Genomic DNA, 55,427 nt, shown 5'->3' on the forward strand with positions numbered 1-55,427 from the left:
CGCGGCCGCGCCGCACGGCACCTGCTCGGCGCACAGCGCCACCTTCACGCCCGGCTTCGCGAGGTCAGCCAGCCCCGTGACGCCCTTCGGGTTGCCCTTCGGAACCGCGATCACGAGCTGGTTCCGCACGAACGTGGTCGGCGTGCCGTCGGCGCCGCCCGCGTCGGTGACCGTCTTCATGTTCGCGGGCGCGGCCGAGGCGAACACGTCGGCGGGCGCGCCCTGGTTGATCTGGGTCGCCAGGGCCGAGCTGCCGGCGAAGTTGAAGGTGACCTTCGCACCCGGGTTCGCCGCCTCGAAGTCCCTCCCGATCCGGGTGAACGACTCGGTCAGCGACGCCGCCGCGAACACCGTGACCGCGCCCACCTCGCCACCCGACGACGGCTCCCCGCCCGCGCCGCAGCCGACAAGCCCCACCACTATCAGCGCGGCCAGCACCAGCCGCGTCACCGCGCGACCGCCCGCTCGACCACCACCGTGGTGGACTTGATCACCGCGATCGCCACCGACCCCACCTCCAGGTCGAGATCGTCGACCGCCTCGCGGCTCATCAGCGACACCACCCGGAACGGCCCCGCCTGGATGTCGACCTGCGCCATGACGGTGTCCTTCACCACCGCGGTGACGATGCCCCGCAGCCGGTTGCGCGCCGACGACTCCTCCGACCGGGCGTCGGGGTCGGCCGCCTGCGCCCGGACGAACGCGGCGAGGTCGGTGCCCCGGATCACCCGGTGCCCCTGCCCGTCGCGGGTGGCGTCGAGCCGGCCGGCGTCCACCCACCGGCGCACGGTGTCGTCGCTGACCCCGAGCAAGCCGGCGGCCTCCGAGATCCGGAACACTGTCACGCCGGTAGCATACCGTCCGCAGGTGCGGCTGAAAATCTACACGGGACCCGCATCCGCGAGACCAGTATCGTTACATCCACCGCATCTGCGCCCGTTGCCGGGAACCACATCGGACAGCCGCAACACCGCGTGATACCGCATTGACGCTGGCGATAACATATCGACGCTGATGCCGATGACGGGGGAGGACGGCATGGGCACCGATCCGCACGATCAGAGTCCGCACGATCAGAGTCCGCAAGGCCAGAGCCCGGACGGCCAGGCTCCGCACGGCCAGGCTCCGCACGGCCAGAGTGCGCACGGCCAGAGCGAGCCGCCGCCGATGCGGCCCGGGTCATATCCGGGCGCCGACCCGGCCGCTTCGCCGGAGCCGCCACCGGTTCAGCCGCCGCCGGTACCAGTGCCGCCGGTACCGCCGCCGCCCGTGCCACCGTCGGGCTTCCCGGCACTGGGCTTCCCACCGCCCGAGGTGCCGCCACCCGTGACGCACGGGCCGCCCGGCTTCGTGCCGCCGGCTTCCGCACCACCCGCCTCGGGGCCACCCGCCCCGGGACCTCCGGCGTTCGGGCCGCCCGGCTTCGTCCCACCCGCATCCGCACCACCCGCATCCGGACCGCCCGCGTTCGGCGCGCCGGGGGGTGCGCCCATGTGGCCGGCCGGCGCCTTCGTCAGGCCGCCCGCCGCCCGGCCGCCGCACCGCGGTGGACGGCGGCGGATGCTGCCCTACCTGGCCGGTGCCGCCGCGGTCATCGCGGTGGTGCTGGTCGTCGGGTTGTTGGCGGCGCTCTCGTTGCAGGGCCCGATCGGCGGCCAGTCGCGGCCCAACGCCGCCCACTACCGGGACCAGGCGGCCGCACAGCTCGACGCGGCGGCCGAGGCGCTGCTGCTGGCGCCCGGGACGAGGTTCAGCGGCTCGTTCACCGGGCCCGGCGGAGCCCGCGTCCCCGTCACCGCCGAGGTGACCACCGAGGGTTCGACCCTCGCGACGCTCACGCTCGGCGGCGACCAGGTCCAGCTGCTCAGCACCGCGGAGCGCACGTTCCTGCGGGCCGGCGAGGCGTTCTGGCGCCGCAACGCCGCACCGCGCGAGAACCTCGCGGAGTACGCGGCCCAGTGGGTCAAGGTCGAACCGGAGCAGTTCGGCCTCGGCGTGCTCGACGCGTTGTCGCCCGTCCTGGTCGCCGAGGCGCTGTCACCCGGCAGCCTCGTCGGGTACCCGGGCAGCGGCGACGACGACGCCACCCCGGTGCTCGGTGAGACCCGTGAGGTCAAGGGCGTCGAGACGCGCGTGGTGCGGGTCGGCACGGTCGACGTCCACGTGACCACCGCGGAACCGAAACGGATCGTGCGGCTCGCCACGGCCGCCGCTGCCGGTCAGAGCGCGAGCCCGACACCCGGACAGACCCGCACCAGCGGCTACGACAGCGACACGGACGGCGGCCGCTACTTCCTCGCCCGCGCGGCCGGCGACGACTTCGAGCTCGACCTCGGCGACCTCAGCGAGAACGAGGCCGCGAAACTGCGCAGCGACCTCGAAGCCAAGATCAACGAACTCCGCACCTCGGTCGACTCGCAGGTGCGCTTCTCGCTCGACGGTCAGATCACGCTGGCCCCCTGCGGCACCAACGGCTGCACGGCGACGGTCGTCCTGTCGAACAGGATCTCGTCGTCGTCGCCGTACGTGAAGGCCAACCAGCCGGTCACCGCGTCGGTGACCATCGACATGACGCTCGACGGCCGCCCGGTGCGCTCCTGCACGAACACCGTCTCGATGCCGCCGAACGGCTCGGCGTCCACCACCTGCTTCGCCGCCTACACGATCCCGCCCTCGCGGAACCCGCGAACGCACCTGGTGCAGGCGTCGGCGCGCGCCATCGCGCGGGCGGTGGCCGAGGTCGACGTCAAGGCGATGCTCGACGACCTCGTCGCCCAGGCGGCCCGCAAGCGCCGGCCGGACAACGACCCGAGCACCCCGCCCAGCGGGGTCGCACCGAGCGGGGTCGCGCCGAGCGGGGCGGGAGCGAGCGCGCCGACGTCCGGCCGTCCGTTCGTCAGCGAGCTGCCGACCGCGAGCCGGTCACCGCTCACGGCCGACCAGCAGCGGACGCTGAAGCGGGTCGACGACCTGGCGAAGAAGGCGTGCGGCGAGATCAAGCGGGGAGCCGGCGAGAGCGCGACCCAGTGGGGGACGCGCGTGCACAAGCGGCTGGCCGAGCTGATCGCCCAGGAGAACAATCCGAAGCTGTTCGCCGAGGTCGGCTACCTCAACGGCCAGGTGACCACGAAGTACTACAACCCGTGGTTCGGGCGGAAGGTCTGGCGCAAGGGCACGCGGGTTCCCGACGTGGTCTACGGGTCCGACCGGCTGCAGCCGGAGTTCTTCATCGACCTCAAGACCGGCGACACCGGCCTCGACAACAAGTGGTACGGCGAGCTGAACGACCAGCTCCCGCCCGGATACCGGAACCTACCGGTCATCGCTATAAGGTGCTGACCCGTGGACATCCGCCTGTGGTTCGACGCCGCGCGCCGGTTCCTGCTCCCGGAGCTTCCCGGACAGTGGCGCGTCAAGGTTCCGTACCTGATCCACGAACCGGTCGGCTGGACCGCCCGGGTGGTCACCCCCACGCCGTCGGACCACCGGCCGGGCTTCTACCTCGAGGCGATGTGCCAGCTGCTCGCGGTGCCCCGTCGCGACCTCGTCGCCGACAACGGACTGCGGGTGGGTCACGCCACCGTGGGCGGGTACTGGGACGCGGCTCCGGCCGTCGACGCGTACGAGCCGGTGATGCGGCAGCTCGCCGACCTGATCCGGGACGACGCGCTGCCGCACTTCGACCGGTACGGCTCGGTCGACGGCTACCTCGCGTTCCTCCGGGAACGGATGGCGACGCTGGCCGGCCGCGGCGGCGAGTGGATCGACATCAACGTCGACGAGGCGTTGGCGTACACGCAACTGATCCGCGGCGACCTCGCCGGCGCCCGGGAGGCGGCGGGCTACGCGGACCGGGCCATGGACAGTGACGGCCGGATCGCCTGGGTCCGCGACGCGCACGCGCGCGTCACCACGGTCATGGCCGCGGCCGACCGTGACCCGGCCGCGGCCCTGGACCTGTTGCGCGACAACGCCCGCCGCACCGCGAAGGCACTGCGACTGCCGGCACCCGAGCTCTAGGCCCCGTATCGCTGTGCCAGGCCGCGCCCTCGCGCTCGCGCCCGCGCCGCCCGCGCCGTTGTCGAGGCGTGCGCCGATCTTGCACTTGTGGCCGCCCCTATCTGCGGACATATCGCGTTTTGAGGGAGGCCACAGCTGCAAGATCGGCGGAGAGGGGGACAGGGGGCGGCGGGTTGCGCCGCACCCTCGCTCTAGAACGGGACCTGGGTTGTGAGGAGGCCGGTCGGTTCGACGCCGGCCGCCACGGCCGGCCGGCCGGATACGACGCGGCAGAAGTCCAGCGCGTCCAGCGAGACCGGCGCGCCGGTACCGCTGGACCACCGACCGCCCGCCGGACCGGTCAGCTCCAGGACGTACGGCTGGCCGTGCCGCCCGGCCCACTCCCGAACGACGTCGTCGACGAGGCGGCCCTCGTGTTCGGCCGTGACCACCGGCGCCAGGCCGGTCGCCGCGTACAGGTCGAGGCGGTGCATGAACGGGTCGCGGGTGAGGATCACGTCGACCAGGTAGCCGAGCGTCCACGACTCCAGCTGACCGTTGACCAGCTGCCGCTCCGGCAGCTTCCGCCGGCGGACGAACGCCGGAATCCGCCGCCGTCCCCGGACGGCCTTCGGGGCAAGGGCGCGCCACCTGCCGACCAGCTCCTCGACGGTCAACCCCGCGTTGAGCCGCACCTGCAACGCGGTCAGCGCGTCGATCGACACCGGCGCGCCGGCGCGCCTGGCGGCCCGCTGCGCGGCCAGCTGCTGGCGCGCGAGCCGCGGCACGCTGCTGATCATCTCCATCATGCCGACCGAGTGGCCGACCGTCGCCCGCACGTCCCAACCGGTGTTGACCGTCGGCGCGGACCACTGCGCGGCGTCGAGCCGGGCGATGAGCCCGGCGCCCCGTTCGTACTCGGTGGCGGCCAGGCCCATGGCCGCGTCGTGGTCGATGGTCGCGGTCCGCGGCGCGGACCGGCTGCGTTCGGGTGTACCGGTGACGGTCACGGCCGGGTCTCCTCGCTGGTGATGCCGACGTTGTCGGAGAACATGTCGATGGACCGGTCGAGCAGCCGGGACCACCGGTCGCCGCCCGGGTCGTTGGCGAGCTGGGCGTCGACCATGCCGCCGCAGATCGCGACGAAGATGTCGATGTCGCCCGGTCCGGAGACGCCGTGGCGCTCCATCCGGGCGATGAAGCGCTCCATCGTCGCCACGGAGGCCGCGTACGCCTGCCCGCCCGGCGTGAAGCCGGGCAGCGTCCGCAGGTTCATGAGCTGGTGACGGGCGGGGAACGCGACCGCGAAGTCGAAGAACACCCGCGCGTAGAACCGCAGCGCCGCCCGGCTGGTCGCGGGCTCGTCGGCCTCCACGGACTTCTCGTACTCGTGGAACTGGGTCCAGGCGTCGCCGAACATCGCGTCGTAGATGGCGTTCTTCGACGCGAAGTGGCTGTAGAGCGACGGCGCCCGCATGCCGACCAGCGCGGCCACGTCGCGCAGCGTGAACTGGGCGAGCCCGTGCTCGCGGGCCAGCCGCCAGGCCGCGTCGATGATCTCGCGACGGGTAGCCGAACGGCGTTCGTTTTTCCTATCGCGCTTCGGTTCACCTAACACGATTAGGAGTATGACCCGAGCGTATCCGCCGGTCAACCCCGGGTGACCCCAGGTCACCACATCGACACGGAGATCACGCGGCGACCCGACCGGCCCTAGGGTGATCCCATGTCCCCACCGCTGAGCCCGGGGAAGACGCGGGCGGCCCTGCGTACGTCGGCGCGCGTCTCGCTCGACGTGCTGCTCGTCCTGATCATGGCCGGCGTGGCGCTGTGGCTGCTCGGCAAGGCCTGGTCGATCCTCTGGCCGCTGCTGCTCGCCCTGCTCCTCACCACGCTCACCTGGCCGCCGACCCGGTTCCTGCGCAACCGGGGCTGGCGGCCCGCGCTGGCCGCGTCCGTCGTCACGGTGGCGTCGCTGCTGATCGCGGCCGGGATCATCGCGCTGATCTCGGTGCCGGTGGCGGGCCAGTCGGGCAAGCTGGTCGACGGCGTCGTCGACGGCATCCAGTGGTTGCGGGACTGGGCGGCCGGCCCGCCGCTGAACATCGGTGACGACCAGGTCAGCAGCGCGGTCGACGCCGGGATCGGCCGGCTGCAGGACAGCGTCGGCAGCATCGCCACGGCCACCCTCAGCGGCGTGAACGTCGTGGTCAACGGTCTGATCACGACGGTCCTCGCGCTGTTCCTGATGTTCTTCTTCCTCAAGGACGGCCCGCAGTTCCTGCCCTGGCTGTCCCGTCAGCTACCGGGCCGGCTGGCCGTCGACATCCCGACGGTCGCCGACCGGGCCTGGGTGACGCTCGGTTCGTTCGTGCGGTCGCAGGCGGCCGTCGGGCTCATCGACGCGGTCTTCATCGGCGTCGGCCTGTGGATCCTGGGCGTGCCGCTGGTGATGCCGCTGGCGATCCTGACGTTCGTGTCGGCGTTCGTGCCGATCATCGGCGCGCTGTTCGCCGGGTTCGTCGCGGTGCTCATCGCGCTGGTGTCGAACGGGTGGAAGGAAGCGCTGATCGTACTGGTCATCATCATCGTGGTGCAGCAACTGGAGGGCAACGTCTTCCAGCCCATGCTGCAGAGCCGGGGGCTGAGCCTGCACGCGGCGGTGATCCTGCTCGCCGTGACACTCGGCGGAAGCCTGGCCGGCATCGTGGGCAGCCTGCTCGCGGTGCCCGTGGCGGCGTTCGTCGCGGTGGTGTGGCGCTACATCCGCGAACAGCTCAGCGAGACGCCACCGGACCCCGAGCCGGATCCGGCGCCGGATCCCGGCCCCCATTCCGGACCGCAGTCCGGACCGCAGTCCGGACCGCAGCCCGAAGCGGCCTAAGGAAGCCAGCGCAACGCGGCCTCGGCCGTGTCGTCGGGCGTGCTGTTGAACGCGATGGCCGCACCGGGAGCGTGCCGGCGCACGAGGTTGACCAGCGTCTCGAAGAGGCCCAGCAACGGCTCGTGCTTACGGATGCCGCCGCCGACCACGACGCAGGCGTAGTCGGCCCCGGTGAGCGCCTCGGCGACCGCCGCCTCGGGGTTGTCGTCGGGCGCCACGAGGCACAGGTCGGCGTCGATGCCGAGCTCGTCGAAGCGCGCCTGTCCACGCGCGATCGCGGCGACCACCGGCTCCGGGTCCCATCCCGGAATCCGCACCGGATCGAGCCCGATCACCAGTACCCGTCCCCGTCGCATTACCCCTCCAAGGAATCGACCGACCATGGCATGCTGTCACGTCCGGTGCGAACGACGACGACGGGAACCGACATGCCAGACGGATGGCAGTGGGACAGCACGCTGTTCCAGGGCAGCGCCGCCTACTACGAACGCGGCCGGCTCCCCTACGCACCGGGGTTCGTGGAGACGCTCACCGCGGCGCTCGGTCTCGACGGGACCGGCCGGCTCCTCGACGTGGGCTGCGGGCCGGGGATCGTCACGCTCGCCCTGGCGCCGTTGTTCGCCGAGGCCGTCGGCCTCGATCCCGACCGCGACATGCTGGCCGAGGCCGAGCGGCAGGCCGGGCTGCGCGGCCTCGGCAACACGCGGTGGGTCGCCGCGCTCGCGGAGGACCTGCCGGCCGGGCTCGGCGAGTTCCGGGTCGTGGTGTTCGCCAACTCGTTCCAGTGGACCGACCGTGACCGCGTCGCCGCCACCGTCCGGGACATGCTGACGCCCGACGGCGCGTTCGTGCACCTGAGCGACCTCAAGGACCGGCCCGCCGACCCCGAGCTGCCCCTGCCCGCGGTGCCGCACGGGGAGATCGCGGACCTGGTGCGGCGCTACCTCGGCCCGGTCCGGCGGGCGGGACAGGGCATGCTCGTCGACGGCACGCCCGGCCGGGAGGACCTGGTGCTCGCGCGGGCCGGTTTCCCGACGCTGGACCGCCACGTCGTGCCGGCCGGACACGCGGTCGAACGGTCCGCCGACGACGTCGTGGCGTGGGTGTTCTCGATGTCGAGCTCCGCGCCGCACCTGTTCGCCGACCGGCTCGACACGTTCGAACGCGACCTCCGGGGCGTGCTGCGGACCGCATCGCCCGCCGGCCGGTTCGCCGAGGTCGTTCCGCCGACCGAGATGCGGATCTGGCGCAAGTCCTGAGCCGCCCGCTCAGGTGTGACAGTGGCCGCCACCCGGCGTGGCCGGGACGTCGAGGGTCGGGTTGCGGTCGAAGAAGCCTGACGGCTGGAGGCGGAAGCCGCACGTCTGCACCGGCATCACCGGCCAGTCCTCCGGACGCGGGAAGTGCGTCGAGCCGAACGTGTGCCACAGCACGACGTCGGCGCCGTCGATGGAGCGGCCGTTCGCCGTGTACGCGGGCAGCCCGTCGCCGCCCGGATGCTGGTTCACCAGCTCGCCCGCCGGATAGCGCTCGTCGGGCGAGTACGGGGTGACCCACAGGTGCCTCGTAGCGAATGTGGCCCGCCGGGCGATCGGCGCGCCGTCGTCGGCCAGGAGCACCGGCTGCGCCTCGGGCTCCAGGGTGTAGGCCACCGGCTTTCCGAGCCGGTTCAGCGAGTCGGGGTTGGCGACGCGCCATACGCGTCCCACCGCGGGGTCCGCCAGCCGCGGCTCGGACTCGCGCGTCAGGCGGGTCGCGGTGCGGGTGAACGCGTTGCCGTACGGGTTGTCGGCGCCGGTGGGGACCCGCGTCACGTCGACCTCGTCGACGACGTTGCGCGGCCCGTCGACGGTCATGTCGAGGCGGGCGCAGAACAGGTGCTGGTGGAACGGCGCGCCGAGGCCGGGCGCGACCTCGGTGGCCCACGGGCTGTCGGCGCGGTACGCGGAGGTGAACAGGACCCCGGTCGCCTTGACCTCGAGCTCGATCGTCCCGTCGAGGTAGAGGTACCAGTAGAAGCCGTAGTCGTAGTTCCCGACGGTCACGAAGAACGAGACCACCAGACGGCGCTGCCGCCGCGTCTCCCGCGACCCGGTGAACAGGTCGGAGTGCTTCCACAGCACCCCGTGGTCCTCCTCGTGCAGGCACACGGCGTTCTCGACGGTGCGCGGGGCGCCGTCGGCGTCGGGCAGCACCGCGGGGAGGTAGTGGATGTCGCCGAGGCAGTCGCACCCGAGCGTCAACGTGTTCACCTGCTGCCCGAGCAGGTACTCGCCGGCGTCGAAGTAGTTCTGCCAGAACCGCACGCGGGCGGGGTCGGCGTACGGGACCACCATCTCCGCCACCGAGGCCCGGTAGATCACGGGACGGTCGTGGATCGACACCTGGTGCAGCACCAGCCCCTCCCGCGGGTCGAACCCGACCCGGAACCGCCACCCCTCCCAGCTGACCACGTCGTCGTCGACCGTGAAGCTACGGCCCTCCGGCTGGGTGATCTCGATGGGACGCAGCGTCGTGCGGGCCGGCCCGACGAACCCGGGATCGTCGAAGTTGCCCGGCTCGCCGGGGACCGGCAGGACCTCGTGGTCGATGAGGTCGGTCACCTCGCCCCGGATGAGGTCGACGTACGCCACCACGCCGTCGACCGGGTGGGCCCAGCAGTGGTCGGCGTCGTTCTCCGCGACGAACGACAGCACCCGCAGCAGGCGCCGGCCCGGTTCCCCCTCGATGCCGAAGTCGCCGGCCGACAGCGGGCAGGCGCGCACGAGGTCGACATCGGTGACGCCGCGCCGGGCCATCGCCGCGACCCACCGCCCGTCGGCCTTCACGATCCGGTCGACCGCCTCGAACTCCTCCGGGAGGATCGGCGCCTGCCCTTCGGCGCCGGTGTCGACGGTCCGCACGCTGTCGACGGCGGCCCGGGTGAGCGACGCGACCACGATGGTGGTCGCGCCGGTGGTGACGTCGAGCAGGATCGCGCGGACCCGCCGGTCGACCGGGTCGCCGGCGTCGAACGCCAGCACGTCCGCCTTCGGCGGCTCCTCGAGGCAGAGGTTCGCGAACCGGACCGTGTCGGTGACGTGGCCGGCCCTGGCGAGCAGGTCGCGGGCGGCGGTGAACTCGTCGGCGGACAGCCTGGCGAGGGGGTGTGACGGCGCCATGCCCCATCACACCACGAAACCGCTCGATGGATTCAGGTCAGGCGCTTGTGCAGGAAGGCGGCGGCCGCGTCGACGGCCTGCGTGACCCACGGCTCGCGGTCGTAGAGGTCGATGTGCTCGCCCGCGTCGAGCCACACGATCTCCTTCTCTCCCGCCGCCTCCGCGTGCATCGCCGCGGCGAGTTCGGGAGAGCAGTAGGCGTCGACCTTCCCGTGCACGATCAACAGCGGCGTGTCGGCCAGCAGAGGAGCGGCACCCAACGCGTCGAACGTCATCAGGGAGTGCAGCGACCCGCGCGTCACCCGGTTCTCCCACACCGGCGACGCCGACCGCGCGGTGCCGTAGTACGCGTACGGCTCGTCGCCGCCCATCGCGGCCTCGCCGCCGTCGGGCGCGACCGCCGGCAGGTACTCGTCGTACCGGTCCAGGAAAGAGCGGAGAGCGGACCGGTACGCGCCGGCACCCATCTGCCGCGCGAACCACGCCGGGCTGTTGTACGCGCCGGCGATCCCGGCGACGGCGCGCAGCCGCGGATCCTGCGCGGCGGCCCGCACCGCGTAGCCGCCACCGAGGCAGATCCCCACGACGCCGAGCCGGTCGGCGTCCACCTCCGGACGCGCCGCCAGCGCGTCGACCGCCGCCCGCAGGTCGGCCAGCTTGCCGCCGCTGTCCTCGTGACCGCGGCGGCCACCGCTCCCGCCGAAGCCCCGGTGGTCGAACGCCAGCGTCGCGAAGCCCGCCTCCGTGAGCCTCTCGGCGTACAGGCCGACGACCTGGTCCTTCACGCCCGTGAACGGGCCGGTCAGCACCAGCCCGGGCAGCGGCGTACCGGATGCGGGCAGCCGGAGCACGCCGGCGAGGTCGAGGTCTCCGCTACGGAAGTCGATGTGGTGTGGCACAACGGGAAGGTTAGGCTCGCGGCGGTGCCCGGCACCAGAAGGCACCTCGCGGTGCCCGTGAACGGGAGGCTGTCATGGACCTGGTGGTACCCGACGTCCTGGAGGAGAGCTGCGCCACCCGGCAGGCGTTGGAGCGGCTGGCCGCGAAGTGGCGCGTCCTCCTGGTCTACTCGCTGCTCGACGGCCCGCACCGGCACGCGGACCTCCGCCGACGACTGCCCGGCATCACCCAGAAGGTGCTCACCGAGACCCTGCGCGGCATGGAGGCCGACGGGCTCGTCGAGCGGCGGGTGCTCCGCGAGAGCGCGCCGCAGCACGTCGAGTACGGGCTGACCGACCTCGGGCACACGCTGCGCGAACCGCTGGCGGCGATCTGCGCGTGGGCGGTGAAGAACGGCTGAGGTCTCAGACGGCGAACGTGAGACGGGACGGCTCGCCGCGGCGCAGCCGGTCGACATGTTCGGCCACGCCGACCAGCTCGCCCAGCGTCGCGCCCGCGTCGAGGCGCTCGACCACGCGGGCCTCGGTCGCCATCACGGCGGCGGCCGCGGTCAGATGGGTGACGGCGTCGGCCGGGTCCAGCACCACGATGCCGTCCTGGTCGGCGATCACGATGTCGCCCGGGTTCACCGGTACGCCGCCGCACTCGACCGTCACACCGACGGTCGCCGGGCGCAGGGTCGTACCGGCCCGCGGGGTGACGTGCCGGCTGTAGACCGGCAGCGGGCACGTGCTGACGTAGCGCAGGTCGCGGTAGCCGCCGTCGACGATGATCCCCGCCAGTCCCTTCGCCAGCGCGGCCCGGGCGAAGATCTCACCGGCGAGCGCCGGCTCCCGGCCGCCGCCGTCGACCACCAGCACGTCGCCGGCACCGGCCACCTCGATGGCCTGGATGACGCCGAGGAAGTCGTCGCGGCACCGCACGGTCACCGCCGGCCCGCACAGCACCGGAACGGCCGAGCGGCACCGTAGCGCGGGCGACATCACGTACGCGTCGCGGGCCGCGTCGCAGATCGCGGTGGTGTCGACGTCGGCGGCCAGGCGCCGGATGGTGTCCAGATCGGTCATGGCACAAGACGTTAGCGGTAGGCGCGCTCCTGCAGGCGGTACAGGTCGGCGTAGGCGCCGCCCGCGGCCATCAGGTCGTCGTGGCCGCCCTGCTCGGTGACGCGGCCGCCGTCGAGCACCACGATGTGGTCGGCCATCCGGACGGTCGTGAAGCGGTGCGCCACCAGCACGGTGACCGCCCCGCGCGCGGTCGCCCCGCGGACCTGCGACACGAAGTGGTCGAACAGCTCGCGTTCGGCGAGCGGGTCGAGCGCGGCGGTCGGCTCGTCGAGCACCAGGCACAGGGGCGCCCCCCGCATGAGCGAGCGGGCCAGAGCCAGCCGCTGCCACTGGCCCAGCGACGGCTCCACCCCGCCGAACGCGGCGCCCAGCTGGGTCTCCAGGCCCAGTTCGGTCGGCGCGCCGGCCCGCTCGACCGCGCTCCGCACCGCCGCGCGGTCACGCACGAACCGCACGTTGCCGATGCCCACGGTCTCGCGGACCAGCAGCCGCAGGCGGGCGAAGTCCTGGAACACGCCCGACAGCCGCGCCCGCCAGGCGTCGGGGTCCACATCGGACAGTGGCGCACCGTCCACCGTGATCCGTCCCGTGGTCGGTTCGTAGAGACCGGTGAGCAGCTTCACGAGCGTCGACTTGCCGGCGCCGTTGGCACCCACCACGGCGACGACGCTGCCGGCCGGCAGGCGCAGCGTGACGTCGCGGAGGACATCGTGGTCGCCGCCGGGATAGCGGAAGCTCACGCCGGTCACCTCGATGCCCGCGGACAGCGTGACCGGCGCGGCGGCGCCCGACCGCCGCGCGGCAGCCGCATACCGGCGCAGCCACCAGTAGTGCGACACCACCTGCCCGGCCTCCGCTGACGCGGCGAGGCTCTCCAGCACCGTGCGCAGCTGGCTCTGCAACTGCGTGGCGAGCGAGACCACGAGCACCGCCGTGCCCACACTCGCCTCGCCGGCCCGGATGAGGTCGGCGACCAGGGTCAGCGCGCCCGCGAACGCCACCGCGTAGAGTGTCCACGCCGCTCCCTGCCAGGCGGCGCCGCGCAGCCGGGCGCGCGTCTCGCGGTCGGCCGCCTCGTCCCAGAACCCGGCGGCCCGCCGGCTCAGGTCGGCGCCGCCACCCGACACCAGGATCTCCTTGGCCGGCTCCGGCTCGACACAGGCCTCGTGCAGCCGCTGCTCGCGCCGGAGCGGTTCGGTTCCGGCGTCACGCGCGTCGCGCAGCAGGCGGTCGGCCCGCCGGTTCGCGAGGTACAGCGGAACGCCGAGCGCGGCGAGCAGGCACAGCCACGGGCTCACCGACGCCAGCAGGCCGACGGTCACCACGAGGCCGAGCACGGTGACGAGCGACTCCAGCGCCGACCACGGCATCGCGGCCAGGGCGTGCGAACTGTCGAAGATGCGGTTCCACCGGTCGATGTGCGGCGCATACTCCAGGTGGTTGATCGTGGGAATGGACGAGACGAGCCGCTGCACCTCCTCGTTCTGCGCGCCCCGCACGCGCCCGGCGAGGAAGGCCCGGAGGTTGTTCCCGATCCGCGCCGCGACCGCGGAGACCGTGTAGGCCAACGCACCCAGCGCGATCGCGGCGACGACCCCCCGGGTGTCGCCGGCGGCGCTGTCGTCCACCAGTTCGCGCTGGCTCAGGCCGATCGCGGCGATCACACCGGCGTGTCCGACCGTGAGCACGCAGAGCAGCACCGCCTGGCGCCGGCCGGCGCGGAAGGAGCGCCGGGTCATGTGCAGCAGCAGCCGCGCCCAGTCGGTCATGCCGGCTCCCCCCGGAAGGCCGCCGCCTGCGCGGTGAAGAACCGGGCGTACCCGCCGCCGAGCGCGAGCAGGTCGTCGTGCGTGCCGTCCTCGACCACCCGGCCGTCGCGCAGCAGCAGGATCCGGTCGGCGAACCGCACGGTCGACATCCGGTGCGAGATCAGCAGGGTGGTCGCGTCGCGGACACCGGCCACCACCTGCTCGTGGAACTCGGCCTCCGCGCGGACGTCGAGGCTCGCGGTGGGTTCGTCGAGGACGAGCAGCCGGCGTCCCGCGGTCACCGCGAACAGCACCCGCGCGAGCCCGACGCGTTGCCACTGCCCGCCGGACAGGTCCGTGCCGTCGGTGCCCTCCCGCCACAGCAGGGTGTCGATGTCCGCCGGTAGGTCCGCGGCACCGGCCCGGCGCAGATGGTCGCGCACCGCGTCGTCGTCGACCGGGTGACCGGGTGCGGCCGCGGTGACGTTGTCGCGCAGGCTCGCCGGGTACCGCACGAAGTCCTGGAACAGCACCGTGAGCGGTGGCCGCCGCAGGTGCGGCTCGACGCCGTCGACGGTGATCCGCCCGGAGTCGGGCCGGTAGAGGCCGGCGAGCAGCTTCACGAACGTCGTCTTGCCGGCGCCGTTGGCGCCGACCATCGCCACCGTCTGTCCAGGGTGGAGCGTCACGGTCAGCCCGTCGAGCGTCGGGGTGGCCTCGCCCGGGTACGAGAAGACCACGTTCTCGAACCGGACCGTGGGCGGCCGCGCCGCCGGGCCGGCGACGTCGGCGACGGACCCGGCACCGTACAGTGTGGACAGTTCGTCGGCGGCCGCGACCGCGTGCCGCCCGTACTCGATGTCGAACGTCTCGACGCCGGTCGCGCTGATCGCCAGCACCGCGGTGCCGGCGAGGACGTACGTGATGAGCAGCGCCGGATCGAGGTCGCCCCGCAGCACCGCGACCGCCGGCGCGGCCAGCACCGCCGTCGCGCCGGCGAGTGCCAGCACGGCCGTCCACCACTGCCGGCGCAGCACCGCGAGCAGCTCCCGCCACACCGGCGCGTAGATCCGCGCGATCGCGGCGCGCGTGCGGCCGGCGAACCAGTCGGCGAGCCCGAAGAGCCGCACGTCCTTGGCGGCGAAGTAGACCGCCTGCGACGAGACGTAGTAGTCGTAGCGCTGGCTCACCGTGTCGGCGTCGAGCATGTCGACGAGCCGCATCCACTGCCGGCGGATGACCGCGCGGAGGACGAGGCCGAGCGCGAGCAGCCCGACCGCGAGCACGACCGACAACGTGGCGACCAGCGCGGTGGCCGCGACCGTGCTCACCATCCGCAGTACCAGCTCCAGCTGGCCGGCCGCGGCGCCACCCGCGGACCGCTCCCGGCCCACCCCGGAACCGGTGTCGACCGCCCGCGACACCCGGTCCTGGAACGCCACGCTCTCCAGCACGTCGAGGCCGGGCACGGCGGTCGCCACCGCGCGCACCCGGGCGCGGAGATCGCCGTCGATCCGCCGGACCACCAGGGTGCGCACCGGCACGATCAGCAGCCACACCACCTGGTCGAGGAGGAAGAGCCCGGCCACCAGACCCGCGGCGACGGCCGCCTCGGCCACCGTGCGCGCGGCGAACAACGCGGCGACGAGCCCGCCGACCGCGAGCGCTTGCGCCACCGGAACGACCGCCCGCACCGTCTGCAGCACCACGAGAAGGGCGGCGGGACGGGGACCCGCCCGGCCCAGGAGGCGGAGCAGCCGGAACCGCACGGCGATCGCTGACACCACCGTCGATGTCTACCCGGGTCGGTGGCGGGCGGCAAGCGGATTGTGGAGGTCCCGCGCGGATAGCGTGCAGGCTGTCGCGCGGCGCCGACGACGCGCCTACCGTCGCTGACCGTGGACACAGTGGACGTACTGGTCGTCGGTGCCGGGCTCGCCGGGCTGCACACCGCCCGCCTGCTCGCCGCGCAGGGCTTCGACGTGCTGGTGGTCGACCGGCGCCGGTCGCTGTCGGTGGGCATCCGCACCACCGGAATCTTCGTTCGCCGCACGCTCGACGACTTCGACCTGCCCGACCACGTGCTCGGTCCGGGCGTGCGCGACGTGCTGCTGTACCCGCCGTCGCGCCGCTCGCCGGTGCGGCTCACCAGCGACCGCGACGAGTACCGCGTCGCCGACATGGCGGCCGTGTACGCGCACGCGCTGCACCGCGCCGAGGCGGCCGGCGCGCGCGTCCGGTTGGGCGTCCGCCTCCGCGCGACACGCGACGGCGTGGCGACGTTCGAGGGCGCCGACCCGGTGACCGCGCGGTTCGTCGTCGGCGCCGACGGGGCCCGCTCCCGCGTCGCCCGGAGCCTCGGCCTGGACGTCAACCGGCGGCTGCTCGTCGGTGCCGAGGTGCTGTTCCCGGTCACCCCGAAGGCCACCACACCGGTGTTCCACTGCGTGCTCGACCCGCGCGTGGCGCCCGGGTACCTGGCCTGGGTCATCGACGACGGTCGGCACGCGCACGTCGGCGTCGCCGGGTACCCGCGCGCGATGCGGGCGGGCGCACGCCGTCTCCTCGACGCGTTCGCCGCCGACGCGCCCGGCGGCCCCACGGCGGCCGGCCCGGTCGAACGCCGTGGCGGCCCGATCCCGGTCGGCGGGGTGCTGCGCCGGTTGGCGTGCCCGGCCGGGCTGCTCGTCGGCGACGCGGCCGGCGCGGTCTCCCCGCTGACCGCCGGCGGCCTCGACCCGTGCCTGCGCATGTCGGAGCTGGCGGCGGCCGTGACCACCGCGTTCCTCAACCGCGGCGACCCGCGCGTGCTGAACCGCTACAACGGAACCGACCTGCGGGCCCGGTTCCGCGGACGGCTGCTGCTGCGCCGGACGTTCGCCGGCATCCGCACCACGGCGGCGGCGGAGGCGGCCGTCGCCGTGCTGCGCACCCGCGCCGGACGGGCCGCCGCGGCCCGGATCCTGTTCGGCGACGGCTCGTTCCCCGACCCGCCCGCTACAGCGGGAACATTGGTAACCACCGGTCGGCGTCGAGGAAGGTGACGGTGTCGGTGACCGCGCCGCCCGCGACGGTGAACACCTGCAGTGCGAACGGCCGGTGCGTGCCGTCGGGGCCCGGACGCGTCTGCCAGAACGCCGGCGATCCGTTCGCCCGCACCGGAACCAGCCGGGCGCCGTCGCACGACGCGCCGGGCGCCAGCATCACCTGCCGGAGGTGCTCGCGACCCCGCAGCCACCACGCGAACGGCGGCATCGACGTCGTGGCGTCCTCGTGCAGCAGCGACACGAGCGTCTCGACGTCGTGGCGCTCGAACGCGGCGCAGTAGCGGTCGAGGAGGTCGCGCTGCGCGGGGTCGTCGGGCCGCCACGGTTCGCCCGGCGCGGGTGCGTGGGAGCGTAACGTCGCCCGTGACCGTTGCAGGGCGCTGTTCACCGACGCGACGGTCGTCTCCAGAAGGCGGGCGGTCTCCTCGGCCGACCAGCACAGCACGTCGCGCAGGATCAGCACCGCGCGCTGGCGCGGCGGCAGGTGCTGCAGCGCGGCGACGAACGCCAACCGGATCGTCTCCCGCTGCACGGCGGTGTCCTCGGGCAGCACGCGGCTGTCGGGAACCGGGTGGATCCACCGCTCGTCCGGCACCGGCGCGTCGAAGCCGTCGCCGGGCTTCGACGCCGGGCCGAGGTCCATCGCGAGGGCGCGGCGCTGGGCGCTGCGGAGCATGTCGAGGCACACGTTGGTGGCGATGCGGTACAGCCAGGTGCGCGGCGACCCCCGCCGGGCGTCGTACCGGTCGGCCGCGCGCCAGGCCCGCACGAACGTCTCCTGCACGGCGTCCTCGGCCTCGAACCCGGAGCCGAGCATCCGGTAGCAGTAACCGGTCAGCTCCACCCGGTACGGCTCCGTCTCCCACACGTGTCCGACCCTACCGATGAGTTCGCCGCGCCCGTCCCGTATGCCCTTCATGACCGACGACATCATGGCCGCGGTGACCGCCGAGCGCACCGACCACGCCGACCTGCTCGCCACGCTCGACCCGGGGCAGTGGGACGCGCCGACCCTCTGCGCCGGCTGGCGGGTGAAGGAGGTGGTCGCCCACACGACGATGCCGTTCCGCACCTCGGTCGGACGGTTCGCGCTCGACCTCATCCGGGCCCGCGGGAACTTCGACCGCATGGCCGACCGCGCCGCCCGCCGCGACGCGGCCCGGCTCACGACCGCGCACCTGCTGCGATCGGTGCGCGACAACGTCGCCCACCCGTGGAAGCCGCCGGGCGGCGGCCTCGCCGGCGCGCTGTCGCACGACGTCATCCACGGCCTCGACATCACCGTCGGGCTCGGCCTCGACCGCCGGGTGCCGGTCGGGCGCCTGGCGCTCGTCTTCGACGCGATGACCCCGCGGAGCGTCGGCTACTTCGGCACCGACCTCGACGGCGTGCGGTTGGAGGCGACCGATCTCGACTGGAGCCACGGCACCGGAAGGCCCGTGCGCGGGCTGGCGCAGCATCTGCTGCTCGTCGTGTGCGGCCGCCGCCTGCCACCGGGCCTTCTCGACGGTGACCGGGCCGAGCGCTACACGCGGACCGCCTGAAGCCGCCGCAGCCCCTCGTAGGACGGCGTACCAGGCACGGCCGTGTAGGGCACGGCGCGAACAAGGGAATCGGGCTCGAGGTGGCCCGCGGGCTGGTGCGGGCCGGGGGTGCGGGTGCTGCTGGGTGCCGCGACCTCGCGCGGGGAACGGAGGCCGCCGCCGGGCTGGGTCCGCTGGCCTCGCCCGTGCCGCTGGACGTCACCGCCCCCGGCGGCGGGATCCCGATGATGGCCTGCAACGCCTCGAAGGCCGCGCTCAACGGTCTCACGATCGCGTACGCGGCCGATCTCCGCGAGGCCGGTATCGCGGTCAACGCGGCGGACCCCGGGTACTGCGCGACGGATCTCAACAACCACACCGGCACCCGCACCGCGGCGGAGGGCGCGGCGGTGGTGGTCCGGCTGGCCCTGCTCCCGGGTCCGGCACCACCGCCGGCTTCCACGACGACGCCGGTCAGGTCCCCTGGTAGCCGGCCAGCTGGTGGAGCAGCAGCGTCCACAGCACGATGGCCGCGGCGTGGGACGCCGCGGCCACGTGCCGGTCGTCCTTGGCCGGGTCGGCGTGGTCGGTGACGCCCTTGACCACCGCCCAGGCCGGGACCCCGAGCAGGTGCGCCGTGGTGGCGACCGCGGCGGCCTCCATGTCGAGGCCCACGACGTGCCGTCCGCCGAGCGCCGCCAGCCGGTGCCAGATCCGGCCGTCCTTGACCACCGTGCTGCCGCTGACCATCGGCCCGACCACGACCCGCTCCTCGATCGACGACAGGTCCTGTGCGACGCGCACCCACGCGTCGGGCATCGGCACCTGACGGTGGTTCGCGGCGAAACCGTCCACTGTGGAGTGTCCCTCGTCGTAGACGTAGGTGCTGTCGGCGACGACCACGTCGCCGAGGCCGACCGCCGACGGGTTCCCCGCGCAGATGCCGGCCATCGCCAGGCACCGCGGCCGTAGCCGTTCGGCGAGGGCCGCCGCCGTGGCCGCGGCCGCGATGCACCCGGGCCGGGTGGCCCGCGCGAGCGCGACCCGCACCGTCGACCCGTCGGCCATCACGTAGGAACCGGTGTCGTAGGGCGTCGGCCCGTGCGGGTCCGCCCGGTGCCACGCGACCACACCGGGGTGGCCGGCGGTCCCGGCCGTGCCGGCGGCGGCCATCGCCCGGTGCTCCACCGGCAGCGCGGTGACGACCACCGCGTCGACCACCCGTACGACTGTCGCTGTCCGGTTCATGGGCGCCTCCTCACCTCGCGGTTGGGAAGACCATGAGGTGACCGGTTGCGCGCGGCCTTGCAGCCGCCTTGCAGCCCTGTTGCCGGGCGGCTGGCGGGCCGGGTGTCGGAACTCGCACAGTCCGCACACGCGCGGCCCGCCACCGGCCGCGACTGCCGTGGGGCATTGACGCCGGGCGACGCGGAACGTAGTTTCACCGCACTGGTATAGGCCACTTACACCGTGCCGTGACCCCGGCTGTCGGGCGGGACAGCCGTGCTCGCGGAACGGGCGCCTGTCGCTGCGCGAACGCTGGAGGACCGTGTGCGCACCCGCCTACTTCGTCGACTGACCACGTTAGGGACCATCGTTGCCGTAGCCGCCGCCGGCCTGCCCGCCAGCGCCGCGAGCGCGGGCTCCGGCAACGGCCACCGCGGAGACGGACCGCTGAAGGTCGGCTACTACACCCAGTGGAGCAACTACTCCGGATTCTTCGTCAAGAACGTCGACACCAGCGGGCAGGCCCGCCGGCTGACCCACATCAACTACGCGTTCGGCAATGTCGGACCCGACGGCAAGTGCTTCATCAACAACGAGCCGGGCCAGGGCGACGCGTGGGCCGACTTCCAGCGGGGCTACCCGGAGGCGGAGAGCGTCGACGGCAAGGCAGACGCGTGGGACCAGCCGCTCGCGGGCAACTTCAACCAGCTGCGCAAGCTCAAGGCCAAGCACCCCGACCTGAAGGTGCTGATCTCGCTCGGCGGCTGGACCTGGTCGAACTACTTCTCCGACGCCGTGCTCACGCCGGAGTCGCGGCGGGCGTTCGTGTCGTCCTGCATCGACCTGTACATCAAGGGCAACCTGCCGGCGCTCGACGGCCGTGGTGGCCCGGGCAGCGCGGCGGGCGTCTTCGACGGCATCGACCTCGACTGGGAGTGGCCGGGTTCGGCGGGTGAGCCGGGCAACGTCATCCGCCCGGAGGACAAGCAGAACTTCACCGCGGTCGTCGAGGAGTTCCGGCGCCAGCTCGACCGGTACGGCAAGGAGAAGCGCAGGCACTACCTGCTGTCCGCGTTCCTGCCGGCCAACCCGGCCGCCATCGACGCCGGCTTCGAGGTCCGGAAGATCTTCAAGGACCTCGACTACGGGACCCTGCAGGGCTACGACTACCACGGCACGTGGGAGCCGCTGACCAACCAGCACTCCGCGCTGCGGGTGCCGCGGGGCAACCCGACGACGCCCGACTTCTCGGTGACCTCCACCGTGGACGCCTACCTGCAGCGGGGCGCGCCACGGCAGAAGGTCGTGGTGGGCGTGCCGTACTACAGCCAGGGCTGGACGGGCGTCACCGGCACCGCCAACAACGGCCTGTTCCAGCCGGCCACCGGTGCGGCGGCCGGGTCCAACACCTACCGGGCGGTGTCGGCGCTCGTCGGCACCGGCGGGTACCGCGTCCACCGCGACATCTGGGCCGGACACGCCTGGATCTTCGACGGCTCCACGTTCTGGACGTACGACGACCCGGCGGTCATCGTGCAGAAGGCGCTGTGGGTCCGCAGCCGCGGGCTGGGCGGCGCCATGATCTGGTCGCTCGACGGCGACACCGAGGACGGCGTCCTCACCCGGTCGCTCGCGGGCGGCCTCGGCCGCTGACGGTTCGGTCATTTTCGCGGCCACGCCCGCGCCCTTTCCGGGGCGCGGGCCGTTCTCGGTCAGGCGGCGAGGGCCCTGGCGGTCGCGGTGCCGGTGATGTCCGTGACGTGACCCTGGAACAGGACCCGGCCACCGTGCCGGCCGGGCCCGGGACCCAGGTCGATGAGCCAGTCGGCCTGCCGGACGATGTCGAGGTTGTGCTCGATGACCACCACCGTGTGACCCCGGTCGACCAGCCGGTCGAGCACGCCGAGCAGGGTGTCGATGTCGCTGAGGTGCAGCCCGGTGGTGGGCTCGTCGAGCACGTACAGCGTGGCCCGGTCGGCGTCACGCAGTTCCCGGGCCACCTTGAGCCGCTGGCACTCCCCACCCGACAGCGTCGACAGCGGCTGGCCGAGCCGGAGGTACCCGAGGCCGACCTCGTCGAGCTGGCGTACCCGGTGCGCGACGTCGGCGTCCGGGATCCGGTCGAGCGCCTCGGCGACGGTCAGCTCGTCGACGTCCGCAATGGACAGTCCCGCGACCGTGTGCCGCAGCACCTCCGGCGTGAACCGCCGCCCGTGGCAGGTCTCGCAGACCGTCTCCTGGCCGTCCATGAAGGCCAGATCGGTGCGGACGGTGCCGAGGCCGCCGCAGTCGGGACAGCCGCCCCCGGAGTTGGCGCTGAACAGGCGCTCCGGCACACCGCTGTGCCGGGCGAACAGCTTCCGCAGCGGTCCGGCCACCCCGGTGTACGTGACCGGCGTCGACCGCCTGCTGGTGCCGACCGGCTTCTGGTCGATGACCACGGCGTCGTGCCGCGCGACCAGCTCCGCCGCCAGGCTCGACTTACCGGAGCCGGCCACGCCGGTGAGCACGGTCAGGACCCCGGTCGGGATGTCGACGGTGACGTTCCGGAGGTTGTTGCGGTGGGCGTCGGTCACCGTCACCGCGCCGGTCGCCGTCCGCGGTGTGTCCTTTGTGGACCGGCGGCGCGCGAGTGCCTCCGCGGTCGGCGTGCCTGCCCGCCGGAGCTCGTCGAACGTCCCCTGGAAGACGAGCCGGCCACCGCGGTCGCCTGCTCCCGGTCCCAGTTCCACGACCCGGTCGGCGACGGCCATGACCGCCGGATCGTGCTCGACCACGACGACGCTGTTGCCCTTGTCGCGCAGTTGCTCCAGGAGCGCGGTCATCGCCTCGACGTCGTGCGGGTGCAGCCCGACGGTGGGCTCGTCGAAGACGTACAGCATCTCGACGAGGCTGTTCCCCAGGTGCCGCACGGTCCTGATGCGCTGCGACTCGCCGCCGGACAGGGTCGTGGTGGCGCGGCCGAGGTGGAGGTAGCCGAGCCCGATCCGGTCGATGGCGTCGAGGCGCTCGGTGAGCGCCGCCACCACGGGCGCGACGGTCGCGTCGGTGACTCCCCTGATCTCGTCGCCGAGCTCGGAGATCTCCATGCGTGACAGCGCGCCGATCGTGTGCCCGTGCACGGTGACGGCGCGGCTCGCCGCGTTGAGCCGGTCTCCACCGCAGTCGGGGCAGTCGGCCGACCGCGTGAAGCGGGCGATGGTCTCCTGCTTGCGCTGCGACAGGTTGTCGGACGTGTGGAGGTGGATCCGTTCGAACCGCTCGACGATGCCCTCGTAGTTCTTCTCCGTCCCCAGGCGTCGCGCCTGCTCGCCGCCGTACAGGAGGGCGTCGCGTTCCTGTTGCGTCCAGTCGCGCAGCGGGGTGTCGGCGTCGAACGTGCCGATGTCGGCGTACCGGGCGTACCAGTACCGTCCGTCGCCGAACCCGGGCAGCAGGATCGCGCCGTCCTTCAGCGACCGGTCCAGGTCGAGGAACCTGTCGACGGCGCTGACCACCTTCTGCCCGAGACCCTGGCAGGTGGGGCACATCCCCGCGGGGTCGTTGAACGAGAAGCGGTTCGACTCCCCCACGTGCGGCGTGCCCACCCGGGAGAACAGCAGCCGCAGGTACGTCCAGGTGTCGGTGATGGTGCCCACGGTGCTGCGCGCGTTCCCACCGATGCGCCGCTGGTCGATGACCACCACCGGCGACAACCCGTCGATCCCCGCCACGTCGGGCCGGCTCCACGACGGCAGCCGGTTCCGCGTGAAGGGCGGAAACGTCTCGTTGAGCTGATACCCCGCCTCGGCCGCGATCGTGTCGAACACCAGCGACGACTTTCCCGACCCCGACCGCCCGACGAACACCACCACCCGGTTGCGCGGCACGTCGACGTCGACCGACCGCAGGTTGTTGGTGCGTGCTCCCCGGATCCGGATGCTGCGCTCGCCCATCCCCGAACCGTACGTGCAGATGTGGCCGGAACCTGGCCACAATCAACCCCATGGCGGATGTGACCGAGCGGACACTGGCCCTCCTGGCCGAACTGCAGACCGGCCGACCCTTTCCCGGCGACGAACTCGCCGCCCGGCTGCGGGTGAGCCCCCGCACCCTCCGCCGTGACGTCGACCGCCTCCGCGGCTACGGCTACCCGGTCGAAACCCAACCCGGCCCCGGCGGCTACTACCGCCTGGCGTCCGGCAGGGCAATGCCCCCTCTCCTCCTCGACGACGACGAAGCCGTAGCCACCCTCCTGGGACTGGCACTCCTGGGCTCCGCAGCCTCTGCCTCCCCTCCTCCGGACACCTTCGAGGACGCCGCCGCCCGCGCCTACGCCAAGGTCGACCAGTACCTCCCGGCACGCCTACGCCCCCACGCCGCCGCCGTGCGCGCGAGCCTGGAGGCCGGCCCGACCCTCGCCCCCGCCACCAGCGCCGGCACCGTCGGAACTCTCGCCACCGCGATCCACCACCACCAGGTCGTCACGTTCGACTACCGCGGCGCGACCCGGCGCGTGGAACCCCACCGGCAGATCCACCGCGCGATGCGCTGGTACCTCCTCGCCTGGGACACCGACCGCACCGACTGGCGCGTCTTCCGCACCGACCGGGTCACCGGGCTCGACCGCCTCACGACGACCTTCACCCCACGACCGCTGCCCGCCGACAGCGGCACCGACTACCTCCTCCGTGGCTTCGACCGCCTCCGCGACCGTGTCGTCCTGACCATCGACGCCCCACCGGCCGCGGTGGCCGACGCGCTGCGCCACCACGACGTCGAGCTGACCCCCGCCCCGGACTCCGGAACCCGGGCGGTCATCAGGCTCGACTCGTGGCAGTGGCTGGTGCTGGGCCTCGCCTTCCTGGACGCGGACTTCACCGTGGAGGAACCGGTGGCCGTCCGGGAGGCGCTCGAGCGGTTCGGCCGCCGCCTCAGCCGGTAGCCGGACGGGTCATCGCGCGGGCGCCCAGGCGTCGAGGACGTCCTGCACGGTGTCGACCCAGCCGAAGATGAAACCGGTCGTAACGAGCTCGGGCACGATGTCCGCGTCCCAGGAGCCGGCCGCCAACGCGTTGACCTCGCGCATCGCCGGCACCTTCTCGGTGGGCAGCAGGCCGGCGTCGCTGCCCCACCCCATGCGCGCGGGTCTGCTGGCGCCAGCCACTCGTCGCGGCTCCGCCGACGGCACGACACCGCACCCGGGGAGACCCGCGTGAGCGACCTGGCCTCGACCGCCCTCGGCGTGGGCATGAAGCACATCTTCGACACAGCGGCACGACCGGCTGGACACCTGGGACCACATCGACCGCTCCGCGCCGCGGGTCGTCGGGTGGTACCTGCTGGACACGTCACGGGCGCCGCAGTTCGACCTCGCCGCCTCCGCCGACATCTGGCGACGGCGCACCGCGGCGTTCTGGCTCATCCGGCAGAGCGACATCGACGATCCGCTGGCGCTGGCCGACAAGCCGATCGGCACGGCGCCGCGTGAGATCGGCAGGGTCGACGCCGGGTGGCTCGTCGTATTCCTCAGCGAGCACGCGGCCACCATGCACACCCGGGATCCGACTCCGCGTTCACCGATCAGGAGAGCTGACAGGCCACGTCCAGCGCCCGTTCCGGCGGGCACTCCACATCGGGCGCCACCCCGGAGCCCTCCCAGTTGCCGCCGCTGACGGCGTCGACGACGGAGGCGTTCGGTACGTGGGCGAGCACCGTGGGAGCGAGCCGCACCGGTAGCACGTGGTCGGCGGCTCCGGGCGTCGTCGTACCGACCACCGTGACGCGGCCGTGGCTCCGCAGGTGGTACGCGAGTGCCTCCCCCGACGAGAACGTGCCCGGCCCGACGAGTACCCACGCGTCCTGCCGCAGGGCGGTTCCCGGGGGGCGGTCGGGGGTCCACCACTGGCGGGTGTGGGTCCGGTAGACGACGTCGGAGAGCTTGACCGACGTGTCGCCGAGCAGCCAGCCGGCGATCAGCGCGACGGTCGCCGGATCGCCACCGCCGTTGGCGCGCAGGTCGAGGACGATCCGCTCGGCACCGCGCAGCATGGTGAACGCGGCGTCCAGGTAGGGCTGGGCCAGTCCGACGGCGTCGAGGCTGTCCACCCGGACCAGGCCGGTGCCGTCGGAAAGGCGGCGGACCTCGGTGACACCTCCGGCGCGCCGCCGGACGTCCGCGGGGTCCGGCGGCGGCCACGCGGGCTCACGGTCGTTCTCCGGCGGCGGGGAGGATCCGTCCGGGAGGTCGGCAGGAGAGGCGGGTTCGTGGATGAGGGCGACGTGCCGCGACACCGTCCAGGCGCGGCGTTCGACCTCGGCGCACCCGGCCGGCGTGACCGGTGAGTCGTCGTCGCCGAAATGGGTGGCGAGCTCGCCCGTCAGGGCGTCGCGGCGGGGACCGGGCGGCATGAGCCGGTCGATCCAGGTGACGAGCCGGCCGACGACGGTCCCGATGGTGGTCACCGGTCGACCGTAGAGCACCGGAACAGCACCGGACGCCGGGAGCGGTTGCGCCGACGGCGAACTGGCGTGGTCGCCATGCTCCTCGCGCAGGTGAACGTCGCACTGATGCGCGCGGACATGGACGACCCGCGGATGGGAGGCTTTGTCGCCGCGCTCGACCCTGTGTACCGGATGGCCGAGGAGAGCCGCGGCTTCGTGTGGCGGCTGCGAGACCCGGGCGGCGGCCACCGGCCGGCGACGAGCGGCGGGCAGGTCGTCAACGTCTCGGTCTGGCGCACGTACCGGGATCTGCACGCATTCGTCTACCGCAGCCGCCACGGGGCGTTCGTCAAGGAGCGGCAGCGCTGGTTCCTGCCCACGCCGCAGCCGTCGACGGCGTTGTGGTGGGTCGCCGACGCGGCCCGTCCGACGCTGGAGCAGGCGCTCGCCCGCCTCGCGCACCTGCGTCGCCACGGCCCGACCCCGCGGGCGTTCGGCGTCCGGCGGCGGTTCGATCCGTCCGGACGCACCGAGGGCCGCCCACCCGTAACCCACGCGCGAGAGGGCAGGGATCAGTAGTACCCCTTCCTCCCGTCCACGAGCTCGCGCACCGTGTCGAGGTGGCCGGCGTGCCGGGCGGTCTCCTCGATCATGTGGATGATCATCCAGCGGAGGCTTGCCGCCGCCGAGCGGTGGTCGGGATGACGGCCGGGGCTGTCCAGGTCGTGGGCGGCGATGATCTCGTTGCTGCGGGTGCACTGGTCCGCGTACCCGTCGAGGAGGGTCGACAGGGGCGTGTCCGCGGTGTGCCAGTCGGCGTAACCCTCGTCGAACTGGGGGTTGCCGTCGGAGCTGCCGCCCAGGAACAGCACCTCGAACCACAGGTGCTCGGTCCAGCGCAGGTGCGACACGACGCCGGCCGCCGTCAGCAGCGGCGAGGTGGGGATCACGGACCGGCGGGCGTCCTCGTCGGAGAGGCCCTCGCACTTCCAGGCGACGATGGACCGTTGCAGGTCGTACCAGCCGACGAGCTGCGTGCGTTCGTCGGCGACGAACGGCGGGCGTTCCCGGGGCGGGGTCACCACTCCCCCACCGGGGTCAGCGGGACCGCGGCCGGGCGCTCGACCGTCGTCGTCAGGTCGATCCGGCGGCCCTCCCCGGCCGAGCGCAGCATCGCGGTCATCACCTCGAGCACGTGCAGGGCGACGTCGCCGCTCGCGCGCGCGGGACCGGCGAGGAAGTCGAGCAGTCCCACCCCGCGGCCGCTGTCGACGTACCCGGCCAGCGGTGACAGCGGCTCCCAGGCCGACGAGCCGAGCTCGAACACGGCCGGGGAACCGTCGAACCGGTTGGGGTCGGGCACCCTCAGGGTGCCGGCCTCGCCGTGCACCTCGATCGGCGCGGCCGTCGTCGCCACGCCGTCGAAGGTCGTCGTGACCGTCGACAGCGCGCCACCCTCGTGGTACAGCACACCGGTCACGTGGCTGTCGACCTCCACCGCGATCCGCTCACCCGCCCGCGGACCGGAACCGATGACCCGCTCGCCGCGCAGCCGGCTACCGGCGCCGACCACCGCGCGCACCGGCCCGAGCAGGTGCACCAGCGACGTGATGTAGTAGGGACCCATGTCGAGCAGCGGCCCGCCACCCGGCCGGTAGTAGAAGTCGGGATCGGGGTGCCAGCGCTCGTGCCCCGGCGTCACCATGGTGGCCGTCGCGGCGAGCGGGCGGCCGATGCGACCGGCGTCGATCGCGGCGCGCGCGGTCTGCGTTCCGGTGCCGAGCACCGTGTCGGGAGCGCAACCGACCCGCACGCCGGCCGCGGTGGCGGCATCGAGCACCCGCCGCGCGTCGTCGAACGTGACCGCCAGCGGCTTCTCCGAGTAGACGTCCTTGCCGTTGCCGATGGCGCCGAGGTCGATGTCGACGTGGGCCGCCGGGATCGTCAGGTTCAGCACCGCGTCGACGTCGGGGCTCGCCAGCAACCGGTCGACCGGCATCGACTCGGCATGCTCGACGACGGCGGCGACAGCCTCCGACCGCGCCGGGTCCAGGTCGGCCACCGCCGTGACGCGCACCGCGGGATGGTGGGCGAGCGTATCGAGGTACGCGCGCGAAATGACGCCGAGCCCGACGATGCCGATCCGATGAGGTTCTCCCATCCCGCCACTATGCCCTGCTGACCCCCGGTAGCGCCGTCGGGTTACGCGTAGACGAACCTCATAGAGCGCCGTCGAGGTCAAGCCTTGACAACCCACACGGCGCCGCCGGAGTCAGGACCTCATGACCTCGTAGAGCGCCGTCCAGTTGCTCCGGCCGTGCCCGGCGGCGATGGCCCGCTCGTAGTGCGACAGCACCGCCCGCGGCAGGCCGGGGTCGACGCCGGCCTTCTCGCTCGTGCGCAGGATGTGCTCCGCCGTGGCACCCATCATCAGCGCCGTGCTGAGGTCGCCCGGATGCACCCCGGCGTCCAACTGGGCGGCCAGCGCCGCGCCGTCGCCGACCATCGCGGGGATGTCGGTCAGCGTCTCCAGCGCGCCGGGCAGGAACTCGGCCGGCGCCACCCCCGCGGCGGCGACGAGCGCGGTGGCGTGCAGGATCCCCGACAGGGCCGTGAGGAACACGTCCAGGTGCGCCTGGTAGAACAGCTGCGCCAGCCCGGGATCGGCGCCCAGGTACCGGGTGTCGCCGATCAGCCGCAGCACCGGTTCGGCGCGTTCGAACACCGCGCGCTGTCCACTGTAGAACGCGTACGCGCCCGGCCCACCGACCGCGGGGGCGGGCACCATCACGCCGCCGGTGAGGAAGTCGGCGCCTCGCGCCGCCACCCACTCGGACGCCTCACGCGACGCGGTCGGGGTGTCGGAGCTCAGGTTCACGACCGTGCGGCCGGTCAGCCCGACGCCGGCGAGGATGTCGTACATGGCCGCGTAGTCGGTGAGGCTCAGGATCGTCAGGTCGCTCGCGCCCACGGCGGCGTGCGGGGTCGGCGCGAGCGTCGCGCCCAGCCCGTCCGCACGTCCCGGCGTGCGGTTCCAGACGGTGACCGCGTGGCCGCCGCGCAGCAGCGCGACGGTCATCGCGCGACCCATCGGGCCGAGCCCGATCACTGTGACGTTCACCTGTTGCCCCCCGAAAGCTCCTCGAAGATGCGGGCGGTGCCCTGCGCACCGAACCCCGCGTCGATCTGTCGCCGGACCAGTTCGCGCACGGGCGTGAGCACGCGCGGGTCGACGCCCTGCTCCGCGCTCGCCGCGAGCAGCGCCGCGAGCGCGGTGTCGGTGAAGGCCAGGCTCTGCTGGCCCGGCCCGCCGTAGTCACGTGTGTCCACAGTGGACGCGAACCCGGCGAGACCGTTGGTCATCGCGGCCAGGAACGGCGCCTGCATCGCCGCGAACCCGGTCACCGACCCGCCGTCGGCGGCGACCATCGCCGCGCCGTGCAGGAAACCGGCGAACATCGTGTACATGCCGGTGAGCATCGCCATGTCGTACAGCGCGGCGGCGCCGGCGTCGGTGCCGAGGAACGTGGCCGTGCCCCACCGGTCGAGCAGCGGCCGGTGCGCCTCGAACGCGGCGGCGTCACCGCTGTAGAGCACCGCCGATCCCGGCCCGCCGATCATCTCCGGCACCGCCATGATGGCGCCGTCGAGGTAGGTGACGCCGTGGCCGGCCGCCCACGCGGCGAGGTCACGGGACTCGCGCGGCGTCGTGGTCGTGAGGTTGAGCAGCGTCCGGCCGTCGAGGCCGTCCACCACCGGGTCGAGTACATCGTGGACGGACGTGAGGTCGAACAGGCACGCGACGATCAGCCCCGTGCCGGCCACCGCCTCCTCGACGGTGGCGGCGACCGCGGCACCGGGAAACGCCTTCGGCGTGCGGTTCCACACGGTGGCCGCACCGCCGACGGTCGCGAGTGCGCGTCCCATCTCGCCCAGGCCCAGGAACGTGGTCATGCCTCTGATCGTTCGCCAGGTACATTCGTGGCGGCAAGTACCCACTAATTAGTGCGGTACTTACCGGGACGTAAGTGAGGGAGGGCGGGATGACGGGCGCACGGCGCGGTCCCTACATCTGCGGCATCGACGCCGCGATGGACGTGGTGTCGGGCAAGTGGAAGTCGCTGATCCTGTGGGAGCTGCACCACCACGGCGCCCGCCGGTTCGGTGAGCTGCGCCGCGGGCTCCCCGGCGTCAGCGAGAAGATGCTCGTGCAGCACCTGCGCGAGATGGAGGAGGACGGGCTGGTGCACCGCGAGATCTACCGCGAGGTGCCGCCCCGCGTCGAGTACTCCCTCACCGACGACGGCCGGTCCCTCAACGAGGCGCTGCGCCCCTTGGGCGCCTGGGGCACCCGGCGCCGCGAGAGGCTCGTCGGGAAAGACAGCGCGCGGATCGCCGGGGCGGGCTGATGGTCGACGCCGACGACGTGCGCCGCCTCGCGTTGTCGCTGCCCCACGTGGTCGAGATCGACTCCGAGGGCTTCGACTTCCGCGTCGGCAATAAGGGGTTCGTCTGGTCCTACCCCGAGCGGCTGCCGGGGAAGCCGCGGGTGATCCGCACCGACATCGCGGTGCTGTACGTCGGCGACGAGGCCGAGAAGCAGGCGCTGCTGCTCGGCGAGCCCGGGATCTTCTTCACCGACACGGGGTACGACGGCTTCCCGCTCGTCATGGTGCGACTGTCCGAAGTGGACGGTGAGCGCCTGCGCGAACTGGTCACCGACGCCTGGCGGATGCGGGCACCGGCCGAGCTGGCCGAGGGGTTCAGTGGCCCCTGAACGCCTCCTCCAGCCACCACGAACCGCGCTCCGCGGTCACCTTCGCGTCGACCACCATCGGCGTCGACCGGGTACCCGCCAGCCAGTCGCGGACGCCGCCGAGGTCGGAGGCGGCGCGCACCGTCACGGCGTCGCAGCCGTACCCGCGGCCGATCGCGGCGAGGTCCGTGTCCGGGAACGTCACGGTCTCCAGCGGATGGCCCTGGAAGTGGTGCACCTCGGCGCCGTACGCGGCGTCGTTGTAGACCACGACGAGCAGCGGCAGCCCGAGCCGCACCGCGGTGACCAGTTCCGCGGCCGACATGAGGAAGCCACCGTCACCCAGCGCCGCGACCGTGAGCCGGTCGGGACGGGCGACCGCGGCGCCGAGCGCGCTGGCCAGCCCCAGCCCGACCGACTGGAACCCCTGCGTGAAGCAGAACCCGGTGACGTCGGGCACCGACAGGAACATCGCCGGGTACCCCATGAAGTTGCCGGAGTCGACCGCGAGCGTCCGGGACTCCGGTAGCAGGTCGTCGAGCGCGATGCTCACCGTGCGCGGATCGATCCGGTCGGCCGTCGAGTCGTCCACATAGGACACATCCCGCCAGCGGCCCTCGGTGGCGATGCGGGAGCGCACGTCGGCAGACCGGTAACCGTTGCCACGCCAGGGATCCAACGCCAGGTCGGCGGCGGCGGCCACCGACTCCACGTCGCCGCACAGCGCCAGGTCCACGGGACGGTTGACGCCCAGCGCGGTCGGGTCGCGGTCGACCTGCCCGACCGTCGCGTGTGGACCGATGATCCGCTGGTGCCGCGTGGTCCACATGTTCAACGTGCTGCCCCACGCCACCACCAGATCGGCGTCGCCGATCAGCTCGACGGTGAGCGGGGTCGCGAACCCGCCCGAGACGTCGAGGTTCCACGGATCACCGGCGAACAGCCCTTTCGCCGCGGCCGAGACCGCGAGCAGCGCGCCGCACCGGTCGGCCAGCCGTACCAACGGTTCCCGGGCGCCGCGCGCACCGCGTCCCGCGATGAACACCGGACGCTCGGCGGCCCGCACCGCCGCGACCAGACCATCCACGGCGGGCGCCGGATCCGGTAGCGGCTCCGGCAGGTCCGGCACCGAGAGGCGGCCGTCGGCGGCCTGCACGTCGAGCGGCAGCCCCAGCACGACGCAGGTGCCCCGCAGGGCCGCGCGGTACGCGGCCGTGACGTCCTCGGCCGCGCGCCCGGCCCGCACCCGCTCGAAGCGCGCGCCCACGGAGGCGGCGAGCGCACGCAGGTCGATGAAGAAGTTCGACCGCTGTGCGGTGGCCTCCGGCGCGAGGACCAGCAGCGGCGTGTGGCTCTTCGCCGCCTCCGCGATCCCGGTGACCGCGTTCGTGACCCCGGGACCCTGGTGCACCGACAGGACGCCGACCCGGCCCGAGGTGCGGGCGTACGCGTCGGCCATCGTGGCGGCGCCGGCCTCGTGGGCGGCCGCGACGAACGTGGCGCCGCCGGCGACGAGCGCGTTCGTCACGTGGAAGTTGCCGCTGCCGACGACGCCGAACGCGTGCTCCACCCCGTGCGCGGCCAGCACGCGCCCGACGACCTCCGAAACGGTGGTCACCGCTCGACGAGCGCGAGCACCCGGCACGGGCTGCCCGACCCGCCGACGATCGGCAGTGGCCCGGCGACGACCACAGCGCCGGTCGCGGGCAGCCGGGAGAGGTTGCGCAGCTGGGTGAGCCCGTACCTGTCGTTGCCGAGCAGGAACGAGTGGCACGGGAACGGCGGGTCGAACGAGTGCGCCGCACCGGCGTCGGTGCCGACGGTCTCCACGCCCAGGCCCAGGATCGGCGACTCCTCGGCGAGCCACTTCGCGCACTCGACCGAGATGCCCGGGGTGGCGCCGGCGTTGGTGAACGCCTCCGCGTCGTCGCCCCGGGCGTCCCACCCGGTGCGGTAGAGCAGCCAGCCGCCGGCCGGCAGCGGCCCGTTCTCGGCCTCCCACTCCCGAATGTGGGAGATTTCGAGGAGGAAGTCGGGATTTTCCGCGGCGTCGGCGGTGCGGTCGATCACCACCGCGCTGGCGATCAGCTTGGACGCGGGAACCTGCGCGACGTCGTCGGCGTCGCGCCCGGTGACCCAGTGGATCGGGGCGTCGAAGTGCGTGCCCGTGTGCTCGCCGGTGGTGACGTTGTTCCAGTACCAGGCCGGGCCGCGGTCGTCGTAGCGGCTGATCTCGGTGAGCGCGAACGGCCACGTCTGACCGAACTGCTCCGGGAGCGCGAGGATCGGCGTCTCCGCCGACAGCGGTGCGGTGAGGTCCACTACCTCGATGGTGCCGTCGCCGAGCGCGGCCACCAGATCCTGGAGTACGGGCATGGTGGGACGCTAGCACCGGTCTGGCACCCTCGAACGGGTGAAGATCACCCGGGGCCGCGTCGTGTGGACGGCCGTCGTCACATGCGTGCTCGCCGTGGCGGTGACCGCCGTCGTCGTCGCCGTGCAGCTGCTGCGCCCACCCGGTCCGCGCCCGGCCTTCCAGCTACCGGTCGCCTGCGGCGAGACCTGGCAGCTGGGCACGTACCCGGGCCACGACGACTTCGACGTCGACCTGTTCCCCACCGAAGGGCAGGCGTGGGGACGCCCGGTGCTCGCCTCGTACGCCGGCGAGGTGACCGCGGCGGGCGTCAACGGGTCCCTGGGCGGCCGGACGCCCGACGACCCGCAGGGTCCACGCGGCCGCGGCGGCGGGTACTGGGTGAAGATCGACCACGGCGGCCGCTGGGAGACGCAGTACCTGCACCTGCTCGAGCCGCCGATGGTCGAGGAGGGCGACCGCGTGGAGACGGGGCAGCAGCTCGGCAGGGTCGGCAGCACCGGCGACTCCGGCGCCCCGCACCTGCACTTCGAGCAGCGCCGCGGGATGCGGAAGGTCGAGACCTGGTTCGACGGCCAGCCGTCGGGCATCACGACCGACGACCGCGAGTACACGGTGACCCGCACGAGCGGCAACTGCGGGTACTCAGGGCCGGTTGAGTAGCCCGGCGGATCCGCCGCACCGGCCGGTGGCCGAGGCTGGACGGCATGAACGTGGCCCGGTGGTGGTTGGTCGTCGTCATGGCGGCCGGTACGACGTTGCTGTTCGCGTGGCTCGGACGGCTCGCGGGCGTGCCGCCCGAGGTGCTGTGGACGGTCGGCGCGGCCGTCGCCGCGTTGACGTGGGCGGCCGTGCTGGTGACGGTCCCGTGGAACCTGTACTTCGGCGCGCGGCGCGTGGCCGCCGAACAGGCCCTTTCGCGGGAGCGGGACATCGCCGTGCGGCCCGAGCGGATCGCCGAGGCCCGCCGGATCGCCCGGTGGATGCTGCGGTTCGCGGTCGCCGGACACGTCGGCACCGCGGTGGTGGCCGCCGTCGTGGCGTATGTGTCGGGCGAGCAGCTCGGGTACTACCTCGCCGGGTTCTTCCTGCTGTCGACGCTGCTGCGCCCGGCGTCGGCGTACTTCTCGCACCTACGGCACCGGATCACGGCCCTGGAACGGGAGACCGCGTTCCCGCGCGACGATGTGGTGACGCTCAAGCGGCAGGTCGAGGACCTGGAAGCCGCCCTGTCCGCGCTGCGCGAGCAGACCGACGCCCGGCTGCGCGGGGTCGACGACGACCTGCGCCGCGCGACCGCCGACCTCGCACACGTGCGCACGCAGGTCGGCACCGACCTCGACCGCCTCATCCGCCGCGTCGACACCACCCTCGACGGGGTCAGCGACCACCGGGAACTACTGACGGGCCTCCGGGCTCTGGTGCGAATGATTCGCTCGGAGTAGAGCCGGCGCTGCGGCGCCGCACCAGGAGCACCGTCAACGCACCCGAGGCCAGCACCGCGATCGGCAGCACCAGCGTCACCCGCATGGCGTCGACGAACCCGGTGTGGAAGATCCGCGTCGCCAGTTCGGCCACCTGCGGCGGCGTGCCGGGCGGGAACGTGATGCCGCCGGCCGAGTTGCCGATGTCGAGGTCGCCGGCCGACTGGCCGAACCGGCCGAGCAGCTCCTGCCGCTGCTCGGCCGGAAGGCCGGCCGTCTGCGACCGGGCCGCGGCGGCGAGCTTGTCGGTGAGCTGAGCCTGCAGCAGCGCGCCCACGGCCGCCGAGCCGACCACGCCGCCCAGCTGCCGGGTGGTGTTGATGATCCCGGACGCCGCGCCGGCCATCCGCGGCTCGACGTTGCGCATCGCCACGGTCTGCAGCGGCGCGAACGTGAGCCCGAGGCCCACACCCGCCACGACCAGACCGGGCAGCAGGTGCCACCGGGTCGAGTCGACGTGCGACGACGCGATCAGGATGCCCATGCCCAGCGAGAACAGGCTCAGCCCGGCGAACAGGATGAGCTTGCCCCCGGTCCGGTCGGCGAGCCGCCCGGCGAACGGCGCGATGAACATCGAGATCAGCGACATCGGCGCGAACGCGAGCCCGGCCTGCAGCGCGGTGAGGCCGAGCACCGACTGCAGGAAGATCGTGAGCGGCAGGAAGAGCCCGAGCATGCCGAAGGCGATCGCGGCGGCCACGTAGTTCATCACGCTGAAGTTGCGGTCGCGGAAGATCTGGTACGGGACCAGCGGCTCGCCGTCCCGGGTCGCCCACTGGTGCAGGAAGAAGACCACCAGCAGTACCACGCCGGCCACGATGATCTCGACGATCGTCACCGGCCCCCACACCTCGCCCCAGTCGTGCGACTGGCCCTCGATCAGCCCGAACGTGATGAGGAACAGGGCCGTGGTGACGAGCACCGTGCCGACCCAGTCGAGGCGGTGCCGCCGGTTGAGCTTGAGGTCGGGCATCACGATCACGGCGCCGACCAGCGCGAGGATGCCCACCGGCAGGTTCACGAAGAAGATCCACCGCCAGCCGAAGTCGTCGACCAGCCACCCGCCGAGCACCGGACCGGCCAGCGTCGCGATACCGGCGACCCCGCCCCAGATCCCGAACGCGGCACCCCGCTTGTCGGGCGGGAAGATCACCGTGAGCGCCGTCAGGGTCTGCGGGGTCAGCAGCGCGCCGCCCACCCCCTGGAGCACCCGGAACGCGATCAGCTGGTCGGGGTTCTGCGCGAACCCGCAGGCCGCCGACGCCGCCGTGAACACGACCAGCCCCACGATGAACAGCCGCCTGGGGCCGTAGAGGTCACCGAGCCGACCGGCGGTGATCAGCAGCACCGCGTACACGAGGATGTACGCGTTGAGGATCCACAGCACGTCGGCCAGCGACGCGTTCAGGTCGTCGCTCATCGCCGGGATCGCGACGTTCACGATCGTGGTGTCGAGCAGGATCATGAAGAAGCCGAGGCACAGGACCACGAGCACCAGCCAGGGGCTGTGCTTGAGCTCGGTGTTGGTGTGGGACCCCTGATCGCTCACACCGGATCACGGTACGCCGGGGATCAGGAGCGCACCACGTACTGCAGCGGTTCGCCCGCGGCGTAACGGCGCACCTGGTCGACGATGACCTTCTCCACGCGCGGCCGGAACGCCGACGAACTGCCGCCGACGTGCGGGCTCATCAGCAGGCCGGGCACCGTCCACAGTGGATGACCGGGCGGCGGCGGCTCCGGGTCGGTGACGTCGACGGCCGCGCGCAGGCGACCGCTGCCCAGCTCGGCGAGCAGCGCGTCGGTGTCGACGACCGGGCCGCGCGCCACGTTCACGAGCAGCGACCCGTCGCGCATGCGGCCCAGGAATTCGGCGTCGACGAGGCCGCGGGTGTCGGGGGTGAGCGGCACGCACACGACGACGACGTCGGCGCGGGGCAGCAGGTCGGGCAGCTCGTCCATGTCGTGCACGTTCTCGCGCTCGGTGCGGGCCACGCGCAGCACGTCGACCTCGAAGCCAGCCAGCCGGCGGTCGATGGCCTTGCCGATGCCGCCGTAGCCGACCAGCAGCACCGTGCGGTCGGCGAGCGCGTCGTACCAGCCGAAGCGCCAGTCCTGCTGGTCGCGGCCGTGCACGAAGGACGGGATGCCGCGCAGCGACGCCAGCATGAGCGTCACCGCCAGCTCCGCCGTGCTCGTGTCGTGGACGCCGCCGGCGTTGCACAGCGTGACCCCGTCGGGCAGGTACGGCAGCATGTGCTCGAAGCCGGCGGTCTGGGTCTGGACGACGCGCAGCGACGACATCCGCTTGATCAGCTCGAGCGGCGCCGGCTCGAACGTGTACGGCGCCACGTAGAACTCGACCTCGTCGACGGTGGACGGCGGCTCGTCGCCGGTGTCGTACACGTCGACGGCCAGACCGGCCGGTAACCGGCCCACCACCCCGGAATACGGAACCCAGACACGCACGTCGGTCACCGTAACCTACGGCTCGACGGTGACCGCGGCCGCGAAGCCCGGCGCGAACCACGACGGCGCCGCCTTGCGGAAGCGCTCCGGCGGCCAGCCGACGGCGCCGTCGGGCACGACGCCGGCCCGGGTGCCGGGAAGGTCGGCGAGGACCATGCGGTGGACCGCGTCGGGCGCCGCCGGCCACGCGCCGATCACGACGTACGCCGGGCAGCCGCGGTGCGACAGCGCCTCCAGCGTGAGCGCCGTGTGGTTGATGGCGCCGATCTCGGCCGGCGCGACCACGAGCGCCAGCCCGCCCAGCTGCTGCGCCAGGTCGGCGGTGGTCCAGCCCTCGCCCATCGGCACCAGCAGCCCACCCGTGCCCTCGACCAGCACCAGGTCGTGCTTCTCCTCGAACTCCTCGACGGCGAGCAGCACGTCGTCGAGCGCGACCGGCGGCTTGCCGGTGGCACGGGCGGCCGCGAGCGGCGGCAGCTGCTCGTTGTACTCGGCCAGCGACCGGGCGTGCGCGGGACCGGCGAGCCGGCGGATCGTGTCCACGTCCGACTCGCGCCCCGGCCGCGCGCCGGTCTGCGCCGGTTTGAGCACCGCGACGCTGGCGCCCGTCGCGCCCACCGCGGCCACCACCGCCGCGGTGACCACGGTCTTGCCCACGGCTGCGTCTGTGCCGGTGACCAGCAGAACTGCCACGGGGAACCCTTTCGAACGGCGGTGATCTGTAGGTTACGTGCATGCGTATGGGTACCGCGCCCGCTCGGTGGGTGCTTCTGGCCACGGTGCTCGGGTCGAGCCTGGTGATGCTCGACGCCACCGTGGTCAACGTCGCGCTCCCCCGGCTGGGTGCCGACCTGGGCGCCGGGTTCGACGGGCTGCAGTGGGTCGTCAACGCCTATACCCTCACGCTCGCCGCATTCATCCTCCTGGGCGGATCTCTCGGCGACCATTACGGCCGGCGCCGCGTGTTCCAGATCGGGGTGACCTGGTTCGCGGTCGCGTCGGTGCTGTGCGGGTTCGCGCCCACCGTGGAGTTGCTGGCGCTGGGACGGGCGTTGCAGGGCATCGGCGGCGCCCTGCTCACGCCCGGCAGTCTCGCGATCATCGCCGCGACCTTCGATCCCGCGGACCGCAACCGGGCCGTCGGGGCGTGGTCGGCGCTGGGCGGCGTCGCGGGCGCGGTGGGACCGTTCGCGGGCGGCTGGCTGGTCGAGTGGAACTGGCGGGCGGTGTTCCTGGTGAACCTGCCGCTGGCCGCGGTGGTGCTGCTCGTGTCGGCCCGCCACGTGCCCGAGTCGAGCGACCCGACGGCGCCGAAACGCATCGACATTCCGGGAAGTGTGCTGGGGGCCGCGGGCCTGGGGCTGCTGACGTACGGGCTGATCCGGGCCGGCTCCGGGCTGGACGCTCTCGTGGTGGGCTCGTGCGCGGTCGGATGTGTGCTGCTGGTGGCGTTCGTGCTGGTGCAGCGGCGGTCGGACCACCCGCTGGTGCCGCTGGACATGTTCGCCAGCCGCCAGTTCACCGCGATCAACCTGGTGACCTTCGCGACCTACGCCGCGCTCGGGGTCTTCTTCTTCCTGCTGGTGCTCGACCTGCAGGTGGTGGCCGGGTTCTCGCCGCTGCTCGCCGGAACCGCTGTGCTGCCGACCACCGTCCTCATGCTGCTGCTGTCCGCCCGGGCCGGCGCACTGGCCGACCGGGTGGGCGCCCGTCCGCTCATGATCGGCGGGCTGCTCCTGGCCACCGCCGGCGTCCTACTGACGCTGCGCGTCGGCCCGGACGCCTCCTACGTGACGCACGTCCTGCCCGCCGTGATCGTGTTCGGGCTGGGCCTGTCGGCGCTGGTCGCCCCGCTCACGGCGACCGTGTTGAGCTCGGCTCCGGCGGGGCACTCCGGGGTGGCGTCGGGGGTGAACAACGCGGTCGCCCGGGTGGCCGGGCTGCTGGCCGTCGCGGTGATCCCGGTCGTGGCGGGCCTGTCGGGCGCCGGCTACACGGATCCCGACAGCTTCGCTGCCGGCTTCCGCATGGCGATGCTGATCAGCGCCGTCCTGCTCCTGGTCGGCGCCGTCCTGGCGGCCGTCCTGCTCCGCCCGGCAGCGCCACCACCGGCGGCGGTGCCGACGGACGAGCCGCTGGCCGAGACCGCGCCGGTCGACGTCTCGAAGTGCACACATTGCGGCTTCAACGCACCCCAGCTACAACCCCACGAAGCCTCCCCCCGCTGACCCACCCCGCCCGGCACGCCCTCAACCGCGCCGATCTTGCAGTTGTGGCCGCCACTATTTCGCGCTATATCGGACTTATCGGGGGCCACAAGTGCAAGATCGGCGCGGATGGAGCCACAGGCGGGGACGGGACGCGGGTGATGGCGCGGTCAGGGCGCGGGTGACGGCAGGGCGCGGGCGAGGGCGCGGGTGACGGCAGGGCGCGGGCGAGGGCGCGGGCGAGGGCGCGGCTGACGGCACGCAGGGCAGCGCCGGCGTGCGTAGGCGGCGCGGGCGACGGCGGGGGCGGCGCGGGTGGAGGGCGCGTAGCAGCGCGGGCAGGGCGCGGGACGGGGGTCAGCGGGACGGCGGATCCCAGTCCGCGGCTACCGCGGCCACGCGGTCGAGGAGTCTCGGCGCGAAGCGGCTGCCCACCGAGAAGCGGCCCCTCGAGTGGAGGGCCGCGTCGAGCCGGCGGACGTGCGCCGACATCCGGTTCAGGCGTGCCGCCCGTAGGCGTGCGAAGTCGTCGAGGGCTTCGCCCAGAGAGCCGCCCGGCACCACGCCGTGGAGGACGGCCTGCAGGGTCGCCGCGTCCTCCATCGCCAGGCCCGGGCCCTGACCGGCGTGCGCCGACATCGCGTGCGCGGCATCGCCCACCAGCACGTAGCCGCCGCGACCGGCGGAGTGCGCGAACCGGGGCAGCGGACGCAGGTCACGCACCGTCTCCTGCACCAGGTCCTCCGACTCGGTGGCGGCGAGCAGGTCGCCGATCGGCGGATGCCACCCGGCGAACCACCTCCGCAGCAGCGTCAGCTGGGTCTCCGCCGGCTCGGGACGGGCCGCGCCCGGAGCCGCCGCCAGCCAGGAGACGCCGCCGCGCTTCTCGCCACGGTCACCAAGGCTCGCGTAGCTGAAGCGGTGGCCGTCGCCGATCAGCTCGCCGGCCGGGTTCGCACCCAGGTCGGGCACCCGGTACCAGGGAATCACCGCCCGCCACAGCGCATAACCGCCGCTGACCAGCGTCGACGCCGGTGCCAGCCGGCGGCGCAGCCCGCTGTCGGCCCCGTCGGCACCGACGATGAGGTCGGCCTCCCAGGTGGTGGTGCCGTCGCTGACCGCGGGCGGCTTGCTCGTCGGCCGCGTGGAGCGGACCGTCACCCCGTTGCAGATCTCCACCTGGTCGCTCAGGCCGGCGACCAGCATGTCGTGCAGGTCGGCCCGGTGCACCGCCACCACCGGCGGCGCGGACCCGTCGGGCTCGTGCAGCCAGCGGCCGTCGGGCCTGCGCACCCCCAGGGGCGGCACCGGTGTGGCGATCGCATCGACGCCGCCGGCGCCACCGAGCCCGAGCGACTGCAGTGCCCGCACCGCGTTCGGCCACAGCAGGACGGCGGCCCGGCCCGGACGCAGCCGGTCGGCCCGTTCGAGCAGCGTCACCCGCCAGCCGGTACGGGCCAGCGCGCCGGCCGCCGCGAGACCGGACATGCCGGCCCCGACGACCACCGCCGTGCGCGCGGCCACCTAGGTGCCGGGGCGTGACTGTGCCGGCTCGTTCTCGCCGGTATCCGGCTCCTTGCCCTCGGCGTCCGGTTCGTCGGGCTCCTTGGTGAGGTCGACCTCGGAGGAGGAATCATCGCCGGAATCGCCGGAATCGCCGGAATCGCCGGAATCGTCGTCGTCGCCGTCGGCGTCCCCGTCAGAGGCAGCGTCGGTGGAGGAGGAGGTGCCCGGCGCCGGTACGACAGTGATCTTGCCGTCCTCGTCGACGTGCAGGTACTCCTGCGGGCCCTTGACCCGCAGGAAGTAGACCAGCGCGCCGAGGAACACCAGGATCGCGGTCCAGTTGTTCAACCGCATGCCCAGGATGTGGTTCGCCGGGTCGGTACGCAGCAGCTCGATCCAGAACCGGCCGACGCAGTACGCCATGACGTACACCGCGAACGCCTTGCCCTTGCCGAACCGGTACCGCTTGTCGAGCTGCCAGACGAGCACCGCCACCCCGATGTCCCAGATCAGCTCGTACAGGAACGCCGGGTGGTAGGTGCCCAGCACCGACGGCTCACCGGTGGTCGTCGTGGCCGCCTTGCCGGCCGCCGTGTCGAACTCGTAGATCTTCAGGCCCCACGGCAGCGTGGTCGCGCCGCCGTACAGCTCGTTGTTGAACCAGTTGCCGATGCGGCCGATGCCCTGCGCCAGCGGCAGGCCGGGCGCGAGACACGCCGCCACGAACGACAGCGGGATGCCCAGCCGCCGGCACGCGATCCAGGCGCCGACCGCGCCACCGGCCACCGAGCCCCAGATGCCGAGGCCGCCCTCCCAGATGTAGAGCGCCTTGACCGGGTCGCCGTCGGCGCCGAAGTACGGCCCGGGCGAGGTGATCACGTGGTAGATGCGTGCGCCGATGATGCCGGCCGGCACCGCCCAGACCGCGATGTCGAGGACCAGCGACTGGGGGGCGCCGCGGGCACGCATGCGCTTCTCCGTGACCCAGCACGCGGCCACGATGCCGAGAATGATGCAGATCGCGTAGGCACGCAGCGGCAGCGGCCCCAGGTGCCAGACGCTCTGTGAGGGGCTGGGGATGGCGGCGAGGTTCACGGGTGCACACGCTACCGCCGACCGCCGGTCCGCTGTTGGCCTGGTGCGCCGTCCAACGCGGTTCTAGGCTCTTTTCCTATGAACTCCCTCACATCGGCCGTCGGTGCGGTGATCACCGACGAGGCCGGCCGCGTCCTCCTCTGCCAGCAGCGCCACGGTCACCGGCTCTGGGGTCTCCCCGGTGGCAAGATCCGCACAGACGAGGACCCCATCCACGCCGCGATCCGCGACATCCGCGAGGAGACCGGCTGCGAAACCGAGATCGTCGACCTGGTCGGGCTGTACCAGCTCACCGGCGACGGCTGCGGCGACGACCTGCCCGACGTGCTCACCTACGTGTTCCGCGGCCGGCTCGCCGCGTCCGACGTGGCGGTCAACTCGCCCCGGATCGCGCGCCTGAGCTGGCACCCGGCCGACGACCTGCCGGAACCGCTGACCGCCACCACCCGCATCGCGCTGGCGCACGCCGTCAGCGGCCGCTCGGGCGTCGTCTGCTCGGTCGAGCGCGACAAGGAACCCGAGATTCCGGAAGCCGTCAGCGCGTAAGGCCCGCCGCGAGGTCGCCGGCCAGAGCGCGGACGGCATCGACGCCGCCCTCGGCCAGGGCCGAGACCAACGCGCTGCCCACGATCACCCCGTCGGCGAACTCGCCGACCGCTGCCGCCTGCGCGCCGTCCCGCACACCGAGCCCGACCGCGACGGGCGTGTCGCTGACCGCCTTCACGCGGGCGACCAGCTCAGGCGCGGCCGACGACACCTGGTCGCGCGCACCCGTGACGCCCATGACCGCCGTCGCGTACACGAACCCGCGGCACGCCGCGGCCGTGGCGGCCACCCGCGCGTCGGTCGACGACGGCGACACCAGGAAGATCTTGTCGAGCTTGTGCTCGTCGGCGGCGGCGATCCACTCGCCGGCCTCGTCGGGGATCAGGTCCGGGGTGATGAGACCCGCACCGCCCGCGGCGGCGAGGTCACGGGCGAACCGCGCCACCCCGTACCGCTCGACGAGGTTCCAGTACGTCATCACGACCACCGGCGCGCCCCCGGCGGCCACCCGCTCGACGGTGCGCAGCACGTCGGCCGAGCGGATCCCGGCGGCCAGCGCCGCCTCGGTGGCCCGCTGGATCACCGGACCGTCCATCACCGGGTCGGAGTAGGGCCAACCCACCTCGACGGCGTCGACGCCCTCGGCCACCATCGCGGTGATCGCCTCGACCGCACCGTCCACGGACGGGAAGCCCGCCGGCAGGTAACCGATCAACGCGGGCCGACCCTTGGCGAACGCGTCCGAAATGCTCATAGCTCCCCGAAGAACGTGCCGGCGGTCTCGACGTCCTTGTCTCCACGGCCGCTCAGGCAGACGAGCACCGTCGGTTCGCGGCCGAGCTCTTCCGAAAGAGACGGAATGATCCGCAGCGCACCGGCAAGAGCGTGCGCGCTCTCGATCGCCGGAATGATGCCCTCGGTGGCACACAGCAGGCGGAACGCCTTCATCGCCTCGGCGTCGGTGACCGGCTCGTAGATGGCCCGCCCGACCTCGTGCAGCCACGCGTGCTCCGGCCCGACCGCCGGGTAGTCCAGGCCGGCCGAGATCGAGTGCGACTCGACGGTCTGGCCGTCCTCGTCCTGCAGCAGGAACGTGCGCGCGCCGTGCAGCACACCCGACGCGCCGCCGGTGATGCTGGCCGCGTGCCGGCCGGTGTCGACCCCGTCGCCGCCGGCCTCGAAGCCGTAGAGCTTCACCGACTCGTCGGGGATGAACGCGTGGAACGCGCCGATGGCGTTCGACCCGCCGCCCACGCACGCGGCGACCGCGTCGGGGAGCACGCCGTACCGGTCCAGCGTCTGCTGGCGGGCCTCGACGCCGATGCCGCGCACGAAGTCACGCACCATCGCCGGGAACGGGTGCGGACCGGCGGCGGTGCCGAGCAGGTAGTGCGTGGTGTCGACGTTGGTGACCCAGTCGCGCAGCGCCTCGTTGATCGCGTCCTTGAGCGTCTTCGAGCCGGTCGAGACCGGAACCACCGTGGCACCGAGGAGCTTCATGCGCTCGACGTTCATCGCCTGCCGGCGGGTGTCCTCCTCGCCCATGTACACGACGCACTCGAGGTCGAGCAGCGCGCACGCGGTGGCCGAGGCGACACCGTGCTGGCCGGCGCCGGTCTCGGCGATCACCCGCGGCTTGCCCATCCGCTTGGCGAGCAGCGCCTGGCCGAGCACGTTGCGGATCTTGTGCGCGCCGGTGTGGTTGAGGTCCTCGCGCTTGAGCAGCACGCGGGCGCCGGCGCGCTCCGACAGACGCGACGCGTGGTAGAGCATCGACGGCGTACCGGCGTAGTCGCGGAGAAGCTGGCCGAACTCCACCTGGAACGCCTCGTCGGCCATCGCGTGCCGGTACGCGGCGTCGAGCTGGTCGAGCGCCGCGATCAACGCCTCCGGCACGAACCGCCCGCCGAACTTGCCGAAATGCCCGAAGGCGTCGGGAACCAGGCCCGCGACGGACGCCGTCATCGCACCGGCCTCGGCGTCGCCGGGTGGCTGCCGGCCGTGACCAGCTCGGCCACCGCGTCACGCGGGCTCTTCTGCGTGACCAGGCCCTCGCCGACGAGCACGGCGTCGGCACCGGCCGACGCGTAGCGGATCAGGTCGTGCGGACCCCGCACGCCCGACTCGGCGATCTTCACGACCTTCGACGGCAGCCCGGGCGCGACCCGCTCGAACGCCGCCCGGTCGACCTCGAGCGTGCGGAGGTCGCGGGCGTTCACGCCGATGACGCGTGCGCCGGCGCGGAGCGCCCGGTCGGCCTCCTCCTCGTCGTGCACCTCGACGAGCGCGCACATGCCGAGGCTCTCGATGCGGTCGAGCAGACCGGACAGGGTGTTGTCGTCGAGTGCCGCCACGATCAGCAGCACCAGGTCGGCGCCGTACGCGCGGGCCTCGTGCACCTGGTAGCTGGAGACCACGAAGTCCTTGCGCAGCAACGGCACGTCGACCGCCGCCCGCACGATCGAGAAGTCGTCGAGGCTGCCGCCGAACCGGCGCCCCTCGGTGAGGACGCTGATGCAGCGCGCGCCCCCGTCGGCGTACTCGCGCGCGAGTGCCGCCGGGTCGGGAATGTCGGCCAACCGGCCCTTCGACGGTGAGGAGCGCTTGATCTCGGCGATGACCCCGACGCCCGGCGCGCGGAGCAGGGCGTAGGCGTCGCGTGGCGGTGGTGCCGCCGCCGCGAGCTCCTTGATGCGCTCGAGCGGGACCTCGGCCTGCCGGGCCGACACGTCCTCGCGCACTCCGACCAGGATGTCGTCGAGGACCGTACCCGCGAGGCCCGCCCGCGAAGCTTCGCCCTGCGCCCGGCTCAGGCCGCCAGCCGCCTCCGCCTCGTTCGGGATCCGCGGACTCCCCTCTTCGGGTGTCATGCGAGCGATGCTAGGTGCCCTGCCGAAAGTAGGGGCGTCCGGGGTGCACAAAGCCGCCTCACCAGTGGTAAGGCATAATGCGCTGCCTGACGGCATCGCGGCGGTGCCGCGATGCTCAGGCGTCCGCGCAAGGTCGCTCAGGCGTCCACGCAGAACGCGTACGTCGTGATCGTCCACGGGGTCGCGGTGCCGGTGGCGTTCGTCGCGTACGACCAGCCGGTGTACTCGGTCGAGACGTAGTCGTCCTTCACCACGATCTCGCCCACCGGACCGTCGACCGCGACGGTGCTGCCCGTGGCGAGGACCGTGCCGATCAGCCCGCACGACGCCAGCACGCCCTTGCTACCGGTGTTCGACGCGCTGGTCACCGCCACCACCCGCTGGCCCGGCAGCGGGTCGGCGCAGATGAGGAACGCGTTCACCGACCAGTTCCGCGCGGTGCCGGCGGCGTTGGCGGCGCTCACGGTCACCTCGGTCGCGGCCGTCGTCGCCCCGCCGTCGGGCTCGGCCGCGTAGACGTGCACGTCGCCGCCACCGCCCCGGATCGTGTAGCCGTTGCCGAGCACGGTCTTCGTGCCCGGACACTCCGCCCGCACCGACTTGTACGGAAGCGTGTCGTAGGCGCTCTCCTCCCAGACCCACTCCTGCCCGGGCGACGGCAGCGCGCAGGTGATGTGTGAGGTCACGCTCCAGTTCGTCGCGGTGCCGCCGAGCTCCATGCCGGTGGCGGTGGCGTAGTCGAGGCTCTGGTCCGCGAACACGTCGTCCAGGACCACGTCGCCGGAGGCACCGGTGGTGGCGGCGCCGGCGTCCATCAGCTCCCATCCGTTGTCGCACTCCGCCCGCGCGGTCTTGGCCACCGAGTTGCTGACGGTGGTGGCCGACTGCTGGTAGTAGCCGGAGACGGACGCGGCCGCGGGGGTCGCCGTGAACGCGAGCAGGCCGGCGGCGGCGGTCGTGGCCGCGAGCGCCCACGCGGCGGGCCGTCCGATGGCAGACAGCACGTGGCTGCCCTCCCTTCGTCGAGGGTGGTCCCGGCGGTCCGGGACCGTGCTGCCGACCAGCGTCGACACCGGTCGTTGCGCCGCCCTGCACCGAACCTTGAATGCCCAGCTCACCGGGGAGCGTCAGGTAGGTGACAGAGAGTGGATGCCACTGTGGCCGTGTGACCGTCGACCTCGGCCTGCTCGGCGACATCGAGGTGCGCATCGACGGGCACCCCGCCGAAGCGGGCCACACGCGCCAGCGGGCCGTCCTCGCGGCGCTCGCCGTCGACGCCGGCCGGCCGGTGCCGGTCGGCGACCTGATCGAGCGGGTGTGGGGCGACGATCCGCCGCAGCGGGCGCGGGGCACCCTCTACGGCTACCTGTCCCGGTTGCGCACCGTGCTCGGCGCCGGCGGCGCGCAGGTGCTCCGGCGTCCCGGTGGCTACCTGCTGACCGTCGACCCGCAGGCCGTCGACATGCACCGCTTCGGTGACCTCGTCGACCGCGCCCGGCGGGCCGGCACCGGTGAGCCGGCCGTCGACCTGTACCGGCGCGCGCTGGCGCTGTGGCGCGGCGACGCGTTCGCCACCCTCGACTCGGCGTGGGTCAACACCTGGCGGCACGTGCTGGAGAGCCAGCGGCTGGCGGCCCGGACCGACCTGTACCAGATCATGCTCGACCGCGGACACGCCGCGGCCGTCCTGGCCGACCTGACCGCGGCCGCCACCGCCCACCCGTTCGACGAACGCCTCCAGGGCCAGCTGATGCTCGCCCTGCACCGGTGCGGCCGGTCATCCGACGCGATGGACGTCTTCCACCGGCTGAGGCGGCTCCTCGCGGACGACCTCGGCGCGGCGCCGTCCCGGTCCCTCACGGAGCTGTACGGCCGGATCATCAACGACGACCCGGCGCTGACGCCGTCGCCTCCGAGGACCGCGACCGTGCTGCCGCGGCAGCTGCCGGCCCGGCCCGCGTCGTTCACCGGGCGCTCCCGCGACCTCGCCGCGCTCGACAGCGCGATGGCCGCCGGACAGACGGTCGCGATCACCGGGCTGGGCGGCGCCGGCAAGACGTGGCTGGCCCTGAGGTGGAGCCACGACAACCTCGACCGGTTCCCCGACGGCCAGCTCTACATCGACCTTCGCGGGTTCGACCCGGTCAGCGAGCCGCTGCAGCCGGCCACCGTGGTGCGGGTCCTGCTCGACGCGCTCGGCGTCGACCCGTCGGCGGTCCCGGCCGTTCCGGAGGCGATGACCGGCCTGTACCGCAGCCTGCTCGCCGACCGGCGGACGCTCGTGGTCCTCGACAACGCGCGCGACAGCGCGCAGGTGGTGCCGCTGCTGCCCGGCCACGGCCGCGGCGCCGTGATCGTCACGAGCCGGCGGGAGCTGCCCGGCCTGGTCTCCGGGCACGGCGCCCGGTCGCTGCGGCTCGGCGTCCTCGACGGGGCGGAGAGCCGCGCCCTGTTCACCGCGCTCGTCGGCCCGGCCGCGGTGGCCGGCCGGACGGACGCGCTGGCGAGCCTGGTCGACCGCTGCGGCGGCCTCCCGCTCGCGCTCGGCATCATGGCCGCGCGCGCCACCGTGCGCGCCGGGGTGTCGCTGGACGTGCTCGCCGGTGAGCTGATGCACGACGGCACCCGGCTCGACGCGCTGGCCGCCGGTGACCGGTGTGCCGACCTGCGCAGCGTGCTCGACTGCTCCTACCGCGCCCTGCCCGGCCCGGTCGCCCGCGTCTTCCGGGCGGTGGGTTCGACGCCCGGCCCGGACGTGGGCCCGGCGGCGGTCGCGAGCCGCGCGGCCGTCGCGGTCGAGCGGGTCCGGCCGCTGCTGCGCGACCTGGTGGCCGCCCACCTCCTCGACGAGCCGGCGCCCGGCCGGTTCAGCATGCACGACCTGGTGCGGTTGTACGCCGTCGAGGTCACCGCGCGCGACGAGCCGCCGCACGGCCGCGACGCGGCGACCCGGCGCCTCCTCGACCACTACGTGCACACCGGCGCGGCGGCGGCCACGCTCGTCGCGCCGTTCGACGACCGGCCTCCGCCGCCGCCCGCGGCGGCCGGTGTGACTCCCGAGCGCATCGCGGACCACGAGCGGGCGCTGCTGTGGTTCCGCGCCGAACGGCCGGTCCTGATGGCGGCGGTCGACCACGCCGAGGCGACCGGGTTCGACGGTCACGTATGGCAGCTTGCGGCCGTCCTCGTGCATTTCCTGTCCCAGAACGGCCACTGGGAGGAGTTGGCGCACGCGCAGCGCGCGGCGGTCCGGGCGGCGCGACGGATGGACGACCCGACCGGCGAGGCGTACGCGTGGCGCAACCTCGCGCTGGCCGACATCTGGCTGGGCGACTACCCGACGGCCGACCGGCGCCTGCGCCGCGCGCTGGGCCTGTTCGACCGCCTCGGCCACCGGTGCGGGCAGGCGCTCGCGCACCGCGGTCTGGCGCGGGTCTCGGCGCGTCAGGGGCGGTTCGGGCCGGCGCTGCGGCACGCGCGGCTGGCGCTGGACCTGTACGGGTCGGCGGGTCACGAGCACGGCATCGCGACGATGCTCAACGCCGTCGGCTGGTTCCTGTCCAAGCTCGGCCGGCACGGCGACGGGCTGCGGTACTGCACGCGGGCGCTGGCCCTGGCGACCCGGATCGACGACCGCATCAACGTCGCCAACACCCACGACAGCCTCGGCTTCGTCCACGGCCGGCTCGGTGACGTCGACCGGGCCCGCGCGCACTACCAGCGCGCCATCGACGCGTTCGGCCGGCTCGGGCATCCGGCGCAGCAGGCGGAGTCGCTCGCGGCGCTCGGCGACCTGTTGTCCGCGGCCGGTTTCGACGCCGACGCGCGCCACATGTGGTGCCGCTCCACGGATCTGCTGTGCCGGCTCGGCGCTCCGGACGCTACGGCACCGGCCGCAGCACGCTGATCATCCGCCAGGCGCCCTCGGCGTCGAGGGCACCGCCGTCGAAGTCGCCGTACTGCGCCGTCACCTCGAGACCCGCCAGGCGGGCCGCCGCGCGCAGCTCGTCGCGGGTCCAGAACCGTTGCGCCATCGTCTCTTCGAGGCGCTGCTCGCCCCACGGCGCGCGCACGTCGATCGTCACCACCGTCTCGGTCACCTGGGTCACGGGGTCGATCGGTTCGTCGGGCCGGCCCCACCGGACCCGCAAGCACACGCCGTCGCGCTCCACCGTCCAGTCGGTCTCGGTGTGCTTCCCCACGCCGAACCCGTCGGCCGGATGCAGCGTCTCCGCCACGTAGGCGCCGCCGGGCGCGAGGTGGCGGCGCACGCACACCAGGTGCGCCACGAGCGCGTCCAGGTCGAGCACGTGCGCGAGCGAGTCGATGAGGCACAGCACCAGATCGAACCGCTCACCGAGGTCGAACTCCACCATGTCGCCGGTGGTCGCGCTGTAGAGCGCGAGGCCGCGTTCGGTCGCCCGCTCCGCCGCGCGTGCGGTCATCGCGGCGTTCAGATCCACAGTGGACGCACGTATCCCACGGCCGGCGAGGTCCAGTGCATGGTCGCCCGGGCCCGCGGCGAGCTCCAGCGCGCTCGCGACCCCGCCGCCGTGGAACTTCAGCAGCGCGTCGACCTCGTGCGGCACATCGCGGTAGGAGAACGCCACCTCGTAGGCCCGCGGGAAGTCGAAGACGCTCGTCATGCGGTGGGGTCCCGGCCGTGGTCGAGCTCGTCCCACATGCCCTTCGGGGTGTCGGCGGGCTCGGTGGCGGTCCGCTCGTACCGCGCGTCCATGCTGGTCCATGACCGTCCCTTGTGGACGGTCAACCAGCCGGCGTCGAACACCGCGGCCCCACCCAGCGCCGTGACGATGGGCCAGAACGGCGCCGCCTCGTGCGCCACCGACAGCGCGCCACCGAGCACCAGACCGGTGCCGGCGACCACCAGGACCCAGCCCACGATCGTGCGCACGAGGCCCTTCGTGGCGAGGACCGCGCCGCCACCGGCGAGCGCCACGAGGGCCAGCGCCCACAGCCACGGGTAGCGTTCGCTGCCGGAGATCTGGTCGGCCGCGGTGACGAAAGAGCCCTGCTCCGCCGGTCCCGTCGCTTCGAACCAGCCACGGGAGACGGCCAGCACCGCCGCGCCCGCGCCGACCACCGCGGACGCCGTGGCGTAGCCCTTCTCCCGTTTCATCGGGCCGGTTTCATCGGGCCGGTTTCAGGGTCTCCGCGGCCGCGATCGCGCCGAGCACGGCGGCCGCCTTGTTGCGCGACTCCGTCTCCTCGGCGACCGGGTCGGAGTCGGCGACGATGCCGGCGCCGGCCTGCACGTAGGCGACGCCGTCGCGGATGAGCGCGGTGCGGATGGCGATCGCGGTGTCCATGTCGCCGCCGAACCCGAAGTAGCCGACGACGCCGCCGTACAGGCCGCGTCGGGTCGGTTCCAGCTCCTCGATGATCTCCATCGCCCGCACCTTCGGCGCACCCGACAGCGTGCCGGCGGGGAACGTCGCGGCGAGAACGTCGTACGCGGTACGGGTCTCCTCGACCTCACCGACCACAGTGGACACGATGTGCATCACGTGGCTGTACCGCTCGACGGTCGCGAACTCCGGCACCTCGACCGTGCCCGGCACGCACACCCGGCCGAGGTCGTTGCGGGCCAGATCGACGAGCATCACATGCTCGGCGCGCTCCTTCGGGTCGGCCATCAGCTCGGCCGCGAGCGCGTTGTCCTCCTCGGTGGTGGCGCCCCGCCACCGGGTGCCGGCGATCGGGTGCAGCAACGCCTTGCGCCCGGTCACCTTGACGTGGACCTCGGGCGAGGAGCCGACGACGTCGAAGCCGTCGAACCGCAGCAGGTACATGTACGGGCTGGGGTTGGTGGCGCGCAGCACGCGGTACACGTCGACCGGGTCGGCGGTGGTGCGCCGCTCGAACCGTTGCGCCACCACGATCTGGAAGCACTCACCGGCCCGGATCGCTTCGATGGCCTTCTCCACGGCCTTCGGATAGCCACCCGTCTCGGTGCGGCTCGTGGGCGTCTCCCGGGCCGGCTTGTCCACTGTGGACACCATCGGCGGCGTGGGCCGCGACATCGCGGTGGTCATCGCGTCGAGCCGACCGATCGCCTGGTGGTACGCCGCGGTGAGGTCGTGGTCGGTGGCGTCCTCCGCGACGACCGCGTTCGCGATGAGGATCGCGACGCCCTCGTAGTGGTCGAGCGCCACGAGGTCGGTGGCGAGCATCATGCCGAGCTCGGGGTGGCCGAGGTCGTTCTCGGCCAGCTCCGGCAGCCGCTCGATGCGCCGCACGAAGTCGTAGGAGAGGAACCCGACCAGCCCGCCCGACAGCGGCGGCAGGTCGAGCCCTTCCGGATCGGGACCGGTGAGCGCCGCGACGGTGTCCTTCAGCGCCTCGGCCGGATCGCTGCTCGTGCCGAGCCCCTGCGGCGGATCGCCGAGCCACTCGGTGCGGCCGTCGCGCTCGGTGAGCGTGGCCGCGCTGCGCACCCCGACGAACGAGTACCGCGACCAGACCGCGCCCGCCTTGCCGGCGCCGCTGCCCTGCTCGGCCGACTCCAGCAGGAACGTGCCGGGCCCGCCGGCCAGCTTCCGGTAGACGCCGACGGGCGTCTCGGCGTCGGCCAGCAGCCGCCGCACCACCGGCACGACCCGACGCTGCCGGGCCAGCTCCCTGAACGTCGCCTCGTCGGGCGTGACCCCACCGGTGGTCATGCCGTGAGCTCCGTGAAGAAGCACGTGTGCTCGCCCGTGTGGCAGGCGGCGCCGGTCTGGTCGACCGTGAGCAGCAGGGTGTCGCCGTCACAGTCGACCTTGACCGACTTCACGTGCTGGTGGTGCCCCGACGTCTCGCCCTTGACCCACAGCTCGCCCCGGCTGCGCGACCAGTACGTGGCCCGTCCGGTGGTGAGCGTGCGGTGCAGCGCCTCGTCGTTCATCCAGGCCAACATGAGCACCTCGCCGGTGCCGTTCTCCTGGACGATGGCCGGAACCAGCCCGTCCCGGTTGCGCTTCAGCCGGCCGGCGACCTCGTCAGACAACACCGGCCCATTGTGACAGCACCGATGGCGCCCGCCTCCGCGGGCGCGCTCCGGAGCTACAGGTTGACCGCCTTCATCCCCGCCTCGCCGTAGCGCTCGCCGGCGACCGCGTCGCGCGGGATCGCGTCGAGCAGGGTGGCGATCTGCTGGGCGGTCAGCCTGACCTCGGTCGCCGCGGCGTTCTCCTCGACGTACTTCGCCCGCCGGGTGCCGGGGATCGGCAGGATGTCGTCCCCCTGCGCGAGCACCCAGGCGAGGGCGACCTGCGCCGGCGAGCAGCCGGCCTCGGCCGCCACGGCCTTCACGGCCTCGACCAGCTTGAGGTTCTGGTCGATGTTCTCCTCCGTGTAGCGCGGCGCGGCCACCGACCGGAAGTCGCCTGCGTCGCGGAGGGTGTCGCGGCTCACCGTGCCGGTGAGGATGCCGCGGCCGTAGGGCGAGTAGGCCACCAGGGCGACGCCGAGGTCGCGGCAGGTGTCGAGGAGTTCGTCCTCCGGGTCGCGGCTGAACAGCGAGTACTCCACCTGCACGGCGGCGATCGGGTGCACGGCGTGGGCACGGCGCAGCGTCTCCGGCGACACCTCCGACAGGCCGAGGTAGCGCACCTTGCCGGCCGCGACCAGCGCCGACATCGCGCCGACGGTGTCCTCGATCTCCACCTGGGGCAGCTTGCGGTGCATGTAGTACAGGTCGATGACGTCGATGCCGAGCCTCTTCAGCGACGCGTCGCAGGCCTGCGGCACCCACTCGGGCGAGGTGTCCTGGTAGCGGCCCGACTCGGGCGTCATCCAGTTGGACCGGTTCGCGTTCGGCCCGTACCGGGTGAGGAACTTGGTGGCCAGGAACACGTCGTCGCGGCGGCCCTTGATGGCCCGCCCGACGACCTCCTCGCTGTGCCCGGCGCCGTACATGTCCGAGGTGTCGAGGTGGTTCATCCCGAGGTCGAGGGCCCGGTGGACGGTCGCGACCGACTCGTCGTCGTCGGCGACCCCGTACACGTCGCTGAAGGACATGCAGCCCAGCCCGACAGCACCGATCGACGGACCGTTCGTTCCGAGTGTGCGCTGCTTCATGAAGCTGTTCCTCCCAAATCCCACATAAGAGCGCAACCTGACCGCCTGCGCTTCGCTCCGGCGATCACGTTGCGATTCCCGCGATTCCGGAGTAGATGTCGATCTTGAACTCGATGACCTTCAGGTCCTCCTGCAACGCGTTGATCTGGGTCAGGACGCGCTCCCGGTGGTCGACCAGGATCTGCAGCTTCTCCGCGACGCCCGCGTCGTTGTCGAGCCGGCTGAGCTCGACGAAGCGGATCATGTCGCGCACCGGCATGCCGGTGGACCGGAGCTTGAGCAGGAAGCTCAACCGCCCGAGGTCGTCGTCGCTGTACCGACGGCGGCCGGCGGCGTCGCGGTGCACGGGGTCGAGCAGACCGACCTGCTCGTACCAGCGCAGGGTGTGTGCCGAGAGGCCGGTCTGCGACGAGACCTCGCTGACGGTGTACGCACGTGCCGTTCCAACGCTCACGCCCTCAAGCCTCCTACTTCGAGTGCGCTCTAAGTCAAGCACCACTCGAAGGCATCTTGCCCGGGATGGCGATTTCATCTACCGTTGAATTCAACACTCGTTGAACTGTGCTGGAGGTTCGGCCATGAACTCCGCCGTCGAGGTGCGCGACCTCGTCGTCCACCGTGGGGCCAACCGGGTCCTGAACGGTCTGACCTGCGCCATCGAGGCCGGGTCGGTCACCGGCCTGCTCGGCCCGAGCGGCAGCGGCAAGACCACGCTGCTGCGCAGCATCGTGGGTGTCCAGAAGATCCGCTCGGGCGAGGTGCGGGTGTTCGGTGAGCCCGCCGGCTCGCCACCGCTGCGGCGCCGCATCGGGTACCTGACCCAGGCGCCCAGCGTCTACGCCGACCTCACCGTGCGGGAGAACGCCCGCTACTTCGCGAGCCTGTTCGGCGTCTCCTCCGGCGAAGCCGACCGCTCGGTCTCCGACGTGGGGCTCGCCTCCGCCGCGGGTCAGCTCGTCGGCACGCTCTCCGGCGGCCAGCGGGCCCGTGCGTCGCTGGCGTGCGCCATGGTGAGCCACCCCGACCTGCTGGTGCTCGACGAACCGACCGTCGGGCAGGACCCCGTGCTGCGCAACGAACTGTGGGACCAGTTCCGCGGTCTCGCCGCCGCCGGCACCACGATCATCGTGTCGAGCCACGTCATGGACGAGGCCGGCCGCTGCGACCGTCTCCTCCTGATCCGCGCCGGTGACCTGATCGCCGACGACACCCCGGCCGCCGTGCGGACCGCCGCCGGCACCGACGACCTCGACGAGGCGTTCCTGCGCCTCGTGCTCGCCCGCGAAGAACAGAAGGTCGCGTGATGTCACCCCGGCTCACCCTGGCCACGACCGGCCGCATCCTGCGGCAGCTCCGGCACGACCGGCGCACCATCGCCATGATCATCGTGGTGCCGAGCGTGCTGCTCACGCTGCTCAAGTACCTGTTCGAGGACCAGCCGCTGGTCTTCGACCGGATCGGGCTGACCATGCTCGGCGTGTTCCCGATGGTCATCATGTTCCTGCTCACCAGCGTGGCGATGCTGCGCGAACGCACCAGCGGCACCCTGGAGCGTCTGCTCACGACCCCCATCGCCAAGGCCGACATCCTCTTCGGCTACGGCCTGGCGTTCGCCGTGGCGGCGGCCGTGCAGGCGGCGATCGTCTCGCTGCTGTCCTACACGTTGCTCGGTCTCGACACGCTCGGCGACCAGTGGCTGGTGGTGGTGCTGGCGATCGCCAACGCCGTACTCGGGGTCGCGTTGGGGCTGTTCTTCAGCGCGTTCGCGAACTCGGAGTTCCAGGCCGTGCAGTTCATGCCCGCGGTCATCCTGCCCCAGGTGCTGCTCTGCGGCCTGTTCACCGCCCGCGAGCAGATGGCTGGCTGGCTCCAGGCGATCAGCGACGTGCTACCGATGACGTACGCCGTGGAAGCCTTGACGGAGGTGGGCGCGCACCCGGACCCGACCGGCACGATGTGGAGGGACCTGACCATCATCGTCGGATGCGTGGTGGTCGCCCTCCTGGCCGGCGCGGCCACCCTGCGCCGCCGCACCACCTGACGGCGGGCACCACCCGGC

The 55,427-nt window shown here is 73.0% G+C and carries 57 protein-coding genes (1 of these 57 only partly in view); 21 read left to right on the forward strand and 36 right to left on the reverse strand.

Features of this window, described 5'->3' with window-relative positions; genetic code table 11:
• Together modA and Voc01_RS17265 are read right to left on the reverse strand one after the other, a co-directional pair.
• A protein-coding gene (gene modA / locus Voc01_RS17260; RefSeq protein ID WP_203928462.1) for a molybdate ABC transporter substrate-binding protein crosses the window boundary here: on the reverse strand, positions 1–450 show its 5' portion. Its footprint begins 297 nt before the window's first position; only the first 450 of its 747 coding nucleotides appear in the window; the start codon lies at positions 448–450; the stop codon falls past the left edge of the window.
• Positions 447–845, reverse strand: coding sequence for a TOBE domain-containing protein (locus Voc01_RS17265; protein ID WP_203928463.1), 399 nt, complete (start codon positions 843–845; stop codon positions 447–449). Before Voc01_RS17265 ends, modA begins: the two co-directional genes overlap by 4 nt.
• Before the next feature lie 646 nt (positions 846–1,491).
• On the opposite strand from Voc01_RS17265, the gene Voc01_RS17270 reads away from it, so the two are divergent.
• Both Voc01_RS17270 and Voc01_RS17275 read left to right on the forward strand, forming a co-directional pair.
• Positions 1,492–3,339, forward strand: coding sequence for a hypothetical protein (locus tag Voc01_RS17270; RefSeq protein ID WP_203928464.1), 1,848 nt, complete (start codon positions 1,492–1,494; stop codon positions 3,337–3,339).
• 3 nt (positions 3,340–3,342) lie between these two features.
• Positions 3,343–4,020, forward strand: a complete 678-nt coding sequence (locus Voc01_RS17275) for a hypothetical protein (RefSeq protein WP_203928465.1) — start codon at positions 3,343–3,345, stop codon at positions 4,018–4,020.
• Positions 4,021–4,211: 191 nt separating this feature from the next.
• On the opposite strand, the gene Voc01_RS17280 is transcribed toward Voc01_RS17275, so the two are convergent.
• Together Voc01_RS17280 and Voc01_RS17285 are read right to left on the reverse strand one after the other, a co-directional pair.
• Positions 4,212–5,009 (reverse strand): maleylpyruvate isomerase family mycothiol-dependent enzyme, encoded by a 798-nt coding sequence (locus tag Voc01_RS17280; protein WP_203928466.1) that lies wholly within the window; start codon positions 5,007–5,009, stop codon positions 4,212–4,214.
• Complete coding sequence (locus tag Voc01_RS17285) at positions 5,006–5,617, reverse strand: TetR/AcrR family transcriptional regulator (RefSeq protein WP_203928467.1); 612 nt, start codon at positions 5,615–5,617, stop codon at positions 5,006–5,008. The genes Voc01_RS17280 and Voc01_RS17285 overlap by 4 nt, the downstream gene beginning before the upstream one ends.
• Positions 5,618–5,725: 108 nt before the next feature.
• Here Voc01_RS17285 and Voc01_RS17290 point away from each other — a divergent pair, with 108 nt between their 5' ends.
• Positions 5,726–6,883 (forward strand): AI-2E family transporter, encoded by a 1,158-nt coding sequence (locus Voc01_RS17290; RefSeq protein ID WP_203928468.1) that lies wholly within the window; start codon positions 5,726–5,728, stop codon positions 6,881–6,883.
• Here Voc01_RS17290 and Voc01_RS17295 read toward each other — a convergent pair.
• Positions 6,880–7,239, reverse strand: a complete 360-nt coding sequence (locus tag Voc01_RS17295; RefSeq protein ID WP_203928469.1) for a hypothetical protein — start codon at positions 7,237–7,239, stop codon at positions 6,880–6,882. The two genes, Voc01_RS17290 and Voc01_RS17295, sit on opposite strands and share 4 nt — an antisense overlap.
• 72 nt (positions 7,240–7,311) lie before the next feature.
• Here Voc01_RS17295 and Voc01_RS17300 point away from each other — a divergent pair, with 72 nt between their 5' ends.
• Positions 7,312–8,142 carry a class I SAM-dependent methyltransferase gene (locus tag Voc01_RS17300; protein ID WP_203928470.1) on the forward strand — a complete coding sequence of 277 codons (831 nt, stop codon included), beginning with the start codon at positions 7,312–7,314 and terminating at the stop codon, positions 8,140–8,142.
• Positions 8,143–8,151: 9 nt separating this feature from the next.
• Here Voc01_RS17300 and Voc01_RS17305 read toward each other — a convergent pair whose 3' ends face one another.
• Positions 8,152–10,044, reverse strand: coding sequence for a primary-amine oxidase (locus Voc01_RS17305; protein WP_203928471.1), 1,893 nt, complete (start codon positions 10,042–10,044; stop codon positions 8,152–8,154).
• Positions 10,045–10,076: 32 nt separating this feature from the next.
• Positions 10,077–10,943, reverse strand: a complete 867-nt coding sequence (locus Voc01_RS17310; RefSeq protein ID WP_203928472.1) for an alpha/beta hydrolase — start codon at positions 10,941–10,943, stop codon at positions 10,077–10,079.
• A gap of 74 nt (positions 10,944–11,017) precedes the next feature.
• Between Voc01_RS17310 and Voc01_RS17315 the strand changes: the two genes are divergently transcribed.
• A complete protein-coding gene (locus Voc01_RS17315; RefSeq protein ID WP_203928473.1) occupies positions 11,018–11,344 on the forward strand; it encodes a winged helix-turn-helix transcriptional regulator in 327 nt (108 codons plus the stop codon).
• A gap of 4 nt (positions 11,345–11,348) precedes the next feature.
• Here the strand turns inward: Voc01_RS17315 and Voc01_RS17320 are convergent, their stop codons facing one another.
• From Voc01_RS17320 to Voc01_RS17330, 3 genes are read right to left on the reverse strand one after another with little or no spacing between them, the layout of a single operon-like run.
• A complete protein-coding gene (locus Voc01_RS17320) occupies positions 11,349–12,011 on the reverse strand; it encodes an RraA family protein (RefSeq protein ID WP_203928474.1) in 663 nt (220 codons plus the stop codon).
• Between the two features lie 11 nt (positions 12,012–12,022).
• The gene (locus Voc01_RS17325) at positions 12,023–13,780 is read right to left on the reverse strand and encodes an ABC transporter ATP-binding protein (protein ID WP_203928475.1); all 1,758 of its coding nucleotides are present in this window, start codon (positions 13,778–13,780) and stop codon (positions 12,023–12,025) included.
• Complete coding sequence (locus tag Voc01_RS17330; RefSeq protein WP_203928476.1) at positions 13,777–15,546, reverse strand: ATP-binding cassette domain-containing protein; 1,770 nt, start codon at positions 15,544–15,546, stop codon at positions 13,777–13,779. Before Voc01_RS17330 ends, Voc01_RS17325 begins: the two co-directional genes overlap by 4 nt.
• Before the next feature lie 111 nt (positions 15,547–15,657).
• Here Voc01_RS17330 and Voc01_RS17335 point away from each other — a divergent pair, with 111 nt between their 5' ends.
• Positions 15,658–16,803 carry an FAD-dependent oxidoreductase gene (locus tag Voc01_RS17335; protein WP_203928477.1) on the forward strand — a complete coding sequence of 382 codons (1,146 nt, stop codon included), beginning with the start codon at positions 15,658–15,660 and terminating at the stop codon, positions 16,801–16,803.
• On the opposite strand, the gene Voc01_RS17340 is transcribed toward Voc01_RS17335, so the two are convergent.
• The gene (locus Voc01_RS17340) at positions 16,757–17,674 is read right to left on the reverse strand and encodes a sigma-70 family RNA polymerase sigma factor (protein WP_239160263.1); all 918 of its coding nucleotides are present in this window, start codon (positions 17,672–17,674) and stop codon (positions 16,757–16,759) included. The two genes, Voc01_RS17335 and Voc01_RS17340, sit on opposite strands and share 47 nt — an antisense overlap.
• Positions 17,675–17,723: 49 nt before the next feature.
• Between Voc01_RS17340 and Voc01_RS17345 the strand changes: the two genes are divergently transcribed.
• Positions 17,724–18,350 (forward strand): maleylpyruvate isomerase family mycothiol-dependent enzyme, encoded by a 627-nt coding sequence (locus Voc01_RS17345; protein ID WP_239160264.1) that lies wholly within the window; start codon positions 17,724–17,726, stop codon positions 18,348–18,350.
• Positions 18,351–18,577: 227 nt separating this feature from the next.
• Positions 18,578–18,922: an SDR family NAD(P)-dependent oxidoreductase gene (locus Voc01_RS54440; RefSeq protein ID WP_307781575.1), complete on the forward strand. Its 345-nt coding sequence runs from the start codon at positions 18,578–18,580 to the stop codon at positions 18,920–18,922.
• Here Voc01_RS54440 and Voc01_RS17355 read toward each other — a convergent pair.
• On the reverse strand, positions 18,804–19,577 hold the full coding sequence (locus tag Voc01_RS17355) for a 5'-methylthioadenosine/S-adenosylhomocysteine nucleosidase family protein (RefSeq protein WP_203928480.1): 774 nt from the start codon (positions 19,575–19,577) through the stop codon (positions 18,804–18,806). The two genes, Voc01_RS54440 and Voc01_RS17355, sit on opposite strands and share 119 nt — an antisense overlap.
• 303 nt (positions 19,578–19,880) lie before the next feature.
• On the opposite strand from Voc01_RS17355, the gene Voc01_RS17360 reads away from it, so the two are divergent.
• Positions 19,881–21,209, forward strand: coding sequence for a glycoside hydrolase family 18 protein (locus tag Voc01_RS17360; RefSeq protein WP_239160265.1), 1,329 nt, complete (start codon positions 19,881–19,883; stop codon positions 21,207–21,209).
• 59 nt (positions 21,210–21,268) lie between these two features.
• Here the strand turns inward: Voc01_RS17360 and Voc01_RS17365 are convergent, their stop codons facing one another.
• Positions 21,269–23,491, reverse strand: coding sequence for an ATP-binding cassette domain-containing protein (locus Voc01_RS17365; protein ID WP_203928481.1), 2,223 nt, complete (start codon positions 23,489–23,491; stop codon positions 21,269–21,271).
• Positions 23,492–23,541: 50 nt separating this feature from the next.
• On the opposite strand from Voc01_RS17365, the gene Voc01_RS17370 reads away from it, so the two are divergent.
• On the forward strand, positions 23,542–24,480 hold the full coding sequence (locus Voc01_RS17370) for a helix-turn-helix transcriptional regulator (protein ID WP_203928482.1): 939 nt from the start codon (positions 23,542–23,544) through the stop codon (positions 24,478–24,480).
• Between the two features lie 9 nt (positions 24,481–24,489).
• On the opposite strand, the gene Voc01_RS17375 is transcribed toward Voc01_RS17370, so the two are convergent.
• Positions 24,490–24,675, reverse strand: coding sequence for a hypothetical protein (locus Voc01_RS17375; RefSeq protein WP_203928483.1), 186 nt, complete (start codon positions 24,673–24,675; stop codon positions 24,490–24,492).
• A gap of 163 nt (positions 24,676–24,838) precedes the next feature.
• On the opposite strand from Voc01_RS17375, the gene Voc01_RS54650 reads away from it, so the two are divergent.
• On the forward strand, positions 24,839–25,210 hold the full coding sequence (locus tag Voc01_RS54650) for a DNA alkylation repair protein (RefSeq protein WP_373873828.1): 372 nt from the start codon (positions 24,839–24,841) through the stop codon (positions 25,208–25,210).
• Here the strand turns inward: Voc01_RS54650 and Voc01_RS17385 are convergent.
• Positions 25,119–26,000 carry a S41 family peptidase gene (locus tag Voc01_RS17385; protein WP_203928484.1) on the reverse strand — a complete coding sequence of 294 codons (882 nt, stop codon included), beginning with the start codon at positions 25,998–26,000 and terminating at the stop codon, positions 25,119–25,121. The genes Voc01_RS54650 and Voc01_RS17385 overlap by 92 nt on opposite strands.
• A gap of 75 nt (positions 26,001–26,075) precedes the next feature.
• Between Voc01_RS17385 and Voc01_RS17390 the strand changes: the two genes are divergently transcribed.
• Positions 26,076–26,558, forward strand: a complete 483-nt coding sequence (locus Voc01_RS17390; RefSeq protein ID WP_203928485.1) for a DUF3291 domain-containing protein — start codon at positions 26,076–26,078, stop codon at positions 26,556–26,558.
• Here the strand turns inward: Voc01_RS17390 and Voc01_RS17395 are convergent.
• From Voc01_RS17395 to Voc01_RS17410, 4 genes are all read right to left on the reverse strand, one after another.
• Positions 26,552–27,061 carry a DinB family protein gene (locus Voc01_RS17395; RefSeq protein ID WP_203928486.1) on the reverse strand — a complete coding sequence of 170 codons (510 nt, stop codon included), beginning with the start codon at positions 27,059–27,061 and terminating at the stop codon, positions 26,552–26,554. The two genes, Voc01_RS17390 and Voc01_RS17395, sit on opposite strands and share 7 nt — an antisense overlap.
• Positions 27,058–28,140 carry a Gfo/Idh/MocA family protein gene (locus tag Voc01_RS17400; protein ID WP_203928487.1) on the reverse strand — a complete coding sequence of 361 codons (1,083 nt, stop codon included), beginning with the start codon at positions 28,138–28,140 and terminating at the stop codon, positions 27,058–27,060. The genes Voc01_RS17395 and Voc01_RS17400 overlap by 4 nt, the downstream gene beginning before the upstream one ends.
• Positions 28,141–28,251: 111 nt before the next feature.
• Positions 28,252–29,100 carry an NAD(P)-dependent oxidoreductase gene (locus tag Voc01_RS17405; protein WP_239160267.1) on the reverse strand — a complete coding sequence of 283 codons (849 nt, stop codon included), beginning with the start codon at positions 29,098–29,100 and terminating at the stop codon, positions 28,252–28,254.
• On the reverse strand, positions 29,097–29,933 hold the full coding sequence (locus Voc01_RS17410; protein ID WP_203928488.1) for an imine reductase family protein: 837 nt from the start codon (positions 29,931–29,933) through the stop codon (positions 29,097–29,099). The genes Voc01_RS17405 and Voc01_RS17410 overlap by 4 nt, the downstream gene beginning before the upstream one ends.
• Before the next feature lie 89 nt (positions 29,934–30,022).
• Here Voc01_RS17410 and Voc01_RS17415 point away from each other — a divergent pair, with 89 nt between their 5' ends.
• Both Voc01_RS17415 and Voc01_RS17420 read left to right on the forward strand, forming a co-directional pair.
• Positions 30,023–30,388 (forward strand): winged helix-turn-helix transcriptional regulator, encoded by a 366-nt coding sequence (locus Voc01_RS17415; protein ID WP_203928489.1) that lies wholly within the window; start codon positions 30,023–30,025, stop codon positions 30,386–30,388.
• Positions 30,388–30,756: an MmcQ/YjbR family DNA-binding protein gene (locus Voc01_RS17420; protein ID WP_203928490.1), complete on the forward strand. Its 369-nt coding sequence runs from the start codon at positions 30,388–30,390 to the stop codon at positions 30,754–30,756. Before Voc01_RS17415 ends, Voc01_RS17420 begins: the two co-directional genes overlap by 1 nt.
• Here Voc01_RS17420 and Voc01_RS17425 read toward each other — a convergent pair.
• Positions 30,743–32,353, reverse strand: coding sequence for a thiamine pyrophosphate-binding protein (locus tag Voc01_RS17425; protein ID WP_203928491.1), 1,611 nt, complete (start codon positions 32,351–32,353; stop codon positions 30,743–30,745). The genes Voc01_RS17420 and Voc01_RS17425 overlap by 14 nt on opposite strands.
• Positions 32,350–33,111 (reverse strand): cyclase family protein, encoded by a 762-nt coding sequence (locus tag Voc01_RS17430; protein ID WP_203928492.1) that lies wholly within the window; start codon positions 33,109–33,111, stop codon positions 32,350–32,352. Before Voc01_RS17430 ends, Voc01_RS17425 begins: the two co-directional genes overlap by 4 nt.
• An 85-nt stretch (positions 33,112–33,196) precedes the next feature.
• Between Voc01_RS17430 and Voc01_RS17435 the strand changes: the two genes are divergently transcribed.
• Together Voc01_RS17435 and Voc01_RS17440 are read left to right on the forward strand one after the other, a co-directional pair.
• Entirely contained in the window at positions 33,197–33,772 is a 576-nt protein-coding gene (locus Voc01_RS17435; protein ID WP_239160277.1) for a M23 family metallopeptidase, read from the forward strand.
• A gap of 44 nt (positions 33,773–33,816) precedes the next feature.
• The gene (locus Voc01_RS17440; RefSeq protein ID WP_203928494.1) at positions 33,817–34,554 is read left to right on the forward strand and encodes a hypothetical protein; all 738 of its coding nucleotides are present in this window, start codon (positions 33,817–33,819) and stop codon (positions 34,552–34,554) included.
• Here the strand turns inward: Voc01_RS17440 and Voc01_RS17445 are convergent.
• Genes Voc01_RS17445 through bioD form a run of 3 tightly spaced genes read right to left on the reverse strand, consistent with a single transcriptional unit; the run spans position 34,490 to position 37,746 of the window.
• Entirely contained in the window at positions 34,490–36,142 is a 1,653-nt protein-coding gene (locus tag Voc01_RS17445; protein WP_203928495.1) for a DHA2 family efflux MFS transporter permease subunit, read from the reverse strand. The genes Voc01_RS17440 and Voc01_RS17445 overlap by 65 nt on opposite strands.
• A 23-nt stretch (positions 36,143–36,165) precedes the next feature.
• Positions 36,166–37,062, reverse strand: a complete 897-nt coding sequence (locus tag Voc01_RS17450) for a 2-hydroxyacid dehydrogenase (protein ID WP_203928496.1) — start codon at positions 37,060–37,062, stop codon at positions 36,166–36,168.
• A gap of 15 nt (positions 37,063–37,077) precedes the next feature.
• The gene (gene bioD, locus Voc01_RS17455) at positions 37,078–37,746 is read right to left on the reverse strand and encodes a dethiobiotin synthase (protein ID WP_203928577.1); all 669 of its coding nucleotides are present in this window, start codon (positions 37,744–37,746) and stop codon (positions 37,078–37,080) included.
• Between the two features lie 50 nt (positions 37,747–37,796).
• Between bioD and Voc01_RS17460 the strand changes: the two genes are divergently transcribed.
• Positions 37,797–39,290: an MFS transporter gene (locus tag Voc01_RS17460; protein WP_203928497.1), complete on the forward strand. Its 1,494-nt coding sequence runs from the start codon at positions 37,797–37,799 to the stop codon at positions 39,288–39,290.
• Positions 39,291–39,626: 336 nt separating this feature from the next.
• On the opposite strand, the gene Voc01_RS17465 is transcribed toward Voc01_RS17460, so the two are convergent.
• A complete protein-coding gene (locus Voc01_RS17465) occupies positions 39,627–40,757 on the reverse strand; it encodes an FAD-dependent oxidoreductase (RefSeq protein WP_203928578.1) in 1,131 nt (376 codons plus the stop codon).
• 36 nt (positions 40,758–40,793) lie between these two features.
• Entirely contained in the window at positions 40,794–41,870 is a 1,077-nt protein-coding gene (lgt, locus tag Voc01_RS17470; RefSeq protein WP_203928498.1) for a prolipoprotein diacylglyceryl transferase, read from the reverse strand.
• Positions 41,871–41,948: 78 nt separating this feature from the next.
• Here lgt and Voc01_RS17475 point away from each other — a divergent pair, with 78 nt between their 5' ends.
• On the forward strand, positions 41,949–42,416 hold the full coding sequence (locus Voc01_RS17475; RefSeq protein ID WP_203928499.1) for an NUDIX hydrolase: 468 nt from the start codon (positions 41,949–41,951) through the stop codon (positions 42,414–42,416).
• Here the strand turns inward: Voc01_RS17475 and trpA are convergent.
• The 4 genes from trpA to Voc01_RS17495 form a co-directional block, all read right to left on the reverse strand.
• Entirely contained in the window at positions 42,406–43,170 is a 765-nt protein-coding gene (gene trpA / locus Voc01_RS17480; protein WP_203928500.1) for a tryptophan synthase subunit alpha, read from the reverse strand. The genes Voc01_RS17475 and trpA overlap by 11 nt on opposite strands.
• A complete protein-coding gene (trpB, locus tag Voc01_RS17485) occupies positions 43,167–44,381 on the reverse strand; it encodes a tryptophan synthase subunit beta (RefSeq protein ID WP_203928501.1) in 1,215 nt (404 codons plus the stop codon). Before trpB ends, trpA begins: the two co-directional genes overlap by 4 nt.
• Complete coding sequence (gene trpC / locus Voc01_RS17490; protein WP_203928502.1) at positions 44,378–45,286, reverse strand: indole-3-glycerol phosphate synthase TrpC; 909 nt, start codon at positions 45,284–45,286, stop codon at positions 44,378–44,380. Before trpC ends, trpB begins: the two co-directional genes overlap by 4 nt.
• Positions 45,287–45,423: 137 nt before the next feature.
• Positions 45,424–46,290: a hypothetical protein gene (locus tag Voc01_RS17495; protein WP_203928503.1), complete on the reverse strand. Its 867-nt coding sequence runs from the start codon at positions 46,288–46,290 to the stop codon at positions 45,424–45,426.
• A gap of 161 nt (positions 46,291–46,451) precedes the next feature.
• On the opposite strand from Voc01_RS17495, the gene Voc01_RS17500 reads away from it, so the two are divergent.
• A complete protein-coding gene (locus Voc01_RS17500; RefSeq protein ID WP_203928504.1) occupies positions 46,452–49,193 on the forward strand; it encodes an AfsR/SARP family transcriptional regulator in 2,742 nt (913 codons plus the stop codon).
• On the opposite strand, the gene Voc01_RS17505 is transcribed toward Voc01_RS17500, so the two are convergent.
• The 6 genes from Voc01_RS17505 to Voc01_RS17530 all read right to left on the reverse strand — a co-directional run bounded on the left by Voc01_RS17505 (position 49,168) and on the right by Voc01_RS17530 (position 53,822).
• Positions 49,168–49,932 (reverse strand): class I SAM-dependent methyltransferase, encoded by a 765-nt coding sequence (locus Voc01_RS17505; RefSeq protein WP_203928505.1) that lies wholly within the window; start codon positions 49,930–49,932, stop codon positions 49,168–49,170. The genes Voc01_RS17500 and Voc01_RS17505 overlap by 26 nt on opposite strands.
• Complete coding sequence (locus Voc01_RS17510; protein WP_203928506.1) at positions 49,929–50,426, reverse strand: Trp biosynthesis-associated membrane protein; 498 nt, start codon at positions 50,424–50,426, stop codon at positions 49,929–49,931. Before Voc01_RS17510 ends, Voc01_RS17505 begins: the two co-directional genes overlap by 4 nt.
• Before the next feature lie 10 nt (positions 50,427–50,436).
• The gene (locus tag Voc01_RS17515; RefSeq protein ID WP_203928507.1) at positions 50,437–51,969 is read right to left on the reverse strand and encodes an anthranilate synthase component I; all 1,533 of its coding nucleotides are present in this window, start codon (positions 51,967–51,969) and stop codon (positions 50,437–50,439) included.
• Positions 51,966–52,298 carry a phosphoribosyl-AMP cyclohydrolase gene (hisI, locus tag Voc01_RS17520; protein WP_203928508.1) on the reverse strand — a complete coding sequence of 111 codons (333 nt, stop codon included), beginning with the start codon at positions 52,296–52,298 and terminating at the stop codon, positions 51,966–51,968. Before hisI ends, Voc01_RS17515 begins: the two co-directional genes overlap by 4 nt.
• A gap of 53 nt (positions 52,299–52,351) precedes the next feature.
• A complete protein-coding gene (locus Voc01_RS17525; RefSeq protein WP_203928509.1) occupies positions 52,352–53,368 on the reverse strand; it encodes an aldo/keto reductase in 1,017 nt (338 codons plus the stop codon).
• A 64-nt stretch (positions 53,369–53,432) separates the two neighbouring features.
• Positions 53,433–53,822: a MerR family transcriptional regulator gene (locus Voc01_RS17530; protein ID WP_239160269.1), complete on the reverse strand. Its 390-nt coding sequence runs from the start codon at positions 53,820–53,822 to the stop codon at positions 53,433–53,435.
• A gap of 124 nt (positions 53,823–53,946) precedes the next feature.
• Here Voc01_RS17530 and Voc01_RS17535 point away from each other — a divergent pair, with 124 nt between their 5' ends.
• A complete protein-coding gene (locus Voc01_RS17535; RefSeq protein WP_203928511.1) occupies positions 53,947–54,672 on the forward strand; it encodes an ABC transporter ATP-binding protein in 726 nt (241 codons plus the stop codon).
• Positions 54,672–55,409, forward strand: coding sequence for an ABC transporter permease (locus tag Voc01_RS17540; protein WP_203928512.1), 738 nt, complete (start codon positions 54,672–54,674; stop codon positions 55,407–55,409). Before Voc01_RS17535 ends, Voc01_RS17540 begins: the two co-directional genes overlap by 1 nt.
• Positions 55,410–55,427: the final 18 nt, after the last annotated feature.

The sequence above is a fragment of the Virgisporangium ochraceum genome (genome assembly GCF_016863655.1).
Classification (GTDB): Bacteria; Actinomycetota; Actinomycetes; order Mycobacteriales; family Micromonosporaceae; genus Virgisporangium; species Virgisporangium ochraceum.

Excerpts from the sequence above, each read along its gene's own strand:
- Voc01_RS17270 (WP_203928464.1), top strand. The coding sequence starts at position 1,492 with ATGTGGCCGGCCGGCGCCTTCGTCAGGCCGCCCGCCGCCCGGCCGCCG.
- Voc01_RS17290 (WP_203928468.1), top strand. The coding sequence starts at position 5,726 with ATGTCCCCACCGCTGAGCCCGGGGAAGACGCGGGCGGCCCTGCGTACG.
- Voc01_RS17295 (WP_203928469.1), bottom strand. The coding sequence starts at position 7,239 with ATGCGACGGGGACGGGTACTGGTGATCGGGCTCGATCCGGTGCGGATT.
- Voc01_RS17300 (WP_203928470.1), top strand. The coding sequence starts at position 7,312 with ATGCCAGACGGATGGCAGTGGGACAGCACGCTGTTCCAGGGCAGCGCC.
- Voc01_RS17305 (WP_203928471.1), bottom strand. The coding sequence starts at position 10,044 with ATGGCGCCGTCACACCCCCTCGCCAGGCTGTCCGCCGACGAGTTCACC.
- Voc01_RS17315 (WP_203928473.1), top strand. The coding sequence starts at position 11,018 with ATGGACCTGGTGGTACCCGACGTCCTGGAGGAGAGCTGCGCCACCCGG.
- Voc01_RS17320 (WP_203928474.1), bottom strand. The coding sequence starts at position 12,011 with ATGACCGATCTGGACACCATCCGGCGCCTGGCCGCCGACGTCGACACC.
- Voc01_RS17325 (WP_203928475.1), bottom strand. The coding sequence starts at position 13,780 with ATGACCGACTGGGCGCGGCTGCTGCTGCACATGACCCGGCGCTCCTTC.
- Voc01_RS17345 (WP_239160264.1), top strand. The coding sequence starts at position 17,724 with ATGACCGACGACATCATGGCCGCGGTGACCGCCGAGCGCACCGACCAC.
- Voc01_RS54440 (WP_307781575.1), top strand. The coding sequence starts at position 18,578 with ATGGCCTGCAACGCCTCGAAGGCCGCGCTCAACGGTCTCACGATCGCG.
- Voc01_RS17355 (WP_203928480.1), bottom strand. The coding sequence starts at position 19,577 with ATGAACCGGACAGCGACAGTCGTACGGGTGGTCGACGCGGTGGTCGTC.
- Voc01_RS17365 (WP_203928481.1), bottom strand. The coding sequence starts at position 23,491 with ATGGGCGAGCGCAGCATCCGGATCCGGGGAGCACGCACCAACAACCTG.
- Voc01_RS17370 (WP_203928482.1), top strand. The coding sequence starts at position 23,542 with ATGGCGGATGTGACCGAGCGGACACTGGCCCTCCTGGCCGAACTGCAG.
- Voc01_RS17375 (WP_203928483.1), bottom strand. The coding sequence starts at position 24,675 with ATGGGGTGGGGCAGCGACGCCGGCCTGCTGCCCACCGAGAAGGTGCCG.
- Voc01_RS17390 (WP_203928485.1), top strand. The coding sequence starts at position 26,076 with ATGCTCCTCGCGCAGGTGAACGTCGCACTGATGCGCGCGGACATGGAC.
- Voc01_RS17400 (WP_203928487.1), bottom strand. The coding sequence starts at position 28,140 with ATGGGAGAACCTCATCGGATCGGCATCGTCGGGCTCGGCGTCATTTCG.
- Voc01_RS17410 (WP_203928488.1), bottom strand. The coding sequence starts at position 29,933 with ATGACCACGTTCCTGGGCCTGGGCGAGATGGGACGCGCACTCGCGACC.
- Voc01_RS17415 (WP_203928489.1), top strand. The coding sequence starts at position 30,023 with ATGACGGGCGCACGGCGCGGTCCCTACATCTGCGGCATCGACGCCGCG.
- Voc01_RS17420 (WP_203928490.1), top strand. The coding sequence starts at position 30,388 with ATGGTCGACGCCGACGACGTGCGCCGCCTCGCGTTGTCGCTGCCCCAC.
- Voc01_RS17430 (WP_203928492.1), bottom strand. The coding sequence starts at position 33,111 with ATGCCCGTACTCCAGGATCTGGTGGCCGCGCTCGGCGACGGCACCATC.
- Voc01_RS17440 (WP_203928494.1), top strand. The coding sequence starts at position 33,817 with ATGAACGTGGCCCGGTGGTGGTTGGTCGTCGTCATGGCGGCCGGTACG.
- Voc01_RS17460 (WP_203928497.1), top strand. The coding sequence starts at position 37,797 with ATGCGTATGGGTACCGCGCCCGCTCGGTGGGTGCTTCTGGCCACGGTG.
- Voc01_RS17465 (WP_203928578.1), bottom strand. The coding sequence starts at position 40,757 with ATGTCCGGTCTCGCGGCGGCCGGCGCGCTGGCCCGTACCGGCTGGCGG.
- Voc01_RS17475 (WP_203928499.1), top strand. The coding sequence starts at position 41,949 with ATGAACTCCCTCACATCGGCCGTCGGTGCGGTGATCACCGACGAGGCC.
- trpA (WP_203928500.1), bottom strand. The coding sequence starts at position 43,170 with ATGAGCATTTCGGACGCGTTCGCCAAGGGTCGGCCCGCGTTGATCGGT.
- trpB (WP_203928501.1), bottom strand. The coding sequence starts at position 44,381 with ATGACGGCGTCCGTCGCGGGCCTGGTTCCCGACGCCTTCGGGCATTTC.
- trpC (WP_203928502.1), bottom strand. The coding sequence starts at position 45,286 with ATGACACCCGAAGAGGGGAGTCCGCGGATCCCGAACGAGGCGGAGGCG.
- Voc01_RS17505 (WP_203928505.1), bottom strand. The coding sequence starts at position 49,932 with ATGACGAGCGTCTTCGACTTCCCGCGGGCCTACGAGGTGGCGTTCTCC.
- Voc01_RS17510 (WP_203928506.1), bottom strand. The coding sequence starts at position 50,426 with ATGAAACGGGAGAAGGGCTACGCCACGGCGTCCGCGGTGGTCGGCGCG.
- Voc01_RS17515 (WP_203928507.1), bottom strand. The coding sequence starts at position 51,969 with ATGACCACCGGTGGGGTCACGCCCGACGAGGCGACGTTCAGGGAGCTG.
- Voc01_RS17525 (WP_203928509.1), bottom strand. The coding sequence starts at position 53,368 with ATGAAGCAGCGCACACTCGGAACGAACGGTCCGTCGATCGGTGCTGTC.
- Voc01_RS17535 (WP_203928511.1), top strand. The coding sequence starts at position 53,947 with ATGAACTCCGCCGTCGAGGTGCGCGACCTCGTCGTCCACCGTGGGGCC.
- Voc01_RS17540 (WP_203928512.1), top strand. The coding sequence starts at position 54,672 with ATGTCACCCCGGCTCACCCTGGCCACGACCGGCCGCATCCTGCGGCAG.